This is a genomic window from Frankia sp. CcI49 (assembly GCF_001983215.1).
In the GTDB taxonomy this organism is placed as follows: Bacteria; Actinomycetota; Actinomycetes; order Frankiales; family Frankiaceae; genus Parafrankia; species Parafrankia irregularis.
On record NZ_MOWP01000010.1, the window covers coordinates 1 to 51995 of the forward strand.

At 71.0% G+C, this 51995-nt stretch carries 38 protein-coding genes and 2 pseudogenes; 22 read left to right on the top strand and 18 right to left on the bottom strand.

What is annotated here, in order from left to right; translation table 11 throughout:
- Window positions 1–246, top strand: a pseudogene (locus CcI49_RS10295) (hypothetical protein); the annotation flags it as partial.
- A 130-nt stretch (window positions 247–376) separates the two neighbouring features.
- On the opposite strand, the gene CcI49_RS10300 reads toward CcI49_RS10295, so the two are convergent.
- A complete protein-coding gene (locus CcI49_RS10300; RefSeq protein ID WP_054570913.1) occupies window positions 377–1192 on the bottom strand; it encodes an SDR family NAD(P)-dependent oxidoreductase in 816 nt (271 codons plus the stop codon).
- Between the two features lie 185 nt (window positions 1193–1377).
- Between CcI49_RS10300 and CcI49_RS10305 the strand changes: the two genes are divergently transcribed.
- The 5 genes from CcI49_RS10305 (at window position 1378) to CcI49_RS10325 (ending at window position 11618) form a co-directional block, all read left to right on the top strand.
- Complete coding sequence (locus tag CcI49_RS10305; RefSeq protein WP_054570914.1) at window positions 1378–2454, top strand: Zn-dependent alcohol dehydrogenase; 1077 nt, start codon at window positions 1378–1380, stop codon at window positions 2452–2454.
- Between the two features lie 139 nt (window positions 2455–2593).
- Window positions 2594–3844 carry an amidohydrolase family protein gene (locus tag CcI49_RS10310; protein ID WP_076825990.1) on the top strand — a complete coding sequence of 417 codons (1251 nt, stop codon included), beginning with the start codon at window positions 2594–2596 and terminating at the stop codon, window positions 3842–3844.
- The gene (locus CcI49_RS10315) at window positions 3841–7689 is read left to right on the top strand and encodes an indolepyruvate ferredoxin oxidoreductase family protein (RefSeq protein ID WP_076825992.1); all 3849 of its coding nucleotides are present in this window, start codon (window positions 3841–3843) and stop codon (window positions 7687–7689) included. Before CcI49_RS10310 ends, CcI49_RS10315 begins: the two co-directional genes overlap by 4 nt.
- Window positions 7690–8495: 806 nt before the next feature.
- Window positions 8496–10145, top strand: a complete 1650-nt coding sequence (locus CcI49_RS10320; RefSeq protein WP_076825994.1) for an amidohydrolase family protein — start codon at window positions 8496–8498, stop codon at window positions 10143–10145.
- Window positions 10146–10391: 246 nt separating this feature from the next.
- Window positions 10392–11618: a septum formation family protein gene (locus tag CcI49_RS10325; protein ID WP_054570918.1), complete on the top strand. Its 1227-nt coding sequence runs from the start codon at window positions 10392–10394 to the stop codon at window positions 11616–11618.
- Between the two features lie 47 nt (window positions 11619–11665).
- Here CcI49_RS10325 and CcI49_RS10330 read toward each other — a convergent pair whose 3' ends face one another.
- The gene (locus CcI49_RS10330; RefSeq protein WP_241839985.1) at window positions 11666–12118 is read right to left on the bottom strand and encodes an ATP-binding protein; all 453 of its coding nucleotides are present in this window, start codon (window positions 12116–12118) and stop codon (window positions 11666–11668) included.
- 345 nt (window positions 12119–12463) lie between these two features.
- Here CcI49_RS10330 and CcI49_RS10335 point away from each other — a divergent pair, with 345 nt between their 5' ends.
- A complete protein-coding gene (locus CcI49_RS10335) occupies window positions 12464–13348 on the top strand; it encodes a septum formation family protein (protein ID WP_158230742.1) in 885 nt (294 codons plus the stop codon).
- Window positions 13349–13635: 287 nt separating this feature from the next.
- The gene (locus CcI49_RS10340) at window positions 13636–14388 is read left to right on the top strand and encodes a hypothetical protein (protein ID WP_054570920.1); all 753 of its coding nucleotides are present in this window, start codon (window positions 13636–13638) and stop codon (window positions 14386–14388) included.
- A gap of 207 nt (window positions 14389–14595) precedes the next feature.
- Here CcI49_RS10340 and CcI49_RS10345 read toward each other — a convergent pair whose 3' ends face one another.
- From CcI49_RS10345 to CcI49_RS10355, 3 genes are read right to left on the bottom strand one after another with little or no spacing between them, the layout of a single operon-like run.
- A complete protein-coding gene (locus CcI49_RS10345) occupies window positions 14596–15816 on the bottom strand; it encodes an amidohydrolase family protein (protein ID WP_054570921.1) in 1221 nt (406 codons plus the stop codon).
- Between the two features lie 36 nt (window positions 15817–15852).
- Window positions 15853–18288, bottom strand: coding sequence for a CoA transferase (locus tag CcI49_RS10350; RefSeq protein WP_076825999.1), 2436 nt, complete (start codon window positions 18286–18288; stop codon window positions 15853–15855).
- Window positions 18285–19310, bottom strand: coding sequence for an LLM class flavin-dependent oxidoreductase (locus tag CcI49_RS10355; RefSeq protein ID WP_076826031.1), 1026 nt, complete (start codon window positions 19308–19310; stop codon window positions 18285–18287). The genes CcI49_RS10350 and CcI49_RS10355 overlap by 4 nt, the downstream gene beginning before the upstream one ends.
- Window positions 19311–19671: 361 nt before the next feature.
- Here CcI49_RS10355 and CcI49_RS10360 point away from each other — a divergent pair, with 361 nt between their 5' ends.
- From CcI49_RS10360 to CcI49_RS10370, 3 genes are all read left to right on the top strand, one after another.
- Window positions 19672–20118, top strand: a complete 447-nt coding sequence (locus tag CcI49_RS10360; protein ID WP_241839986.1) for an OB-fold domain-containing protein — start codon at window positions 19672–19674, stop codon at window positions 20116–20118.
- Entirely contained in the window at window positions 20115–21311 is a 1197-nt protein-coding gene (locus CcI49_RS10365; RefSeq protein ID WP_076826001.1) for a thiolase family protein, read from the top strand. The genes CcI49_RS10360 and CcI49_RS10365 overlap by 4 nt, the downstream gene beginning before the upstream one ends.
- Before the next feature lie 138 nt (window positions 21312–21449).
- Window positions 21450–22283: an SDR family oxidoreductase gene (locus tag CcI49_RS10370; RefSeq protein ID WP_076826003.1), complete on the top strand. Its 834-nt coding sequence runs from the start codon at window positions 21450–21452 to the stop codon at window positions 22281–22283.
- A 129-nt stretch (window positions 22284–22412) separates the two neighbouring features.
- Here CcI49_RS10370 and CcI49_RS10375 read toward each other — a convergent pair whose 3' ends face one another.
- Window positions 22413–23078 carry a cutinase family protein gene (locus CcI49_RS10375; protein WP_054570926.1) on the bottom strand — a complete coding sequence of 222 codons (666 nt, stop codon included), beginning with the start codon at window positions 23076–23078 and terminating at the stop codon, window positions 22413–22415.
- Window positions 23079–23660: 582 nt separating this feature from the next.
- On the opposite strand from CcI49_RS10375, the gene CcI49_RS10380 reads away from it, so the two are divergent.
- Together CcI49_RS10380 and CcI49_RS10385 are read left to right on the top strand one after the other, a co-directional pair.
- Window positions 23661–24179, top strand: a complete 519-nt coding sequence (locus CcI49_RS10380; RefSeq protein ID WP_054570927.1) for a SigE family RNA polymerase sigma factor — start codon at window positions 23661–23663, stop codon at window positions 24177–24179.
- Entirely contained in the window at window positions 24176–25291 is a 1116-nt protein-coding gene (locus CcI49_RS10385; protein WP_054570928.1) for a hypothetical protein, read from the top strand. The genes CcI49_RS10380 and CcI49_RS10385 overlap by 4 nt, the downstream gene beginning before the upstream one ends.
- Window positions 25292–25461: 170 nt before the next feature.
- Here CcI49_RS10385 and CcI49_RS10390 read toward each other — a convergent pair whose 3' ends face one another.
- From CcI49_RS10390 to CcI49_RS10405, 4 genes are all read right to left on the bottom strand, one after another.
- Window positions 25462–26607 carry a MaoC family dehydratase gene (locus CcI49_RS10390; protein ID WP_241839987.1) on the bottom strand — a complete coding sequence of 382 codons (1146 nt, stop codon included), beginning with the start codon at window positions 26605–26607 and terminating at the stop codon, window positions 25462–25464.
- Complete coding sequence (locus CcI49_RS10395) at window positions 26604–27857, bottom strand: CoA transferase (RefSeq protein WP_054571007.1); 1254 nt, start codon at window positions 27855–27857, stop codon at window positions 26604–26606. Before CcI49_RS10395 ends, CcI49_RS10390 begins: the two co-directional genes overlap by 4 nt.
- A 325-nt stretch (window positions 27858–28182) precedes the next feature.
- Entirely contained in the window at window positions 28183–29772 is a 1590-nt protein-coding gene (locus CcI49_RS10400; RefSeq protein WP_076826005.1) for an MFS transporter, read from the bottom strand.
- Between the two features lie 306 nt (window positions 29773–30078).
- Complete coding sequence (locus CcI49_RS10405; RefSeq protein WP_076826008.1) at window positions 30079–31188, bottom strand: ABC transporter substrate-binding protein; 1110 nt, start codon at window positions 31186–31188, stop codon at window positions 30079–30081.
- Between the two features lie 311 nt (window positions 31189–31499).
- Here CcI49_RS10405 and CcI49_RS10410 point away from each other — a divergent pair, with 311 nt between their 5' ends.
- From CcI49_RS10410 to CcI49_RS10420, 3 genes are all read left to right on the top strand, one after another.
- Complete coding sequence (locus CcI49_RS10410) at window positions 31500–32549, top strand: XdhC/CoxI family protein (RefSeq protein ID WP_076826036.1); 1050 nt, start codon at window positions 31500–31502, stop codon at window positions 32547–32549.
- A 532-nt stretch (window positions 32550–33081) separates the two neighbouring features.
- Window positions 33082–34290 carry an ABC transporter substrate-binding protein gene (locus CcI49_RS10415; RefSeq protein WP_054570931.1) on the top strand — a complete coding sequence of 403 codons (1209 nt, stop codon included), beginning with the start codon at window positions 33082–33084 and terminating at the stop codon, window positions 34288–34290.
- A 175-nt stretch (window positions 34291–34465) separates the two neighbouring features.
- Window positions 34466–35887, top strand: a complete 1422-nt coding sequence (locus tag CcI49_RS10420) for an MDR family MFS transporter (RefSeq protein ID WP_076826011.1) — start codon at window positions 34466–34468, stop codon at window positions 35885–35887.
- Between the two features lie 59 nt (window positions 35888–35946).
- Here the strand turns inward: CcI49_RS10420 and CcI49_RS10425 are convergent, their stop codons facing one another.
- Window positions 35947–36507 (bottom strand): TetR/AcrR family transcriptional regulator, encoded by a 561-nt coding sequence (locus CcI49_RS10425; protein WP_054570933.1) that lies wholly within the window; start codon window positions 36505–36507, stop codon window positions 35947–35949.
- 785 nt (window positions 36508–37292) lie between these two features.
- On the opposite strand from CcI49_RS10425, the gene CcI49_RS10435 reads away from it, so the two are divergent.
- Entirely contained in the window at window positions 37293–39014 is a 1722-nt protein-coding gene (locus CcI49_RS10435; RefSeq protein WP_076826014.1) for a metallophosphoesterase, read from the top strand.
- A gap of 207 nt (window positions 39015–39221) precedes the next feature.
- Here CcI49_RS10435 and CcI49_RS10440 read toward each other — a convergent pair whose 3' ends face one another.
- The 3 genes from CcI49_RS10440 to CcI49_RS10450 all read right to left on the bottom strand — a co-directional run bounded on the left by CcI49_RS10440 (window position 39222) and on the right by CcI49_RS10450 (window position 40723).
- Window positions 39222–40022, bottom strand: coding sequence for a sterol desaturase family protein (locus CcI49_RS10440; protein WP_158230743.1), 801 nt, complete (start codon window positions 40020–40022; stop codon window positions 39222–39224).
- A 241-nt stretch (window positions 40023–40263) separates the two neighbouring features.
- Window positions 40264–40470: a hypothetical protein gene (locus tag CcI49_RS10445; RefSeq protein WP_054570936.1), complete on the bottom strand. Its 207-nt coding sequence runs from the start codon at window positions 40468–40470 to the stop codon at window positions 40264–40266.
- A 43-nt stretch (window positions 40471–40513) separates the two neighbouring features.
- Window positions 40514–40723 (bottom strand): hypothetical protein, encoded by a 210-nt coding sequence (locus tag CcI49_RS10450; protein ID WP_054570937.1) that lies wholly within the window; start codon window positions 40721–40723, stop codon window positions 40514–40516.
- 331 nt (window positions 40724–41054) lie between these two features.
- On the opposite strand from CcI49_RS10450, the gene CcI49_RS10455 reads away from it, so the two are divergent.
- Window positions 41055–42059: an LLM class F420-dependent oxidoreductase gene (locus tag CcI49_RS10455; RefSeq protein WP_198955494.1), complete on the top strand. Its 1005-nt coding sequence runs from the start codon at window positions 41055–41057 to the stop codon at window positions 42057–42059.
- A 128-nt stretch (window positions 42060–42187) separates the two neighbouring features.
- On the opposite strand, the gene CcI49_RS10460 is transcribed toward CcI49_RS10455, so the two are convergent.
- Window positions 42188–43180, bottom strand: a complete 993-nt coding sequence (locus tag CcI49_RS10460) for an AsnC family transcriptional regulator (protein ID WP_076826019.1) — start codon at window positions 43178–43180, stop codon at window positions 42188–42190.
- A gap of 153 nt (window positions 43181–43333) precedes the next feature.
- On the opposite strand from CcI49_RS10460, the gene CcI49_RS10465 reads away from it, so the two are divergent.
- The 4 genes and pseudogenes from CcI49_RS10465 to CcI49_RS44420 all read left to right on the top strand — a co-directional run bounded on the left by CcI49_RS10465 (window position 43334) and on the right by CcI49_RS44420 (window position 49878).
- Window positions 43334–44962 (top strand): MFS transporter, encoded by a 1629-nt coding sequence (locus CcI49_RS10465; RefSeq protein WP_076826022.1) that lies wholly within the window; start codon window positions 43334–43336, stop codon window positions 44960–44962.
- Window positions 44963–46527: 1565 nt separating this feature from the next.
- A complete protein-coding gene (locus CcI49_RS10475; protein WP_347280113.1) occupies window positions 46528–47352 on the top strand; it encodes an alkaline phosphatase family protein in 825 nt (274 codons plus the stop codon).
- Window positions 47353–47472: 120 nt separating this feature from the next.
- Window positions 47473–48790: pseudogene (locus tag CcI49_RS44415) on the top strand (MFS transporter).
- Window positions 48787–49878: a PD40 domain-containing protein gene (locus CcI49_RS44420; protein ID WP_054570942.1), complete on the top strand. Its 1092-nt coding sequence runs from the start codon at window positions 48787–48789 to the stop codon at window positions 49876–49878. Before CcI49_RS44415 ends, CcI49_RS44420 begins: the two are co-directional and overlap by 4 nt.
- Window positions 49879–49948: 70 nt before the next feature.
- Here the strand turns inward: CcI49_RS44420 and CcI49_RS10490 are convergent, their stop codons facing one another.
- From CcI49_RS10490 to CcI49_RS42945, 3 genes are all read right to left on the bottom strand, one after another.
- Window positions 49949–50770, bottom strand: coding sequence for an NAD(P)-dependent oxidoreductase (locus CcI49_RS10490; RefSeq protein WP_076826027.1), 822 nt, complete (start codon window positions 50768–50770; stop codon window positions 49949–49951).
- A gap of 4 nt (window positions 50771–50774) precedes the next feature.
- Window positions 50775–51629, bottom strand: coding sequence for an SAM-dependent methyltransferase (locus tag CcI49_RS10495; protein WP_076826029.1), 855 nt, complete (start codon window positions 51627–51629; stop codon window positions 50775–50777).
- Window positions 51630–51637: 8 nt separating this feature from the next.
- A partial coding sequence (locus tag CcI49_RS42945) for a hypothetical protein (protein WP_206745180.1) occupies window positions 51638–51995 on the bottom strand: 358 nt, incomplete at its 5' end.

Below are 51995 nucleotides of genomic sequence, written 5' to 3' on the forward strand. Positions count from 1 at the left end.
GCCGGCGGGTCCGGCGATGCCGGCGGGTCCGGCGATGCCGGCGGGTCCGGGGAGTCGGGGGACGCCGGAGACGCAGGTGAGCTGGTCGTCCAGCTCACGACCCAGACCTGGACGGCGACGTCCACCGGCCGCGCGGCGACGGTCGACGTCGTCGAGCTGATCCGGGTGCGGGCGGGCGTGATCCGCGAGATCAGGGTCTTCCAGCAGGACACCGCCCTGCTGCTGGCGACGCTCGACCCGGCCTAGCGGCATTCTCTGCCGCCAACCACCTCTGTGGGCTTGCCTGGCGGCAACGGCCGAACCCGAGCGCGAGGCGGTCGCCCCCGATCTGAACGAGGGCGGCCGCCTCAGCTTCGCGCTTTGTGTTCTGTGAGCCTCAGAAGGTCTCGGCGAGCGCCCAGGGGCCTTCCTGGAAGGGCTGGTCGAGGTAGTGCATGCTGTAGACGATCTTTCCGGTCGCGGTCGCCGGGTCGACGCCGCACAGCCGCAGGGCCGCGTCGGCCATCGCGCTGTCCGGCTCGACGGGGACATTGTCCGGCGTGTGCGGGGAGACGACGGCGACGCCCGGGGTCATGACCAGGCCTGCCGTGCCGAGGGCGTTGACGGCGACCCCGGTGCCCTCGAGCTCCGCGGCGAGGCCGGTGGAGAGCCGGTCGAGCGCCGCCTTGCACATGCCGTAGGGGACGCAGCCGTCGCGCGACCAGTCCGGGTAAGGCGGGCCGGCCGGGTGCCGGGCCTGCTTCGAGGTGATGTTCACGATCCAGCCCCGGCCGCGGCTGACCATGCCGGGGACGGCGAGCTGGCAGAGCCGGAAGGGGGCGTGCACCATCATCTGGAACATCAGCGCGTAGCGCCGCGGGCTGATGTCGAGCGCGGGCCCGTAGAAGTTGACCCCCGCGTTGTTGACCAGGATGTCGACCGGCCCGAGGGCCGCCTCGGCCCGCTCGATGACCGTCTCGACGTCGGCCGGGTCGGTGAGGTCGGCCCGGATCGCGACGGCCTCGCCGCCGCCGGCCCGGATTCGCTCGACCGTCTCGGTGATCGAGCCGGGCAGCGGCGCGGACCCCGCGTCGACCGTGCGTGCGACCAGTGCAACGGCCGCCCCCTCGCCGGCGAGGCGCTCGGCGATGTTCGCGCCGATGCCGCGGCTGGCGCCGGTGATGATTGCTATGCGGCCATCCAGGGACCCCACGAGGACCTCACCATCGTCGGCACCGTTGTCAGGCCGAATGATAACAGAGTGCTCACATACTTACGGCAAATGTCGTAGGTCTTGCGGAGTGAGCGGTTACTGAAATATCGTCGGGGCTGTTGCGCGGACCCGGCGCACGTGTCTCCCCGTGCCGCCGCCCGTCCGTGCCGATAGGAGGATCGTCCGTGCGGGTCGCCGTCGCCTACGAAGCCGAGAAGCCGCTGGTCCTGGAGGATGTGCCGCAGCCCGCGGTCGGCCCGCGGGATGTGCTGGTCCGGATCAGGGCGAGCGGCATCTGCCACACCGACCTGACCGTCATCAACGGTCTCTCGCCGCTGCCGCTGCCGACCGTGCCGGGTCACGAGGCCTGCGGCGTGGTCGAGGAGGTCGGCGCGGAGGTCCGCCGGGTCCGGGTGGGCGACCGGGTGCTCGCCTCCGTCTCGCCGGCCTGCGGTTCGTGCTGGTGGTGCATCAACGGCATGTCGAACCACTGTGAGCTGGGTGGTCCCGTCAAGGCGAAACCGCGTTTCACGCTCCCCGACGGCCGCCAGGCGCCGGCGGTGTGCGGCTGCGGGACGTTCGCCGAGGCGATGGTGGTCGACGAGGCGTCGGTGATCGCGGTCCAGACCGACCTGCCGGACGAGCACCTCGCGCTGATCGGCTGCGGAGTGACCACCGGGCTCGGTGCCGCGCTCATCACGGCCGGGGTCACCCCCGGCTCGTCCGTCGCGGTGATCGGCTGCGGTGGTGTCGGGCAGTCCGTCATCCAGGGCGCGCGGATCGCCGGCGCGGCCACCATCATCGCCATCGACCTGTCGGCGGGGCGGCGCGAGACGAGCCTGATCGCCGGCGCGACCCACGTGATCGACCCGGCCGAGGGCGACCCGGTCGCGCAGGTTCGCGACCTTACCGCGGGCCGCGGTGTCGACTACAGCTTCGAGGTCGTCGGCCTGCCCGCGCTGATGGTGCAGGCCTTCAACATGGCCCGGGCCGAGGGTGCGGTGACCCTGGTCGGCATGCCCGCGAAGGACGCGACGCTGACCCTGCCGGCGATCTCCGCGATCTTCTCCGGCAAGCGCATCGCTGGCTCCGTGGTGGGGGGCGCGCAGATTCTCAGAGACATGCCCCGATTCATCAGGCTGGCCGAGAGCGGGCGGCTGGACCTCAGCTCGATGGTCTCGAACAAGATCAGCCTGGACGAGATCAACGACGGGATCGCCCTGCTCAACCGCGCCGAAGGCATCCGAACCGTGATCGTCTGACGTCGGGTGGAGCTGACGTCTGGCGGAGCTGGCGGCGGGCGGAGCCGGGGCTCGGCCGAGCTGGAGTTGGGCGAGCTGGGGTTGGGCGGGTGGCGGCGGGTGAGACCTGTCGTCGACGTGTCGGGAGGGGAACGCGACCATGACCGAGCGCACGCTGATCAGGAACGCCCGGATAGTGACCTGCTCGGAACAGCCGGCGGGAGTGATCGCCGACGGCGACATTCTGCTCGACGGTGACCGCGTCGCCGAGGTCAGCGCCGGGCGGCTGGCGGTGGACGAGCACGCGGTGCGGGTCGTCGACGTCCGGGGCGCGGCCGTCCTGCCGGGGCTCGGGGACGCCCATGTGCACCTGAGCTGGCCACTCGACTTCGTCTTCGACCATGTCTCGGTGGCGAACGCCCCCGCGGCGCCGCACGCCCTCGACGTCGCCGCGGTGGCCCGCACCTACCTGGAGAGCGGCTACACCCTCGTCATCGGCGCCGGGGTCTCCCAGCCCTTCGACGACATCCGCACCCGGGACGCGATCGACCGCGGCTACTTACCGGGCCCGCGCATCCTCCCCAGCGGCACGATGATCACCGAGGCGGGCGCGATCAGCGCCGACACCGGGATGACCACCGTCGTCACCGACGCCCGTGACCTGCGCGAGGCCGTCGCCCGGCAGTGCGACACCGGCGTACGGGTGCTGAAGCTGTTCATCTCCGGTGACGGGATCGTCCCCGAGTACCCCTCCGACGACCTCTACATGAACGACGAGATGCTGGCCGCGGCCGTCGACGAGGCCGACCGGCACGGGGCGTTCATCTCCGTTCACGCCCGCGGCTCCGCCAGCGTCGCGATGGCCGCCCGCACCGGGGTGCGGCTCATCCACCACGCCTGTTTCCTCGACGAGGCCGCGCTGCGCGAGCTGCGGGCCCGGCGCGACGACGTCTGGGTGTGCCCCGGCCTGCACTACCTCTACGCGATGGTCAGCGGCCACGCCGAGCCGTGGGGCGTCACCCCGGACAAGATCGAGCGCGCCGGGTACGAGAAGGAGTTCCACGCCCAGGTCGAGGGCCTGCGCCTGCTGCGCGACGAGGGCATCCGCATCGTCGCCGGCGGCGACTTCGGCCACCAGTGGACCCGGCACGGCACCTACGCCGCCGAGCTGGAGCGCTACGTCGAGCTGGTCGGTATGAGCCCGGTCGAGGCGATCAACACCGCCACCCGCGACCTGGGCCCGCTCGTCGGCCTCGACGTCGGCCAGATCCGTCCCGGCGCGCTCGCCGACCTGCTGATCGTCGACGGCGACCCGACCACCGACATCACCGTCCTGCAGGACCCGGGCCGCCGTCGCGCGGTGCTCAAGGGCGGCGAGTTCGCCTACGTCAACCCGAGGCTCTACCCATGACCACGGTGGTGGGGACGGAAGCGGCCGCGACGCGCCCCGCCCGGGCGGCGGCGAAGCTGCTGTCGGGTGTCGAGACCCTCGCCCGGCTGCTGGTGGTCCGCGAGCAGGTCGACGCCCGGGACGGACTGACGACCGCGACGATGGTCTCCGGCTACCCGGGCTCCCCGCTGGGCACGTTCGACCTGACGCTGGACCGCCTCGGCGCCACGCTCGGCGAGCACCGGATCGTGCACCGCCCCGGTCTCAACGAGGAGCTCGCCGCCGCGGTGGTGTGGGGCAGCCAGATGGGCGCGGTCAGCGGCTACACCGAGGTCGACGGGGTCGTCGGGGCCTGGTACGGCAAGACGCCCGGTCTGGACCGCTGCGGCGACGTCCTCAAGCACGCCAACGCGATGGGCTCCGGCCCCGGCGGCGGCGTCGTGATGTTCTGCGGTGACGACCCGACAGCCAAGTCGTCCACGCTGCCCTGCGAAAGCCTGTTCACCTTCGAGGACGCCTGCGTGCCGGTGCTGTACCCCGGTGACCAGCAGGAGGTCCTCGACCTCGGCGTCCACGCCTACCGGCTGTCGCGCTACTGCGGCTCCTGGGTCGGGATGAAGATCGTCACCGCGGTGGCGGACGGGATCGGCAATGTCGACCTCGACCTGGACCGGCACGACCCGGTGGAGCCGCCGGACGCCGACGTGCTCGTCGACGGCGTAGCGTGGCGGCACCGGCCGCAGGTGACGATCGGCCCGCACGCGGTACCCGGCCAGGAGGCGCTCGTCGTCGACCACCGGCTGCGCGCCGCCGCCGCCTACGCCCGCCGTAACGGCCTCGACCGGGTCGTCGGCGCCGCCCCGGGCGCGCCGCTGGGCATCGTCTGCGGTGGCAAGACGTACTTCGACGTCGTCCAGGCGCTCACCGATCTCGGTGTGCGTCCCGGCGACCTCGCCGCCGCGGGCGTGCGGGTGCTCAAGCTCGGGATGATGTATCCCCTGGTGGAGAGCACCGTCACCGAGTTCGCCCGGTCCGTCGACGAGATCGTCGTCGTCGAGGAGAAGCGGCCGTTCGTCGAGACCCACCTGCGCTCGGTCCTGCACGAGGCGGGTGTCCTGACGCCGATCCACGGGAAGCGGGCCGTCGGCGGTGGCACGCTGCTCTCCAGCGTCGGCGAGCTGGACCCGGCGGTGATCGCGAAGGCGCTCACCCGGGTGCGCCCGGAGCTGGCCGTGCCCGCGGGCGCTTCCGCCGGTGCTTCCGGGGCCGCCGCCGCGTCCGCGGGTGCCGCGCAGCCACGGCGGGTGCCGGTGCCGCTGCCGCTGATCGACCTGCCCTCGCGGTCGCCCGGGTTCTGCAGCGGGTGCCCGCACAACCGCTCCACCGTCTTCCCGGACGGCGCGCTCGTCGGCGGTGGCGTCGGCTGCCACGGGATCATGTACTTCGAGAGCCGCAACAAGGGCATGACCAGCATGCCGCCGACGCCGATGGGGTCCGAGGGCGTCCCGTGGATCGGGCTGTCCCCGTTCGTCGGCGAGCCGCACCTCATCCAGAACCTCGGCGACGGCACGCTGAGCCACTCCGGGACGCTGGCCATCCGGGCGAGCGTGGCGGCCGGCGCCGACATCACCTTCAAGATCCTCTACAACGCCGCCGTGGCCATGACCGGTGGTCAGGACGTCACCGGCCTGATGGACGTCCCGGCGATGACCCGGGCGCTGGAAGCCGAGGGCGTGCGGCGGATCGTCGTCTGCGCGGAGGACCCGAAGCGGTACGGGCGCCGGGCCCGCTGGGCGCGGGGCGTCCAGGTACGCGGGCGCGATGCGCTGCCGCAGGTCCAGGAGGAGCTGCGCGAGGTCACCGGCGTGACGGTGATCATTTACGACCAGCGCTGCGCGGCGGAGGCGCGGCGGCTGCGCAAGCGCGGTGAGCTGCCCGAACCGCCCCGGCGGGTCGTCATCAACGAGGCCGTCTGCGAGGGCTGCGGCGACTGCGGCACCAAGAGCAACTGCCTGTCGGTGCTGCCCGTCGAGACCGAGCTCGGGATCAAGCGGCGCATCGACGACCTGTCCTGCAACCGCGACTACACCTGCCTGGACGGCGACTGCCCGTCATTCGTCACGGTGCGTCCGAAGCGCCGGTCGCGCCTGCGGCCGGCGCGGTCCGTGCGGTCCGTGCGGCGCGCGCCGAAGGCGGACATCCCCGAGCAGGGGAGGGGTGCGGCGGCGGGGAGTGGTGCCGGTTCGGGTGCCGGTGCCGGTTCGGCGGGCGGCCGGCGCCGGCGTGGCCGGGACGCCCGGCCCGCGCTCCCGGCGGGCACCCTGCCGGTGCCGGACGCCCCGCGCGTCGACGGCCAGTACGGCATCTACCTCACCGGCATCGGCGGGACGGGCATCGTCACCGCGAGCCGGATCATCGCCGCGGCGGCCGAAAAGGCCGGCCTCGTCGTCGGTGGCGTCGACCAGACCGGGCTGTCGCAGAAGGCGGGTGCGGTCGTCTCGCACCTGAACCTCGCGACGTCCCGGGCCGAGATCGGGTCCGCCACTGTCGGGTCCGGCGGCGCGGACCTGTATCTCTCCGGAGACATCCTGCAGGCCGCGACCGCCTCCAACCTGGGCCGGACCAGGCCCGGGCACACCATCGCGGTGGTCGAGGCGGAGCTCACCCCGACCACCGCCATGCTCCAGGGCAACGCCGCCGCGCCCGATCCCGACGACCTGCGCCGAGCGGTCGAAGGCCGGCTCGGCACCGAGCGCACGGCGTTCGTGGATGGGCGGCGGATCGCCGAGCGGGTCTTCGCCGACCAGCTCCTCGGCAACGTCGTCCTGCTCGGGGCGGCGTTCCAGCTCGGCGGGCTGCCGCTGACCCTGGACGACCTCGAGGCCGCGCTGCGCCGTCAGGGCCGGGCCGCCGCCGCGAACCGCGAGGCGTTCGAGTGGGGCCGGTGGGCTGCCCACGATCCCGCCGCGGTCGAGGCCTGCCTGGCAGCGGGCCCCGCGGACCCGTCGGCGGGTGGTTCCGCGGCAGGCGGTTCCCCGGCGGGCGGCTCTGCGGCGGGCGGCTCCGCGGCGGTGGGAAGGGTTTCGGCGAGCGGCCCGGCGTTGCACGATCCATCGCCGGTGGCGCTCGACCGGGCCGCGCCACTGGTCGACGGTTCGGCCCTGCCGAGCGCGTTGCGTGAGCTGCCTGATCTGCGCGATCTACTTGTCCGCCGGACCGCGCAGGTGATCGACTACTCGGGTCCCGGGCTGGCACGCCGCTTCGTGGGGCTGGTCGAGAAGGCGGCGGCCCGCGACGGAGCCGAGCACGGGTGGGAGCTCACCCGCGCCGTGGCCGAGGCCTGGTTCAAGCTGCTGACCTACAAGGACGAGTACGAGGTCGCTCGGCTGCACCTGAAGGTCGACTATGACCAGGTCGCGAGTGAGCTGGGCATCGACGGCCCGTACCAGGTGACCTACCACCTTCACCCGCCGGTGCTGCGCGCGCTGGGCATGTCGAAGAAGCTCCCGGCGGGCCGGCCCTACGCCGCCGCGTTCCGCCTGCTGCGCGCGATGAAGCCGCTGCGCGGGACGCCCTTCGATCCGTTCGGCCTGCTCGCCGACCGGCGGACCGAGCGCGCCGTGATCGAGGAGTTCGAACGGCTCATGACCGAGCTGYTCGAACCGGGGCCCGCGGTGCCGTACGAGGCGCTGCTGCGGGCCGCCCGCTCCCCGCAGGCGGTGAAGGGCTACGGGGAGATCAAGGAAGCCGCCGTGGCGAGATGGCGTGACGAGGTCGCCGGGCTGCGAGGCGAGCTCGAGGCCGCCCGCGGCGCTGTTCCGGCCGCCACCGCCGGTGGTGGCGAGGGCGACGGCGGATCCCAGTGATTCAGGCGCTTCCGGTTCGCCTGCGGCCGGGTCCGGAAGCAGGGCTGGGAGGCCGGGTTGGGAGTCGGACGGCATCGGGTGAGGCCGTCCGCCTCCCAGCCCGGGTGCGAGATCTGGTGATCTGACACTGCTGTCTGGTTTTCGTGGCGGGTTCCGCTGTCGTGTTCGCGGAACTAGAGGGCTCCCTGTGACCTCCTACGGAACGCCTGTTGACGTTGCGAGCGGCGCGGGTTCCGCAAGTCCCTGAAGGCAAGAGGCCACAAGGACGCCTTTAGTCGCCGCCACCGCTGTACGCGGCCCGCGGCGAGGCAGGGGATGGGGAACCCGCCCAGCGGGCCAATGGCACCCTGAACGCCCTGGTAGGAGGCGGGAAAGCTGCTGGGTGGACCGCCGGTCGCACTCGTTCGGCGTGGCTGGTGGCAACGAGACACGACGTGGGCCGGGCTTGGATCGGGAGCGGGCGGTCCGGGGCGGGGCCGGGTGACTGCTCCGCGTCGGTGGTCGCGGTCTCGCGGGATTGCCCGACGGTGGCCTGATCCCGACCTCTGACACTAATGTCACCCTGCCCCTGCCCCTGCCCCTGCCCCTGCCCCTGCCCCTGCCCCTGCCCCTGCCCCTGCCCCTGCCCCTGCCGCGTCGTCCGGTTCGTGGGTCGTCCGGTCGGGATGACATCCGGCGGGCCGCCCCCGGCGCCAGGCGTGCGTGGGTCGGGCGCGCGCTGCGCCTTGCCGGGTCGCTCGAAAACTAAGTGAGCATTTGCTATCTTCGTGAGGATCGTTGCTCGCTGGTGACCGATCGGAGTCTCGATGGACCTCCTGCTGCGTCAGGCCTCGTTGATCGACGGAACGGGGGCTCCCGCCCGCCCCGCCGAGGTCGCGGTCAGCGGCGGCCGTGTGGTCGCCGTCGCCGCACCCGGCGAGCTGACCCCAGCCGCCGAGACGGAGATCGTCGACCTGGGCGGGCTCACCCTCGCCCCGGGGTTCATCGACGTCCACACGCACTACGACGCGCAGATCCTCTGGGACGGTGACCTCACCCCGTCGAGCTGGCACGGCGTCACCAGCGTGATCATGGGGAACTGTGGCTTCGGGGTGGCCCCGACCCGCCCCGAGCACCGCGACACGATCATGCGCATCCTGGAGAACGTCGAGGGGATGTCCCTGGACGCGCTCGACTCCGGCATCGACTGGTGCTTCGAGACCTTCCCCGAGTACCTCGCCGCGCTCGACGCCCGGCCCAAGCGCCTCAACGTCGGTGCCTTCCTCGGGCACTCGCCGCTGCGCGCGTTCGTCACCGGTGGCGAGGAGCGGGTGGCCACGCCCGAGGAGATCGGGCGGATGCGCGAGATCGTCCGTGAGGCGCTCGACGCGGGTGCGCTGGGGTTCTCCACCTCCCGCCAGCCCGCCCACCAGGGTGCCTACGGGCGTCCGGTGCCCAGCCGGTTCGCCGAGGTCAGCGAGGTCTACGAGCTGGTCTCGGTGCTCGGCGAGCTCGGCCGGGGCGTCGTGCAGGTCTCCATCGGCCCCGGCCTGTTCGTCGACCAGTTCTCCGAGCTCGCGACCCGCTACAACGTGCCGGTGACCTGGACGGCGCTGGTCGCCCGGGCGGACAAGCCGGGTGCGGCGCTGCGCACCGTCGAGCGCGGCGCGGCGCTGCCCGGCGAGGTCTACCCGCAGATCGCCTGCCGCCCGATCGTCATGCAGATCACGATGGATGATCCGGTGCCGCTCGCCGAGATCGACGAGTGGAAGGAAGTACTGGCCCGGCCGCGGGCCGAACGCGCCGACCTGTACCGGGACCAGACCTGGCGCGACCGGGCCCGCCCGGCGACGCTGGCCGCGTGGAGCCACCGCTGGCCCAAGATCGACGTCGAGGAGACCGGCGCGCACCACGACGCCGTCGGCATCCCGCTCGACCGGCTGGCCGCCGAGCGGGGCACCACCCCGTTCGACCTGATGCTCGACCTGGCGCTGGGCGACACCGAGCTGACCCGCTTCCGGGTGGTGCTCGACAACGACGGCGACGCCGAGGTCGGCGACCTGCTCGCCGACCGGCGCACGCTGCTCGGGCTGTCGGACGCCGGTGCCCACGCCAGCCAGCTCTGCGACGCCTGCTACTCGACCCATCTGCTCGGCCACTGGGTCCGCGAGCGCGGCGTGCTGTCGCTCGAGGACGCGGTGTGGCGGCTCACCGGTCAGCCGGCACAGGCCTTCCGCGTCGCCGAGCGCGGCCTGGTGCAGGAGGGCTTCCACGCCGACCTGGTCGCCTTCGACCCGGCGACGGTGGGCACGACCCCGGTCGAGCGGGTCCGTGACCAGCCGGGCGGCGCGGACCGTCTGGTGGTGCGCAGCACCGGCATCGAGTACGTCTGGGTGAACGGCGTCGCGACCCGCACCGCCGGCAAGGACCTCCCCGACGCGGCCCCCGGCCGCCTCCTGCGCGCCCGCACCGCCTGACCACCGCACGAGCCGCCTGACCACCGCACGAGCCGCCTGACCACCGCACGAGCCGCCTGACGACTGCGCGTGCCGCACGCGCCGGACCCCGGTGGCGGCGATTGCGATCTTCTTTGCGTTCTGTCCTGCTATGGCCTGCTGCGCAGCCGACGGTAGCCAGATCAGCGCATTGGGTTTCAGTTGATTCATGGTGCTGGCCGCCTGACCGCGGCCAGCCGATGATTCCCTGACCCGAGGAGCCCGCACATGCCCGCCGATGCTGCCGCGGAACCGGACCCGTTCGCCGGGCTGGTCCTCGACGACGCGTTCGTCGCCGCGGCGACCCGATACGAGGCACCGGCGCGCACCCGGGATGCGATCGCCCGCTTCGGAGCAGCCGAGGACGAACGGTCGCCGCTGCTGGCGAAGCCGCGGCGCGCCCGCGGCAGGCGGGCGCGTTGGGCCGGCTCCGCGGGGCGCCCACCGCGCCCGCCCCGCGGTGGATGGACTCGCGGCCGGGTCATCCTTGCCGCGATCAGCCTGACCCTCCTGGTCAGCACCCTGGTGGCGTTCGTCCGGTCAGAGTTCGACGACGTGCCGCGCACGACGGTGCCCGCCGCCGCGCCAGGCCCGTCGGCCGGTCCTACGGGGCCGGCTGCCGGGGAAACGGCCGATGCCTCGGACGAGAACTTCCCGGAGCTACGCCGATGGACGTGGGAGTCAGGGCATTGCTACCGCTGGTCACAGGCGTCGGGTGACACCTCGGTGAAAGACGTCCCGTGTGCCGGCCCGCACCTGTTCGAGGCGGTTGGGAGGCTCGACCTGAGCCCCGCCTACCCTGACGACGCCCCTTACCCGTCGGAGTGGAACGACATCGCCGATCGTCACTGTGGCCCTATGGTCACGACCTACCTGGGCTATTCGCTGGACCCGTTCGGGCGGTACACGGCGAGCTCGATTCATCCCCCGCGACCGGAGTGGGGCGATGGTCACCGAGAGGTCGTCTGCGGGCTGGCTGTCAAGGGCGAGGTCGATCCGGCTCGGCCGTGGTTCCTTTACACGTTTTCCGGCGGTGTCCGGGGAGCGGACCAGGCGCAGACCTTTCCGGCGGGTACCTGCTTCAGAGAGGTCGCCGACCAGCAGGACGACGTGGTCCCATGTGAGGGGCCTCATCACTTCGAGAGCGTCGGAACGGCCGTCCTGCCCGACAGCGCCGACGGCGCACCGCCCTCGGTCGAGCGCATCGACGAGCTCACCGACGCCGCCTGCTCGCCGAGGTTCGCGCCCTACCTGGACCACGGCGACAGCCGCGGCAACGGCGGTGTGGTCGTCGAGGTCAGCTGGCACCGGATCCATCCCGAGAGCTGGCGCGCGGGCACCCGCACCGCCACCTGCCTGGTCGGCCTGGTGGATGGCGCCGGGCGCCCAGTGGAAACCACTGGCCGGCTCGACCCGGCGAACCCCGCCGCCGGGGCAGGCACGGCCAACGTCTGAGCACCGCCGGCCGACCGCCGTGGGCAGAATTCCGGTGCGTCGGCCGGTTACCGCGGCCCGCCGGGCCCGGCCGCGGATTCTTTTCTTTGGTAAGGAGTGATTCTTCCTCGGCCGCCGCTCTGGGTGGCGAGTCCGCGGTCGCGGAGGCCACGTAGTGCCTTGCGGATACTCGGGGCGGAAAGCGCGAGTTCTTCGGCGAGCTCGCGGACCGTCCTTCCGTTCTGGGTCAGCGCCTGGTGAACGCGATGTTCCGTGGTACCCAGAAATGCCTTGGCAGCCGTACGTCCGGTGGGTGCGGGTGCGGGTGCGTGTTGGTGGAGGACCACGGTGAACCGGATGCCGCTGTCGACGTAGTGCGCAGGAGGCATCCCCCGGCCGGCGAGGGCTTCGGTCACGGTGGGTATTCCGCTGGCGAGGGCCTCGATCACCCGAGCCCCGGTCTCTGGTGATCGCACGTGCTGGCAGATGGCGACGAGCCGGGCGTTGCGTGCGGAGGTCACGGCGTCGCGTCCGGCGCGAAATGTAACCAGGTGCGGTTACATTTCGCGGTGCGGTGCGGTGCGGTGCGGTGCGGACGGGTGCTGCTGTTGGCTCGGCGCGCTGCCGGCCTGGGGGCAGCCCGATGCGAACTTGTTCGCAGCTTGTCCTAAGATGGTCGGCTGCGCTGCCGGTGGTGGGAGCCGTTGGTGGTAGGGGCGAGGCGAGACCCGGCAGATTCACCAGGACCCGGGTCGGCGACTCGAACCGTCGCGGCGCGTACTGATCCTCGTGCCCAGGGAGCGGAACCTGTCATGTCCATCGACCGAGATCGTGTCAACAGAACGTGGCGGGGCTGGCGTGGCCCCGTGGTGACCATTGCGATCAATGTCGTGCTCGTCGGCGCGGTCGGCTGCGCGGCGGTGGAGTCCCGCGCCGGCGACTCCCGTGCCGCGACGGACGGGACGCCGCTCCCATCGTCGCCCGGCACCGCCGGCGCGGACCGGACCGTCGATCTCGAGCAGTACATCTATGCGACCGGGCACTGCTACACCTGGCGGCAGGAAATCAGCAAGTCGGATGTGAAGGACGTCCCCTGCGAGGATCGCCACCTTTTCGAGGCGGTCGACGACACGGATCTCGACAAGGAGTATTCGAGCTCGGCTTTCTATCCCAGGCCCGAGGAGTGGCCCGATATCATCGCCCGGTACTGCTCGCAGATGATGGACGAATATCTTGGTTATCCACTCGACCCGTACGGGCGCTTCGGCGCCGGCGCGGTTTATCCGGATAGTGTGGGGTGGGAGCAGGGCGACCGGTCGGTCACCTGTGGGATCGTGGCGAGCGGGACTGAGACGGATTCTTTGACGGCCTTCATGCCGTTCGAGGGCTGGGTGCCCGCTGTTGGAACCTGCTTCAGCGACGACGCGGGCCACCTGACCGAGACGTCCTGTGCTGCCCCCCACAACCTGCAGAGCATCGGTGCCGTCACGGTACCGGGGACACCRCCTGGAGACGGCCCGCCGTCCGACAGCTGGCTCGACGAGCAGGCGAGCCAGCTATGCGCCGATCTCGCCGCGCCCTACCTGCGGACGGACCGCTTCGATTCCGCGTCGCTGACGCCGCAGTGGAACCCCATCGATCCGGAGAGCTGGCGCGCGGGTACCCGCCGGACGAGCTGCTATGTCGGCTTCGTCGACGAGAACGGGACATCGGTGCCGGTCCACGCGGCCATGCCTGTGCCGGCCGCCTGAGCGGGACCGCGGGGCGTGGGGCGGTTCCGCGGAACCGCCCCACGGAAACACCGGTCCGGCGGTGGAAGCATGCCCGGGGGTTCTTTTCGTGTCATTCAAAAGACAGCCGGCGTATCTTTTTCGGACGCCGCGGTCGCTCTGGATGGGCGTGTCGCGCCACCGACAGCGATTTCAGGATGCGGATTCATCCTCGGGGCTGACCCAGCCTGGAGCCGTGCGGTAGCGTCCTGAACGGAAATGCTGATCAAGGTCGAAACCATCTGATTTCCGAGGGGTTCTCCCGGGCCATGCGAAAAAGCCGCTACCCGTTTTCCTGGCTGCGTCTCCCGCAGCGAGTTCTGCCGATTCTTCCGATTCTGGTGATTCTGTCGATCTCGGCCGCGGCCTGCGATGACGGTGGCGGCAAGGGCGGCGTCCGGCACGCTGGGAACGCCTGCGACGGTGTTTCCGCCTGCACCCGTGTCGGCACGGCCGACGTTGATGCGGACGGGACCGCCGACGACATCGGGCTCGTCCAGGTCGCCCCGCAGCGCTGGCTGCTGCGGGTCCTGCCGGCCGGGGGCTCGGTCGGCGAGTTCCGGTTCGACGGGCCTGCCACCGGTCCGGACGAGCCCTGGTACGGAACCGCGCAGGTGGACGGCGTGCCAGGCGCGGAGATCGTACTGCTGACCGATCATGGAGCGCACACCGAGTGGTTCACGGTGTTGAGCCACCGAGACGGTCGGCTCGTGCGGTCCGATCCGCCGGGAGAGCGACCGGAGCCGGAGAGCGGGTGGGCGGTCGACAGTGCCAACAGCGGCTGGATCGGTTACGCCTGCGGAAAGCAGGGCGAGACCGTGACGCTGTTGGCGAGTGCCTCGGAGCGAAATGATGACCCGGCCCGCCCCGAGGCCTACAACGAAATCAACACGCTGTACGGATGGACGGATTCCGGCTGGCGTGAGCTGTCCAGCCGGAACGTGGCCTACAATGCCGGGGACCATTCAGGGGAAGAACACGCCGGCTGGCACTGCGACGGCCTTCCGGTCTATCCCGACTGACGTCCGCCGGTCTGGTGGTCCGTGCCCACCCGCCGCACAGCCAGCAATTCACCCCAATAACGGCAAACTGGGCGCGGGGTCGCCTGACGATCGACAAGAAGTGAGGATTTTGGCTGTTCCAACCGCCAAAATCCTCACTTCTTGCTTGGTGGCAACGAGAAACCTCGGTAGGAAGCCCGCTGGCGGCGGCGCGCTCAGGCCTGCGGGTCAGGCCTGTGCGGTCTGCGCCGGGCGGGGCTGGTCCGAGCCGGTGTCGGGGATGCGCAGCAGCTCCGCGGTGTTGCCGCGCAGGATCTTGCGGGCCACCGCCGGCTCGCAGGTGTCCAGGCGCTCCACGTAGTCGACCGGCTGGCGCAGGCCTTCGGGGTGCGGGTAGTCCGAGCCGAAGAGGACCTGGTCCGGGCCGAGGATGTCGATCAGGTCGTGGACGTCGTCCTCCGGGAACGGGCAGACCCACAGGTGCTCGGTGAGCATCTCGCTCGGGCGGGCGCTGAGCGGGCCGCCGATCATCGGGCCGCGCCGGCCCAGGGCCGCGGCCTTGTCGACGGTCTTGAGCAGGTGCCGGACCCAGTTGCTGCCGTTCTCGATCGAGACGATCTTCACGCCGGGGTGGCGGCCGAAGAGATTGTGCAGGGTCAGGGCGGTCAGGGTGTCGACGATCGGCCGCTCGGTGTTGCACAGCGCCCACTGCAGCGGCGACTGGCGGTGGGACGGGTTGCCCGCGTCCTCAGACCAGAGGCTCCCGTAGGCCAGGTTGTAGCCACTGTTGGAGACGTGGAAGACGACCCCGACACCGGCCTCGGCGACCGTCGCCCAGAACGGGTCGAACACCGGGTCGGCGGGGGAGCGCCCCCCGACCGGGCCAGGGCGCAGGTGCACCAGGCGGGCCCCGGCGTCGAGCACCCGGCGTAGCTCGACCAGGCAGTGGTCGAGGTCGAGCAGGGAGAGCATCGGCACGGCGAAGATCCGGTTCTCCGCCGCGTAGCCCCAGTCCTCCTCCAGCCAGCGGTTGAACGCCCGCAGGCTCGCGTAGGTGAGCTCGATGTCATCCACCATGTCCTGCTCGACGGCCACGCCGAGCGTCGGCAGCATGATGCTCGCCTCGACGCCCTGGTCGTCCATCAGGCGCAGCCGGGCGGGCCGCTCGATGAAGGCGGGGTGGTCCTTGGCGTTGAGGACCTCCCGGTGGGTGAAGCCGTCGGCGACCTCACCGACGAACAGCCCCTGCAGCGCTCCTGGCGCGGAGGCGTAGTCACCGGGCATGACGCTCATGAAGGTGCGGCGGTCGCCGATGAAGACCCGGCCGAGACCGTCCGTGCCGCGTTCCACCCGCACGGTCTCGTTCTTCCAACGGGACTCGATGTGTCGGGAGAAGCAGTCATCCGGCTCGTAGTAGTGGCCGTCGGCATCAATCAGCTCGTAGTCCACCGATCCACCTCCACAAAGATAGTGAACACCCGCTCATTATAGGACCTGGCCCGCCTGGTGGATGCTCTTGCTGGCCAACAGGCTGTTGATCTCCTCGGCGGAGAAGCCGAGCCCGGTCAGGATGTCCGTGCTGTGCTCGCCGATTCCGGGGAGCGTCGGCCGGGGGGCTTCCGGAGTGCGGGGGCCGTAGCGCAGCAGCGGCCCGATCTGCTCGAACCAGCCCCAGTCCGCCACGTCGTAGGACGCGACCCGCCCGAGCTGGCGGTTCACCGGATCGTCCAGCACCGCGCGGCGGAACCCGTCCCGGTCGAGCTCGTCGACCAGCTCGGCCGCCAGGCCGTGCGCACGCAGGTGCGCCACCCACTCGGCCGCCGTCGCGGTCGCGAACGTGGCCTCCAGCGTGGCCTCCGCCTGGCGGGCGAGCGCGTCCTGCGCGCCGCCGCGCAGCGGGACGTACGCCTCGGGCAGGGGTTCGCCGCCGGTTACCGGCGTGCCGGTGCTGGTGCTGGTGCTGGTGTTGGAGTCGGTGCTGGTGGCGGTGCCGCCGCTGACGCCCACGCCGGCGGGCGGTGGCAGGGTGCGCAGGCGCTGCCAGGCGTCCCGGTCCGGCACGACGAGCGCGAACCAGCGGCCGTCCCGGGCCGGGTAGATGCGATAGCCCGGGCCGTAGCCCGTCTGGGCGGCGTCCAGGGTGGGGGTGGCCACGGGTTCGCCGTCCCGGAAGAACACGCCGCTCTGCAGGAGCATCCCGGCGCCGAGCAGGCTGGTATCCACCCGCTGCCCGCGCCCGGTGGCCTCCCGCGCGTACAGCCCGGCGAGGATCCCGGCCGCGGCGACCCAGCCGCCCGTGATGTCCAGCGGGATCCAGGTCGGGGCCACCGGGTCGTTCCCGGCGCCGCCGACGGCCTGCTCCAGCCCGGTCAGCGCCTGCATCAGCGCGTCGTTGCCCGGGTGCTTCGCCCGCGGCCCGGACGGCCCGAAGGCACTGGCGTGGCAGTAGACGGCGCTCGGGTTGAGCGCGGCGACGGTGCCGGCGTCGATGCGCAGCCGCTCGGCCACGCCGACGCGGAAGTTGTGCAGGACGACGTCGGCCCAGCGGATCAGCCGCTCGACGACCGGCCTGGTCTCGGCGGCGCCCAGATCCATGGCGAGGCTGCGCTTGCCGCGCTGGCAGGCGGCCACCGCGTAGGCCGCGGCCCGCATCGCCTCACCACCCGGCGGCTCGACCTTGATGACGTCCGCGCCCAGGTCGGCCAGCACCTGGGCGGCGAGCGGGCCGGCCACGAAGGCTGAGAAGTCCAGGACCCGCACGCCGTGCAGCGCGAGCCCCGGCGCCCCTCCCGCCTGCGGGCCACGCCTGCCCGCTGCGGCGCCGGCGCCGACACCGGCTGCGGCTGCGGTGTCGGTGGCCGGCTCCGCTGACTGGACGGAGATCGGCGAGCCGACGACGACGTCCTCGTGGCCCGCCTCGGAGCGGGGCACGGCGAGGCCGATCTCGGCCAGGTGCGGGTCGGCGAGCGCCTCACCGGGGCGCAGCACCGGCTCACAGGCGATCCCGGCGGCCCGCAGCCGGGTCAGCCAGTCCGCCCGCGGCCGCAGCGCGAACGGGGAGCGCCAGCGCCGGGCGCGCTCGTTCAGCGCCCCGGTCATCTGGTCGGCGTAGTAGCCCTCCGCGCTGGGGGTGTCGCCGAGCACCTCGATGAGGCGCGCGTACATGCCCTTGCCGCCGAACCAGACCTGGAGCAGCTCGCCGTCCGCGCAGCGGTACAGGAAGTTGGGGAAGGTCGAGCCCTTCTCCCAGTACGACTCGATCTCCGTGGCGGCCCGCTCGGAGCGCCCGATCATGCAGCCGAGGGTGGCCAGCAGACCGTCGTAGAGGGACGTCTCGGCCCAGCCGCCGTGGCCCGTCGCGGCCCGGCGGCGCAGCAGCGCGAGCGCCGAGGTGATGAGCAGGAACGCCGTGCCGCTGCCGGACGCCTGCGCGTCGACGAAGATCGGGCCCGGGCGGTGCCCGGCCAGCTGGGTGCAGAAGCCGGCGCGTGCCTCCACGAGCAGCCCGAAGTCCGCCGCGGTGCCCTTGGACGTCCGGCTGGGCCGGCAGCGCAGGTAGACCAGGCCTGGGCGGGCGGTGGTGAGCTCGAGGCAGCCCAGCCCGCGCTCCTCGACGAGCTGCTCGGGGCCGTAGACGATGGCCACGTCCGCGCCGAGCAGCAGGTCACGGATGTGTGCCGGGTCATCGGTGACGACCAGGTGCTTGTCGCGGTGCCAGACCTGGCCCCAGGCGACCTCCTCGTCGAGCTCGGGTGTCGCCGTGCCCACCACGCGCACGACCCGAGCACCGAGGTCGGCGAAGATCATGCCGGGCACGCCGCCGGCGAGCCCCAGCCCGAGGTCGCTGGTGCCGACCGCGACCTCGACGACTGTCAGCCCCGCGCACGGGCGCTGCGCCCCGAGGGCGACGGCCGCGCTCATGAGGCGCTCCCGGCGGCCGACGTGGACAGCGTGGCGGCGGCCGATCCTTCGGGATCGGGCGCCGGTGGGGCGACCAGCCTCGGCAGCACCTCCTCGGCCGCGAGGGTGATCACATCGAGGGTGTCCTCGTGCGCGGCAGGTGAGATCACAAAGTGGCGCACACCGGCGTTGACGTACTCCTGGAGGCGGGCGGCGACGTCCTCGGGCGTGCCCGCGGGGGCGATGCGGTCCAGCATGCCGCCCGGTTTGTCCCCGTAGGCCTTGCCGAGGAACTTCGCGACGTCGTCCCGGGCGCGGTCCCGGTCGCGGCGAATCGAGCAGTAGAGAAAGATCATCCACTCGAAGCCGSTCGCGTCGAGGTCACGACCAGCGGATTCGGCGTGTTCGCGGACGGTGGTGACGGTCCGGGCGTAGGCGTCCGGGGAGACCAGGTACGGCATCCAGCCGTTGCCGAGGCGGGCCGCGCGGCGCATCGCGGCGCCCTTGCGCCCGGACACCATCAGCGGCGGCCCACCGGGCCGCACCGGCCGTGGCTCGCCGGTGCCCGCGTCCCGTAACGCCACCGGGTGCAGCTCGACGTCGTCGAAGTGGAAGAACTTGCCGTGATGGCTGACCGGGCCCCCGCTCCACAGCGCGCGCAGGATCTCCAGGGTCTCGTCGGTGCGCGGCCCGCGCTCGGCGACCGGCACGCCGACGGCGTCGAACTCGTGCGGGAACTCACCCCCGACCCCGACCCCGATCGAGAGCCGCCCGCCACTGTGCACGTCGAGGTCGGCGATCTGCTTGGCGAGCACGACCGGCTGGTAGAGCGGGGCCAGCAGGACGGCGGTGCCGACGCGGACCCGCTCGGTCCAGGCCGTCATCAGCGCGAGCCGGGTGAGCGCCTCACCGGTGCCCGTCCGCGGCAGGACGTGCCCGCCATGCCAGACGGACTCGATCGGGAGGCGTTCGGCGGCGGCGAGCCACGCCCGGTCCGGCTCGGGGATCGCCGCTGCTCCGAAGACGATGTGGTTGTCTGGCAACAAGGGCTCCTTCGCGGACGACCGGTCGGGCGCGTGCGGTAGCCGGCCGGCCGGTTGGTTGACCGGCCGGCAGGCCGGGCCCCGGACCCGCCCGAGGGTGCCGATCCCGCCCGGGGATTCGGCCCGCGGGCTGCCGGCGCCCCGCGTTCGGACCGGTGCGGGCCGTGACCTCGGCACTTGCCGGCGTCAGTCGCGGAATGTCGGCCCGCACGGCCGAGCTTGCGTGGCAGAATAGCGGAGTGAGCGTACACTTTTTAATGGTTCGAGGGGAAGCTCGGCCAGACCCGTCGACGGGTCTGGCGCCTGCATCGGCCCCGGGTTCGGCCCCCGCGCCCGCGTCGGCCAGAGCGGGGCGCTCCGCGTGACGGCGCCGGTCGGCACGGTCGGCATCCCGCCGGCGGTGACGGAGGAGACCGAGCCGTTCTGGACCGCCGCCGCGGAAGGCCGCCTCCTCGTCGAGCACTGCGGCGCCTGCGGCGCCGAGTCGTTCCCGCCCTACGGGATCTGCCGGGCCTGCCGCCACCGGCCGGTCGAGTTCGTGGAGATCACCGAGCGGGGCCGGGTCTACAGCTTCACCGTGAACCACCAGCGCTGGCTGCCCGGCCTGGAGGTGCCCTACGCGATCGTCCTCGTTGAGTTCCCGGGCCATCCGGGAGTGCGGGTCGCCGGCCGGCTGCGCGGCTGCGCCCCCGAGGAGGTGGCCATCGGCGCCGAGGTCGAGGTCGGCTTCGAACCGGGYCCGGGCGGCTACGCCGTCCCCAGCTTCGTCGCGGTTGCGGCCGCGGCAGAACCAGGTGCGGCGTCATGACCGGCACCACCGGCACCGACCACTTCGAGCGACGGGCCGTCATCTCCGGGATCGGGCAGTCCGCTGTCGGGCGGCGCATCGACCGGTCCGGCTTCCAGCTCACCCTCGACGCGGTGCTCGCGGCGATCGCCGACGCCGGGCTGACCGTCGACGACATCGACGGGCTCGCCATGTTCCCCGGCGGAGGCAAGGCCAACCTGCCCGGCTACGCGAACGGCAACCTGTACGAGATCCAGGACGCGCTGCGCATCACGACATCCTGGCGGCAGGGCCAGGTCGAGGGCATGAGCCTGCCGTTCTACGGCCCGGCGCAGGCCGTCGCCACCGGGCAGGCCAGGCATGTCGTCATCTGGCGGACGGTGAAGGAGGGCAGCGCGGCCCGCAACGCCGGCGGCCGGCCCGCCTACGGCTCGATCCATCCGGCGGCCGAGGGCCCGCTCGCCTGGCTGCTGCCGATCGGCGCGCTCTCCCCGGTGTGCCAGGTCGCCCCGTACGCCACCCGCTACATGCACGACTACGGCGTGACCCGCGAGCAGCTCGCCTGGATACCGGTGACCCAGCGGGCGCACGCGGCCCTCAACCCGGACGCCGTCTACCGCGACCCGCTCACCGTGGACGACTACCTGGCCTCCCGCATGATCTCCACGCCGATCTGCCTGTACGACTGCGACGTGYCCGTCGACGGCGCGACCGCGATCGTCATCTCCGCCTCGGACGCCGCCGCGGACCTGCGGGCACCCGTCGCCATCGAGGCGATGGCCGGGGTGGTGGACGGACGTCCGTCCTGGGAGCAGTGGGAGGACATGAGCCGGGTCGGCTACGCCACCGCGGCGGCGCTGTGGAACCGGACGAGCCTGCGCCCGGCCGACGTCGACGTCGCCCAGCTCTACGACGGCTTCATGATCGAGGCTGTGTGGTGGCTGGAGGCCATGGGGTTCTGCGGCACCGGCGAGGCCGGCGCCTTCGTCGAGGGCGGGAAGCGGATCGGGCTCGGCGGTGAGCTGCCGCTCAACACCTGGGGCGGGCAGCTTTCCGGCGGGCGGCTGCACGCGTCCTTCGGGCACACGGCGGAGGCCGTCCGCCAGCTGCGGGGTGAGGCGGGCGCCCGGCAGGTCGCCGGTGCCGAGGTGGCCGCGGTGACCAACGTGGGCGGCTTCGAGGCAGGCGCGGCCCTGCTGACCCGCTGGCGCTAGCCGACGAGCAGGTCGCCGGCGAAGAGGCAGCTGACGAGGGGACAACCGGCGGGCAGGTAGCCGGCGAACAGGCGGTTGGCGAACGAGCTGTACCGACACAGACCGGGTAAGAGGCCGGGCGAGAGCAAGGAGACGGCGATGCCACGTGGAACTGGACGGGTCGAGGGAAAGGTCGCCATCGTCACGGGCGCCGGCTCCACGCCGGGTCCCGGGATGGGGACCGGCAAGGCCAGCGCGGTGGTGCTCGCCCGGGAAGGCGCGAGTGTCCTGCTCGTCGACCTGCACCCCGAGCGGGCCGAGGAGACGTTACAGATGATCGAGGACGAGGGCGGCAAGGCCAAGGTCTTCGGCGCCGACGTGACCAGCGCGGCCGACTGCGAGGCGATGGTCGACGCCGCCGTCGACACGTTCGGCACGGTGGACATCCTCGTCAACAACATCGGCCTGGCCTCGGTCGGGACCGTCGTCGACACCACCGAACAGGCGTGGGACCGCAGCCTCAACCTGAACCTGCGCACGGTCTTCCTCGCGTCGAAGTACGCGGTGCCGGTGATGGCCGCGAAAGGCGCCGGTTCGATCGTCAACATCTCGTCGATCTCCGCGCTGCGCGGCGACGGCACCATCGCCTACTCCGCCGCCAAGGGCGCGATCCTCGCGATGACGGTCGACATGGCCTACTCCCACGGCCGGGACGGAATCCGGGTGAACGCGATCGCGCCCGGCCACATCACCACTCCGATGGTCAACTCGGTGTCGGGCCAGGACGCGATGGCCGACTTCCGCAACCGGCTCCGTAACGAGGCGGGCCTGCTGGGCACGCCCGGCACCGGCTGGGACGTCGGCTGGGCGGTCGGCTACCTCGCCTCCGACGAGGCGCGCTGGGTGACCGGCGTGACGCTGCCGGTGGATTCCGGCGTTCTCAGCGTCACCCCGCTGATGATGGCCCCGCACCTGCGCGGCGTGCAGGAATAAACACCGCAACACCGCGCAGTACGGAGTTTGTTTTTCGTGAATGTCGGGGCCGGTGGCTTCCAAACCCGGTCTGGTGCCGGACCGGCCTGGCCTCGGCCCCGACATTCACCACTTGCTCGGCCTGGGCGGTCAGCCCAGTGCACGCACCTTGGCCGCGGCGAACGCGGCGCCGCTGGTCGTGCTGCCGTCATACCCGTAGGTGAGATGCGCCAGCGTGTTGTACCCGGCCGCGCAGACCGGGTCACCGAGGTTGCAGTATTCCTTGGCCTTCGAGCCGTAGAGCGCGCTGGCGGTGGGAATGTGCTGGCCGTACAGCGCGAGCGGGTTGCCGAACACGACCACCGCGGCGACCCGCGGCGCGAGGTTCGTCGGGATGGTCTCACCGGTGCCGAGCAGGGTCGGGATGCCGATCGAGATGTCGGTGACGCTCGCACCCTGGGAGTACCCGCCGAGCACGAACTTCGTGTTCGGGCAGGACGCGGCCACCGACTTCACGTGCCGGGTCATGTCGGTGGCGCCGGGGCCGGCGGAGGTCTGGGCGAGGTCGGCGGCGTAGTTGACGGCGTAGGAGCTGACCGACTTCCCGGTCAGGTTCGTCTTCAGGGAGTTGACGAACGGGGTGCCCGTGATTCCCAGGCCGGCCAGCTCGCCGCTGCCGCGGGCGAAGACGATGTCGACGTCGGAACAGGTCGCCGCGCCTGCGGGTTCCGCGGCGATTCCGATGCCCAGTGAGCCGGCGACCGCCACCATGGCCAGCGCCAGGGTCCGCTTTTTCCGGGAACGCGAGAGCTGCATAGCTTCTCTTTCCTCGGGAATCCGTCGACTTTTTGACGGAGATTCCCAGTCGTGCCCCCACGACTAATTACCTTGCGCTCCCGAAACTAGCTTTCGCCCCGGTGGTGGATCAAGCCGCCCTCATAGGGGTTCACCCTTAGGTGCCAGCGACATCACCGAGCGACATCACCGAGCGGGTTCGTCGGCTACCCGTGCCGGCTACCCGTGCCGGTTGCCCGTGCCGGCTACCCGTGCCGGTTGCCCGTGCCGGTTGCCCGTGCCGGCTACCCGTGCCGGTTGCCTGACCCCGCCATCGCCCGGCACCGGCAATTCCCTCAAGAGGTGCAAGAAGGGCCAAGTTTCACTTGTCGATCCGCAAGAAGTGAGGATTCTGGTCGTTGGAACGACCGAAATCGTTCGTTCTTGCGGCTCGCCAAACCGGTCTGGCGGGCTCGCGGAGGTCCGACGGTTGCTGGCACGACGTGCTGGGTGGCGAAGATCCGTTCGGGTGCTGCACCGGAACCGGAAACCTGACCGTACCTGTCAACCTGTGCGCTCGCTGTGGCGTTCAGAAGGGGCAGGGACACGGAGAGGACATATCGGGTGCAGGCACGGGATGAACGTGCGTTCGAGGAGTTCGTCGCGCGCACGGGTGACCGGCTGCTGCGCTGCGCCTTCCTGCTGGTCGGGGAGCGCGCCGCGGCGGAGGACCTCGTCCAGGGGGCGTTGGAGCGCACCTATCGGCACTGGCCGCGGGTTTCGGTCGGTCAGCCGGAGGCTTATGTGCGTAGGGCGCTGGTCAACGCCGCCGCGAGCCGATGGCGAAGTAACCGGATCAGAGAGGTCCCGCTGGGACCACATGACGTGGTCGGCCCGCCGGACCACGCGGATCATCTCCTGGCCCGCGACGAACTGATCCGCGCGCTCATGACCCTGCCGGCCCGGCAGCGGGCGGTGCTCGTCCTGCGGTATTTCGACGATCTGCCGGAGGCGGAGGTCGCGGCCGCCCTGGGGTGCAGCATCGGCTCGGTCAAGACCCATGCCTCGCGCGGGCTCGCCCGGCTGCGGGCCAGCACCGAACTCGTCGACCGTTCCCTACCGATGACGGGGAGGAATCCGTGAGCATCGACCTCGAACTGGGACTACGCGAGGCCATGCGGGGCGCGACCGAGCCGCTCACAGCCGGGCCCGACCTGGCCCAGGCCGCCCGCGAACGGTTTCGCCGACGCCGCCGCAACCGGCGGGCCGTCCTCGGCGCGGCGATGGCAGTGCTGGTGGCGGTGTTCTCCACCGGCCTCGTCGTGGCCCGGTCAGGTTCCGACGCCGTCGAGATCAGACCRGCCGGGCCGTCACCCGCCGTCACCAGCCCGTCCCCCGCGCCGATTACGGATCCCCTCGGGTTGCTCTCCACCCGTGACGTCGGTGGTGTCGACATCACCTGGCTGCCCGCTGGAGTGGTCCCGGGCCGCGGGGCGAGGTCGGGGTGGGGTGAAAAGCAGGCAAGAACTTCCCGCTTCGATTACCCCGGTGCCGTCGACGGGCAGCGAGGCTTCGTCGCCGTCACTACGGAATGGAACCCGGAACTGACCTTCGACGAAGTCGAGATCCGGATGCGTGCGCAGCAGCGCCGGTTCGAGCGGGTGACGGTCAGGGGCCGGCCCGCGCTGCTCACCCACCAGAATGACCCCGCGCTGCTCACTCAACTGGATGTCAAGGAGGTGTTCAGCCTCGTCTGGATCGAACAGGACGGTCTCTGCCTCGAGGTCGCCGCGAGGGCTCCGGCCACTGAGAGCGACATACGTCGGGTCGCCGACGGGCTCGTTGTCGGGTCGCCGCCGCGAACAGATCCAGCCGACGACCGGGCCATCCGCGCGGTGGTGGCCCAGGCGTTCAGCACGACGACTCCGCCGGACCGGGTGCTCGCGGCGGTCGAGAACGGCGCGGACCTCGCGTCGGGCCTGGCGCTGTACCGCTCGCAGCATCCCGGGCTGGCACGCACGCTGCGGGTGGCGGTGAACGTGGTGGACGCGGTGGTCATGGTGCCCGGCCGCGCCGGGGCGACGATCACACTCACCTTCACCGATCCGACCGTGCGGATGCCCGACGCCCTCGGGGGCCCTGAGGGGCCGACGACCCGCGACACCATGGTCATGCTGGTCCGAACCGGGAAGGGCTGGCAGGTCGGCCGGGACAGCTTCTGCGCGCTTCTCCAGGGGGTGTGCCCGGCCGGCTGAGCGGAAGGCCAGGCAGCTGCGGGCCGCCGCCGGGACTGGCATTGCTACCGGACAGGAGTGGAGGATTCCGGTCGCGAGAACGACCGGAATCCTCCACTCTTCGGGCCAGCCGCCAGCGGTGCCGTCACCGCGGCGCCGACGGCTGGCCAGGGCTGATCGGGGGCCGGGCGTCAGGGGAGGACGGCCACGAACCGCCAGTCGAGGACGTCCCGGCCGCTCCCGCCGGCAGCACCGGCGTCGCCAACAGCACCGGCGTCGCCGGTGGGGGCGGTGTCGGCGCGTACCCGTGAGCGCAGGCTGACCAGGCCGCCGCCGGCGGCGAGCGGGGTCAGGTCCTCCACCGTGATCTCGCTGCGCAGGGTGTCGCCCTCGTGGACGGGGCCCACGTGGTCGCAACCGTGCCAGCCGGCGACCGTGACCAGCGTCGGCAGTGCCCGGGTGACCTGCGCGAACGCCAGGCCGATGGTGTGGCCGCCGTAGACCAGCCGACGTCCGCCGCCGGCCGCGGCGTCGTGGTGGACCTGCGCGATGTTGAGGGTGAGGCGGGCGAGCTCAGGGGCGTTCGACACGACGTCGCCGCCGCCGACCTGCCAGCTCTGCCCGGCCTTGAGGTCGGTGAAGCGGACGCCTTCGGTCGCGGCGGCGAAGCGGGTGAGGTCCCAGCCGTCGACGACCGCGGCGAGGTCCGCCGGGTCCGGCTGGGCGCCGACCGCGTCGACGTCGTCGCGATGCCCGGTGGCCCGGTCGGGATCACGCAGCGGCAGCATCGCGCACCGCCAGAAGTCCAGGACAGGGCGCCCGTGCTGGTCGACGGTGGTGATCCGCAGCACGGCGAGCCCGGTGGGCCGCCGGCCCGGGCGCACGCTGTTCTGCCGCAGCGCGACGACCTCGGTGGACGTCCGCAGTGTGTCACCGAGTTCGGGGGTGCGGCGGAAGACGAGCCCCCGGTAGAACAGGTTGGCCTTCACATGGTGGGTGACGACCGTCGACTGCCCGATGGCGACGTCCCAGACGACGTTCGGCGGGGCGAGCGCGGTGCCGCCGGTCACCTCGGTGTAGAGCGCGTGGTCGAGCGCGAGGGGGAGCCGGCCGCCGACGATGGCGCGGTGGACGTCGACCAGGCCCGGCGTGAGCGTCACCCCGGGCGCGGAGCGGAACGTCTGGCCGACGGTCAGCTCGTCGAAGTACGGCCCCTCGGCGACCTCCCCGATCGTTTCGATCGTTTCGACCGCGCTGCCAGCACCGACCGCGCTGCCAGCACCGACCGCGCTGCCAGCACCGACCGCGCTGCCAGCACCGACCGCACCGACCGTCATTCCGCCGCTCCTGACGTTCCCGTTGCCCCGGCGGCGATCACACCGCTGTCGACGAGGCGGCCGATCTCCGCGTCGCTGAGCCCGAGCACGTCACTGAGCACGGACGCGGTGTGCTGGCCGAGCCGCGGCGCGTCGCCGGGAGCACCGTACTCGCCGTCCCACCGCATCGGCGAGCGCGCCGTGATCGACGTGACCGGCCCACGGGACGGATCACTGGCGGGCAACTCGACGTCCGCCAGCACGGCGAGCGGGTTCGCGGCGTGCGCGGCGACGACGTCCGACATGCCCTGGTAGCGGCTCCACAGCACGCGGGCGGCGTCGAGCTCGCCCGCGACCTGCGCGTATTCACGGGCGGCGAACCAGGGGCGCAGCACCGCGGCGATGGTCTCACGCAGGCGGTACCGGTCGGCCTCGAAGTTCAGGTCGGCGTCCAGCGCGGTCTCCAGCGCGCCGAACACCTCGCCGGTCTTGGTGACCGAGCACAGCGCCGCCCACTGGCCCTCGGTGAGCGCGACGACCATCACCCGGATGCCGTCGCTGCAGGTGAAGTCGACGCCGAAGCTGCCGTAGACGTGGTTGCCGTGCCGTGGCCGCTCCCCGCCGCGGGCGGCGGCCTCGGACAGCCAGCCCATGTTCGCGACGCCGGCCAGTGCCACGTCGGAGAGCGCGAGCTCGATGAACGCTCCGGCGCCGGTGCGGTCGCGGTCGCGTAGCGCGGCGAGGACGGCGGTCGAGACGCTCAGGCCGGTGATGTAGTCCCAGGCGGGCAACACGTGGTTGACCGGCGCGCCGCCCTCCTCCCGCCCGGTGATGCCGGGCAGGCCGACCTCGGCGTTGACGGTGTAGTCGACGGCCGGCCGGCCGTCGGGGTAGCCCTGGACCCGCACGTGGATCAGGTCCGCCCGGCGGGCGGCGAGGACGTCGTTGGCCATCCAGCGGCGCCCGACCACGTTGTCGACGAGGATGCCCTGCTCCGGCCCGGGTGCGGTGATCAGCGCCGTGACCAGCTCCTTGCCCTCGGCGGCGCGCAGGTTGATGGCGGCCGAGCGCTTGGCCTTGTTGAGGGACGTCCAGTAGTAGCTCTCACCGGTCGGGGCCACCGGCCAGCGCTGGAAGTCGCTGCCGCCGCCGATCGGGTCGATCCTGATCACGTCGGCGCCGAGCTGGGCCAGGGTCATCCCACCGGTCGGCCCGGCTACGAAGCTCGCGCATTCCACGACCCGCAGGCCGGCGAGTGGCTGCCTGATCATGCGGACCACCCGCGGGTCACCAGGTGCGTCCACGAGTTGTCGGGCACGAGCGGGGTCGTGCCTGGGCTGGCTTCCACGTGCATGCGGGCACCGCCGTCCTGTTCGAGGGAACTGCCGGCCGGACCCGGTCGAGGCACGTTGCCTGCGGTGACGGATGGGACAGAGCGGCAGCTTTGTAGCACGGGAGCTTTGTATCAGAATTCATCTCTCGGAATAATTCTTTTCGAGTGATCCCTTTGGCGTGGGCTGGATCGTCCGCTGCGAAGCCGAAACGCGCGAAGCCGCGGCCCGGGAGGAGCCGCGGCTTCGCGCCGTAGGTCTGCGGTCAGGAGGAGGCGGCGGCGCGGCTCGGCTCGGTCGTGGCCGACACGCCGACCCGGCGCTGGCTGGGAACCGCGTTCTCGGTGGTCGCGACAGCCGCGGTGATCCCGGCCGGCCCGCTGGCCTCGACGGCCCGGACGGCCCCGGCAGCCTGGGACCTGCGGCCGGGGATGGCGAGGGCGAGCAGGCACGCAGCCAGTGCGGCACCCGCACCGATGACGAAGCCGACCCGCATGCCGGTGAGGGAGGGCACCGCGCTCGACCCGAAGGCGACGGTCATGTTCGCCAGCACCACGCCGATCACCGCGCTCGCGGTGGACGTCCCGATCGACCGCATCAGGGTGTTGAGGCCGTTCGCCGCGGCACCCTCGGACGCCGGAACCGAGCTCATGATGAGTGCCGGCATCGCCGCGTAGGCGAACCCGACGCCCAGGCTGATCACGGCGGAGACGATGAGGAGGCCCCACGGAGCACTCATCAGGCCCTGCGCGATGACGTACCCGACGGTCATGATGCCCGCGCCGGTGACCAGGGAGACCTTGGGCCCGCGAGCCGCGATCAGCCGGCCGGCGAACGGCGAGGCGGCCATCATGACCAGGCCGCCGGGGGCCATCCACAGCCCGGTCTCGATCAGCGACTGCCCGAGGCCGTGCCCGGTCGCCTTCGGCAGTTGCAGCAGCTGCGGCGCGATCAGCGACATGGCGTACATCGCGAAGCCGAGCACCATGGAGGCGATGTTCGTGAGCAGCACCGGCCGCTTGCTGGACGTCCGCAGGTCGACCAGCGGGGCCGGGATGCGGGTCTCCCACCAGCCCCAGGCCAGCAGGACGATGACGGCCCCGCCGAACAGCCCCAGCGTGGTGGCGCTCGACCAGCCCCACGCGGAGCCCTTCGACACCGCGAGCAGGAGGGCGGCCAGGCCGGCGGAGAGCGTCACCGCGCCGGGCAYGTCGAAGCTGCCTTCACCCCGCACCGGGGATTCGGGGACCACGACCGCGACGAGCGCGATGATCAGTACGGTTGCCGCCAGCGAGCCCCAGAACAGCACGTGCCAGTCGAAGTTCTGCGCCACGATCGCCGCGATGGGAAGGCCCAGCGCGCCACCGATGCCCAGGGACGAGCTCATCAGCGCCATGGCGGGGATGAGCCGCTTCGCGGGCAGCAGGTCGCGCATGATGCTGATGCCCAGCGGAATGATCGCCAGGCCCAGGCCCTGCAGGGCACGCCCGGCGATGACGGGCACCAGAGAGCTGCTCAGCGCACAGATCAGCGAGCCGCCGGCCAGGAAGTAGCCGGAGACGAGCAGCATGCGCCGCTTGCCGAAGAGGTCGCCCAGCCGCCCGTACACGGGGTTGGCGACGGCGCCGGTCAGCAGGGTGGCCGTGATGGTCCAGGAGGCGTCCGCCGCACTGGTGCCCAGCAGGCGTGGCATCACCGGGAGCAGCGGCACCATGAGCGTCTGCATCAGGGCGACGATCACGCCGCTGACGGCGAGGACGGCGACGATCGCGTTGGCGCGGGATGGGTCCTCGGCGACCCCGGAGCCCTTCGGGGGAACCGGCCCGGACCGGCCGGAGACTTCGTTGGACACCATATGCACCCCACAGATAGCTGTACCGTACAACTATGTGTATCACGCACATCGAACGAATGTCCGTGTACGACGTGAGGGTTCTTGGTCACACTTCGGCGCCTGGACGGGACGGACGGGCGCCGCCGCGGTGTGGCGCGGCGCGTTCCGGCGAGGCTCGAGCGCGGTCCGGCGAGGCCGAAAACGATCGATGCTGGCCTGGTGCCTGGTGCCTGGTGCCTGGTGCCTGGTCGGCCGGGTGGCGGCTGGTCAAACCGCCGCCCGGCCTTGCACACCGCCCTCAGGCGGTGCCTGGGATCAGGGTCCGGATCAGGGCTCGGTCGGGCTGAGGATCCCGTCGACCTCGGCGTCCGTGAGCTTGTAGTCGTAGAAGGTGGTGTAGAATTCCTTGACCTCCTTCTCGATGTCCACGTCGGCGAACTTGTCGGGGTGCAGGGTCTTGGCGACCCACAGCGGCTGCAGCGCGGACTCGGCGCTGCGTGCCGACCAGACGAACACACCGCGCGGGTTGGTGATCACGTGGTGGTTTCTGACCGCGGCGACCTCCGCGAAGCGGTCGTCCTTGAGAATCTCCTCGCAGGTCGTGTGGTCCCGGCAGAAGATGTAGTCCGGGTTCCAGGCGACCACGGCCTCGAGCGTCACGGGCTTCGCGGTGCCGGAGACCGAACCGCCCTCGGTGACGGCCACGCCGCCGCCCTGCCGCGCCCAGACCTCGGCGATCGTCTTGCTGCCGTCGGTGCTCAGCGGGTTGTCCGCCGTGTAGTAGATCTTCGGGCGCTCCGCGTCGGTGAGGCCCTTCGTGCCCTCCGCGGCGCGCGAGATCGTGCCGTCGTAGAACTCGGTGAACTTCTTCGCCCGGGCCGGCGCGTCCCCGCCGAGCACGTCGGCGATGAAGGTGACGCCTTCCTTCAGCTTGTCGGAGTTCGGGAAGCTGGCGACGTCCACGGCCGGGATGCCCAGGTCGGTGATCGTCTTGCGGAGCGTGTCGTTGCCTGCGGTCAGCAGCACCAGGTCCGGCTTCTGCGCGAGCAGGACCTCGGTGTTCACGGTGGTGGTGTCCGTGCCGAAGACGGCGGTCTTCTGCGCGAGCGGCGGATAGATCTTCTTGAACAGCGGGAGGGTCGTCAGGTTGGTCTGGGTCACGCCGACCTGTCGCTCGATCGCGCCGAGCAGGAAGATGATCTGTGTGACGGCCGGGTAGTTCGTCACGACCCGCATCGGGCGCGACGGCACCACGACCTTGTTGCCCGACATGTCGGTGACGGTGCGGGTCGTCGGCGCGGCCTGGGTCGCCGCCGGGGCGTCCTTGGTGCTGCCGGTGGTGTCGTCGCCACAGGCGGTCAGGGTGGTGAGAAGGGCCAGCAGCACCGCCGCCAGGAGAGCGGTCAGGCGGCGTTGTTGGAAGCGAGTTTCTGACATCTGGTGATCGCAGTCCTCGGATTGGTTCTTCAAGTGGGTTCCTCAACTGGCCCGCGGTAGGCCGGGGACGTCCACCGCGAGCCGCCGGAGCGCAGGCCGTGGCAACGGACCTCCGCGCTGCGGATGGTTCGACCGCCGTCGGCGGCGACACTGCCGCTCGGCACCTCGACCCGGCCTGACCAGGGCTCCGTCGAGCTGCCACGTCCGCAGGTGCGGATCGACAGCGCGAATATAGACCGAATATGCGGTACTAGACTCACTGTTTGCTTCAGATCTGCGCCTTCGTTGTGGCATGGAGGGTTGTCGTGCTGATGCATGATCTGGTTCAGGTGCTCGCCGGGGGCTGCGAGGCGAGTGACGTCGTCCTCGCCCGCCCCGTCGCCGCTCGCGGGATCGGTGTCCGCACCGAGGGTGAGACGCTGGCCGTCACGGCCGACGGAACTGTTCTCGGGGAGCTGCTGGGGGGTGCGATCGACGGTCCGGTCCGTGGCGCGGCCGCCGACCTGATCGCCTCGGCGGACACCGCTCGCGTGGTACCGATGCACCTCCCCCATGGCGACGCGCGCGAGGCGGGGCTCAGCTGCGGCGGGCACGTCGACGTGCTGTTGCAGCGTGCCTCGGCGCTTCCCGCCGCCGCGGTCGAGCGGTTGCGGGCGGGATGTCTGGTCGCTCTCGTCACGGACCTCGTCAGCGGGCGGTCGCGCGCCGTCGAACCAGGCCAGCCCGTTCGGACGTCGACGTCAGCGTCGCCGGCTGCGGCTGCGGCTGCGGGTGCGGCGTCGGTGGCTGTGCCGGCGCAGGCGCAGTCACCGGACGAGGAGGGCGGGTTCGCCGACACGGTGCGCCGCCTTCTCCTCGCCGGCCGGACGGCGGCGGCCGTCGAGGGGGCGACCGTGGTCGAGCTGTTCGTCCCGACCACCCACCTGGTACTGCTCGGCGCCGGCACGCTGGCCGAGGCCATCGCCGCGCAGGCACGGCTGCTGGGGTGGCGGGCGACGACGGTCGGGGTGGCCTCCACCGGGGTCGGCGCGGTGGAGCGGCTGGGCCCCTCCGGTGGCCTGGTGGCGTTCGCGCACGACGCCGCGGTGGACGATCCGGTGCTGATCGCGGCGCTGCGCGCGGGCGTCGGCTATGTGGGCGCCCTCGGCAGCCGCCGGACGCACGCCCTGCGTCTGGAGCGGCTGCGCGCGGCTGGCGTCGGCGACGGCGATCTGGCGCGGATCCACGGCCCGGTCGGGCTCGACCTCGGCGCCCGCACCGTCACGGAGATAGCCCTTGCGATCAGCGCCGAGGCACTTGCGGTCCTTACCCGGCGCGCTCCGACGCCGCTGCGGGACGGAGCCGGCCCCATCCACCGGTGACGCCCAACCGCGGTTCCGCGGAGCCGGTGTCGGGTGGCGGTTCCGCAGGGATACGGAACTGTCTTGATCCGGAACTGTGCTGGTCCGGATATCGAATTCATGGTCGGCCAGCCGGCAACATGGGCGTTCGCGACTGCCCGAATTGGTGCGCACGCTGGCCTCGGCCCGAATTTTGGCGATTGCCATAGATCCCTCGGCCTGAATTTTGGCGATTGCCCTAGATCGTGTACTGCCGAGTAAGGTTGTCGGCCGTCGCCGGGAGTACGGGGAACTATCCGTTCTGGCGCGGCTAAGGGCCGCCCAGGAGGTTCCGGGGGGTGCGCAGCCCCGCCGCAGGCGAGGATCGTGTCATCGCGTCGTCGCAGGTAGCGCACCATGTGCAGCCCTGGATCGGACGCACTACTATCTCCCGAAACAACGGAAGTATTTGAAGTATTACGGTTGGTGCTGTGGGGTCCCGGGTGGTGTGCGGGGCTCGATTCAGCCCGCGGCGTCCAGGACGGCGTCGTCCGTGTACCCAAAGGGGGATCTCGTGCGCAGGCACCGAATTGTCGGACGGTTAGGCCTGGCGGCCGCAATCATCGCGGCTGCCGCGACCAGCTGCTCCACATCCGGGTCCGCAGCGGAGGCGAACGGCGCCTGCGACACTCCGGGCATCAGCACCGACCAGGTCAAACTCGGCCTCGTCTTCTCCAGCACGGGCACCGGGAGCGAGGCGCTCGCCTCGGCCCGCTCCGGGTTCGACGCCAGGATCGGGCTGGCCAACGCGAACGGTGGTGTCCACGGGCGCGAAGTCACCTACGTCTGGCGGGACGACGAGAGCACCGGTGCGGTGAACGAGCAGGCGACCGTCGACCTCGTCCACCAGGAGTCCGTCTTCGGGCTGGTGATGGTGACGTCGTCGAACGGCCAGTCACCGGAGACCCTGCAGAAGGAAGGCGTGCCGGTCGTCGGCCTGGCGCAGCCGGACTACGGGAAGTACTCGAACTGGTTCACGGACCTCTACGACCCCTCGCCGGCGACCGTGGCCCGCTACATGCTGGCCCGCGGTGGGACGAAGCTCGCGATCGTGACGACCGGCTCCTCGGACTACGTCATGGGATTCGCCCACAAGTACGGAGCGGAATTCCAGCAGGTCGGGCTTCCCACGGTCGAGGTGATTCCGTTCGAGGCGAGCACCGACAGCCCGAGCCGCATCGCGAAGCGGATCGCCGCGAGCGGCGCGGACGCACTGATCGGCTTCACCACCCTGGACGACTTCGCGCAGATCTCGGCGGCGGTGACGGCAGCCGATGTGTCGCTGAAGGTCAGCGTGTCCCTGAGCGGATATGACCGCAGCACGCTCAGCCGGCTGGGGCAGCAGCTCGTCGGCGTGTCCTTCCCGGTCTATTTCCACCCCTTCGAGGGCGGCGGCGAGGCGATCGACCGATACCACCAGGCGATGAGCCAGTACGCGCCGGAAACCGCACAACCCGAACAGCAGTTCGCGGTGTACGCGTACATCTATGCCGATATGTTCCTGCGCGGGCTGGAGCTTGCCGGCGAGTGCCCGACCCGGGAAGGCTTCATCAGCGCGTTGCGCGCGGTGAAGGACTTCGACGCGAGCGGCCTGATCGAGCCGGTCGATCTCAGCACGAACCAGACGACTCCGCTGCGGTGCAACGCGTTCGTGCAGATCGACCCGACCGGCGCGGCGTTCCAGGTCGTCCAGCCGCGGCTGTGCGTGGACGGAACGACCTGACCGGCTGACCCCGGGCCCCAGGGCGGCGTCGGGCTGCGTCCACGGTTGACGGAACTGGGTGGGTGCCCACATAGTGAGGAGTCCTCACTATGTGGGTCCATTCAACGCTGGGCCCAGCTGTCGACGCCGCCGCCCGAGCCTGCTCGTGGTGGGTGGCGAGCCGGAAGGAGCCCGTATGGGCGATACGCGCCGCCGTGGACCCGACCAGCGGGTGGTCGTCGCCGCACTCTTCGTCGCAACGATGTTCATCACGATCATGGACACCACGATCGTGAACGTGGCGCTTCCGTCGATCGCACGTGATCTCGGTGTCGCGCCCGACTCGATCGACGAGATCGTGGTCAGCTATCTGGTCAGCCTGGCGGTGGTGATCCCCGCCTCGGGCTGGCTGGCGGACAGGTTCGGCACCCGGCCGGTGTTCCTCGCCGCGCTCGCGATCTTCACCGCGGCCTCCGCGCTGTGCGGCCTGGCTGAGAGCGTCCCGGAGCTGGTCGGGTTCCGCATCCTGCAGGGAGTCGGCGGCGGGCTGCTCACCCCGGTCGGCATGGCCATGCTCTTCGGCGTGTTCCCGCCGGCGGAGCGCGCGCGTGCCGCGCGCATTCTCGTCGTGCCCACGGTCATCGCGCCCGCGGTCGGGCCGATCCTGGGCGGGGTGCTGACCGACCAGGCCTCCTGGCACTGGGTGTTCCTGGTCAACATCCCGATCGGGATCGTCGCGTTCGTCTTCGGCGCCCTCTTCCTCGCCGATCACCGGCGGCCGTCCACCGGCGCCTTCGACGTGGTCGGCTTCGTGCTCTCCGCCGGCGGGTTCGCGCTGATCCTCTACGCGCTGTCGGTCGGGCCCACCAGGGGCTGGGCCTCGCCGCTCATCCTCACCACCGCCGGCATCGGGATCGTCGCGACCGCTGCCACCRTGTGGTGGGAGCTGCGATGCGCCCATCCGCTGCTGGTGCTCCGCCTGTTCGGGAACGCGCTGTTCCGCAACGTCAGCCTCACCCTGGGCGCGATGTTCATGGCGTTCATGGCCGTGCTGTTCCTGATCCCGCTGCTCATGCAGACGGTGCGGGGCGCCAGCGCGACGACGTCCGGGCTCGTCATCTTTCCCGAGGCCATCGGAGTGCTGGTCGCGAGCCAGATCTCCGGGCGTCTCTACCCGACGGTGGGCCCGCGCCGGCTGATGATGGGTGGCCTGGCCGTCATCGCCCTGTCGACCCTGGGCCTCGGGCTGCTGGACGTCGACGCCTCGCTCTGGGTGTTCCGCGTGGTCCTGTTCGTGTTCGGTTTCGGGGCCGGCCTCGTGATGACCCCGGCGCAGGCGGCTGCCTTCGCCACGATCTCCCGCGTGGACAACGCGCAGGCCTCGGCATTGTTCAACGCACTGCGCCAGCTGGCCGCCGCGGTGGGCGTCGCGCTGGTCACGACCGCGCTCAGCCTCGCCAGGCCCGGCGAGACGGGTGGCTCGGCCGCGGGTGGCCTCGGTGGCACCTTCCAGTGGGGGTTCTACGTCGCCGCGGCGGTCGCCGCGCTCGGGATCGTGGTCGCCGCCCGCGTCCGCGACGCCGACGCCGTCGCCACCATGGGCCGCCCCGCCGCCTGACTACCCGGGCGGCCTGGTACCTGGGCCGCTCGGCACCTGAGCACCCGGGCGGTGGTGGCTCAGACTCCGGCGATCTGGTGCAGGCCGGCCCGGACGCGCTGCAGCGACATCTCACGAGCCGTCATCAGATAGTCGACGACGTCGGCGCGCAGCGCGGTGAACAGGACGTGGGCCAGGTAGTCCGCGTCCTCCTCGGGGCGGGCGGCGGCGATCCGCCTGGTCAGCTCGGCGATCCAGTACCGGCTGGAGGCGTTGGCGTAGTAGGCGTTGGGGCCACGGTGCTCGAGAGCCCGGATGAGGGCACGATTGGCCACCACGAAATCCAGCAGCGCGTCGAGGTAGGAGCGCATCGCGTCGGCGGGTGAAGCGCCAGGCCCGAGTGGGGGCGGGCCGTGTTCGACGCACTGGCTCAGGGCGTTGACGCGCGGCTGCAGAACTGCTTCGATCAACGCCGTACGGTCGCCGAAGCGCCGGAACACGGTGCCCTTGCCGACACCAGCCGCCTCGGCGATGTCGCTCATGGACACTGTCTCGGTGCCCTCGCGGTCGAACAGGTCCGCCGCCGCGGCCAGGATCGCGGCGCGGTTCCGCGCGGCATCGACGCGCTCCTGCGCGACCAAACCCACGCACCTCCCTCGGCCGGCCCGGCTTCCCGAGGCAGTCACCCGACTCGTACGGTAGCGGTTGCCACCCGCCCCGGGCTCGCTCCGGCGTGGTTGTGATGCGCAGCGCTGCCCCGCGTCAGGATTCCGGCTCGGAAATCCTCGGGGCCTCCTCGCTCGCCACGTCGACGAGGTTGCGGTCCTGCGGCAAATCGGTGCCCTCCGGGTGGGCGAAGAGTTCCGCCAGGTCGCCCCGGCGCCGCCACCCGCGCGGACTCACCGGGCCGAGGACAGCCGCTGGTCGGCCGGCCACGGTGATGGCCAGCGGTGGCACTTGCGCTACGTGTGGGCGGGTCGTCACCGAGGCGGCCCGGTCGTCCCTGATCACGGCGAAGTGGTGCGACCTCTTCTCGGCGGCGAGCTGTTCCGGGTCCGGCCCCGTTCCAGGGTGCTGTGAAGCTCCGTAGTTCCTTCCAGGGTGGAGAGTTCTCGGCTTCGTTCAGGGTGTGGAACCATGTTTGTGAAAGGTGGATTCAGGTCGGTTGGCGAAGAGGTTTCCCGTCGAACTGGCGGAGTTTTGGGGAGGGAATTTCGGATGTTCGTCCCTGCCGCTTCAAATCGCCTGTTCGGGCAGTTGGTGGGCCTGTGGGGCGGCGGTACTCCCACACGGTTGTAGATTTATCGGCGGACCGGGCATCGAACTGGAGTCTCACAGCTTCGACTGTTTCTGTTTACCGAGTCTTTGGCCTCCGGTAATCCCGCCGTCCGATTTTTCGCGGGAATGGCGTCCTACGTTCTAAGTCATGCCTGTGAGTCCTTCTGGTGAAGTGGTTGCATCGGGTGTCCCGGCGAATCTCGCCGAGGATATGACCATCGCCGAGCAGCATGAGTGGCTGCAGACCTACCTCCGTCGCCGCCCGGTCAGCCGCCGCGGCCTGCTGCTCGGCGGCCTGGCGGGCGCCGGGGCGGCCAGCCTGCTCGGCACCCCGTTCGGACGGGCCGCCTACGCGGCGACGAACACCGACAGCCCCCTGGTCATCGGCGGCCGGCACACCGCCTTCGGCGCGGACCCGTCCGCACAGCTACGCCTCGCGGCGCAGCTCTCCCGCAACCCGGGCCGCGGCCGGATCCTCGTCGACATCGGCACCGACCGCCGCCTCGGGCACACCACCGAGGCCGAGATCCGCCCGCTGCTCTCCCAGGTGCCGCAGCTGGACGGCTCGATCTTCTCCGTCGAGCAGTACTACGTCCACGCCGCGTTCGACCGGCTGAGCCCGGGCCGCGAGTACTACTACCGCTTCCGGGTTCCGGGCGGGGCGGCGACGGCGGTGCAGTCCGTCCGCACCGGCCACCGCAAGGGCCGTGGCGGCGGCTCGTTCCGCTTCACGATGATGGGCGACCATGGCTCGAACATCGCGCCCGCCGGTGACCCGGCCGGCCTGTTCACCGACAACTACTACGCGGCGGCCAACGACCCGACCACCCCGCACGCCACGAACATCACCACCGCCATCGCGCGCCAGGACCCGGTGTTCCACCTGCTCGCCGGCGACATCTGCTACGCCGACCCGTCCGGCGCCGGCCGGCCGCCGGTGCACACCACCGTCGCGGGCACCGTACCGGCGGGCTACGACAACTTCGACCCGACCGTCTGGGACGTCTACCTGGCCGGCATCGAGGTGAGCAGCGCCCGCACCCCGTGGATGTTCGCCACCGGCAACCACGACATGGAGGCGCTCTACTCGTCGCACGGCTACGGCGGCCACCTCGCCCGCCTCGACCTGCCGAACGGCGGCCCCAAGGGCTGCCCGAGCGTGTACTCGTTCGTCTACGGCAACGTCGCGGTCCTCTCCCTCGACGCGAACGACGTCAGCTATGAGATCAGGACGAACACCGGCTACTCGGGCGGCGCGCAGACGTCCTGGGTCGAGCGGACGCTGAAGGCCTACCGCAACGACCCGGACATCGACTTCATCGTCTGCTTCTTCCACCACTGCGCCTACTCGACGACGCTTCAGCACGCCAGCGACGGCGGCGTCCGCACGGCATGGTCCCCGCTGTTCGACAAGTACTCCGTCGACCTCGTGATGCAGGGGCACAACCACCTGTACGAGCGCACCGACCCGATCCGCGCCGCCGCCCCGACCCGGGAGGCGCCCGACGGCTCCACGATCGAGCCGGCCAAGGACGGCACCACCTACATCACCGCCGGCAGCGCCGGGCGCCCCCGCTACGCGTTCCAGGCCGGTGAGCCCGAGTCCTACCGCGGGCACATCGTCGCGGGCTCGAACGTCGTCCCGAACAGCTACGCCTGGCAGTCCGACGGCACGAAGCTGACCGAGTCCATCAGCTGGTCGCGGACCAGGTTCGACAACTACGCCTTCGTKGCCATCGAGTCGGACCCGGGCCGGCCGGGCGGCACCTCGACGCTGACCGTGCGCGGCATCGACGAGTACAGCAAGGAGTTCGACCGGGTCGTCCTGCGCCGCTCGGTCCCGCGTGCCGGGCACTCGGGCCAGCACTGACCTGGGCTGACACCGACCTGGGCTGACACCGACCTGGGCTGACACCGACCTGGGTCAATTCTGACCTGGGCCGACACTGCCCTGATCCAGCACTGACCTGCCGCAGGCCCACCGACCCGGCACGGGTGGCCCGTCCGTCGACGATGACGGACGGGCCACCCGTGCACGGGGCGTCCGGCGCGTTTCCCGCACCCGCGCCGACCGGTGTCAACGTCCCCGGAAAGGAGCGGCGAGCTGGCCGATCCAGTCGGCGGGGAGCTCCCGGCCGATGCCGTAGCGGGTGGGCATCGTGCGCGGGAGATGGGCGGTGCGGAAAAGCCAGTCCCAGATGGACAGCACCGCGCCGTAGTTGCGGTTCACGGCCGCGGGCTCGTCGGCGTGATGCCAGTGGTGGAAGGCAGGAGTCACGAACACGGCGCTGAGCGGCCGAAGCGTGATCCGGGTGTTCGCGTGCGCAAGGAACGGAAAGTAGAACTGGAATACCAGGAAGGCCGCCGAGAACTTCAGGTCGAAGCCGATCGCATACACGGGAACGACCGTCACGACCAGATTGATGATCTGGTCGAGTGGGTGGCCCCGGCTGGTGGAGAGCCAGTCCAGGCTGGTGCTTGAGTGGTGCACCGAGTGCAGCCGCCACAACAGCGGGATCTCGTGGAGGGCACGGTGGCCCGCGTAGTTCGCCAGGTCGGCGAGAAGGACCAGGACGACGAACTGGACCCAGCCCGGCCGGCTGAGCACATAGTCGCGCAGGGCCGGCGGGACGGCCGCGTGCAGTGCCGGCGCGATCAGGTTGAGCGTCAGCACCGCGACGATCGTTATCGGCAGGCGGTTGGCGAAGCTGTGCACCACGTCGACGAGCCAGTCCCCGCGTAATGGCCGGCGCACCAGCGGGAYGAACTGTTCGAGCGGGATGAAGAGCAGTGCGCAGATCACGAAGCCGACCAGCAGCTGGGGTCGTTCCAGCACCCCGGCGAGGACCGCGATGGCGGTGACTCCTACCGCTGCCACCTGTGTCAGCCGCCCCCGCCCGGCGCGGGGCTCCCGGGCCGGTGTGACCGGCCCGGGAGACGAGACGGAAGGGTCTGGGCCGGGGAATGCCGGAACGGATGATGCAGTCGACATCGTCGTCCTTTCAGCGAGCCTTTTCCGCCTCACGTTTGTCGAGCGCTGTAAACCGCAGGCCGGAACCGACGATGGAAAAGGCTCAGTTCTTCGGCATGCCCGCCCGTCACCGCGGGATGCGGTGCGCCTATTTGAGGACGATCACGATCGGGCCGCCCTTGATCGGGCCACCGACGCCGCCGCCGATCGGAATCACACCGGCGTCGGAGGTCGCGCCGCTGAACCAGCTGGTGTGGGACACCGAGAGCGCACCGCCGGCCAGACCGGCGGCCAGGGCCGCGACCAGGATCGCGCGGCCGGCGGAACGCTGCAGGAACGTGTGGGCAGTCGCCATTTCAATTCCTCTCTCGAAGAGCGTGTGTCGTCGGGTGCGTGGGTCAGTCAGCGGGCCGGATGATGATCGGGCCGGTCTTGAGCGTGCCGCCGTTGCCAATCCCGATCCGCACGAGTCCGGCGTCGGAGGTCGCGCCGTCGAACCAGCCCGGGTGCGACGCGGACAGCGCTCCGCCGGCAATGCCGGCCGCGAGGGCGGCGATGAGGACAGCGCGGCCGGTGGAGCGCTGCAGGAATGTGTGGACCGCCGTCATGTGAATCCCCTTTCGCCTGCGGAGCGAGACGCCGGGAGTAGTTTCGCGGGCGCCCGCGCCGACTGAGAACATCCCGTGGCCGGGCGGCCATGGGGACTTTGCGGCCGGTCAGCACGGTAATCCGTTCCGGCTCGGATGAAGGCTAGGCTGCGATGCTTTCCGCGTACAGGCGGAAGTGCGGTTGCCGGATACCCGGAAATCAGGATGCGGGTAGGCCGGTCACGTGACGGGGGGCCCGCGCGATGCGAGTATGTCCCGACGCGGCGGTGGCACCGGCGGCACAGGGGCACGGGGCCCCGCCCTGGGCGCGAGGCGTGGCTAGGAGCGGAGCATGCAGGCAGGTGACCTTCCCGACGGCGGAGCGGCCCCGGTCGTGACCGAGCGATGGGGGATGACGATCCCGCTGCCGGACAGCCCGCTGCCGGACCTGCCGGCGCTGTGCACCCGGCTCGCCGACGCCGGCTACACCGATGTCTGGTCGTCGGAGGCGACAGCGGGGGACGGCATCATCCCGCTGGCGCTGGCCGCCGCCGAACCGCGCCTACGCCTGGGCAGCGCGATCCTGCCGGTCTACACCCGCGGCCCGGCACTGCTGGCCCAGACCGCCGCGACGCTCGCCGCGGCCGCACCCGGCCGGTTCGTGCTGGGCCTCGGCACCTCCTCCAACGTGATCGTGTCGAACTGGAACTCCATCCCCTTCACGAAGCCGTACCAGCGGGTTCTGGACACCGTCCGGTTCCTGCGCGCCGCCTTCGCCGGCGAGAAGGTCGACGAGGAGTTCCCGTCGTTCACGATCCGCGGGTTCCGGCTCGGGATCACTCCGCCGGCACCGCCGAAGATCATGGTGGCGGCGCTGCGCCCGCGGATGCTGGAGCTCGCCGGCCGCGAGGCGGACGGGGTCATCCTCAACTGGCTCTCGCCGCAGGACTGCGACACCGTCCTGCCACACGTGCACAAGCATCGCCCGGACGCCGAGGTGGTCGCCCGGATCTTCGTCCACGTGCACGACGGTGACCCGGCGCAGGCCCGGGCCCGGCTGCGGCCGTTGATCGCGGCGTATCTCACGGTGCCGGTGTACCGGCAGTTCCACGTCTGGCTGGGCCGCGAGCAGGCGCTCGCCGGCATGTGGCAGGCGTGGGAGGCCGGTGACCGCCGCGCCGCGCTGACCGCGATCCCGGACGAGGTGGTGGACGATCTGATCGTGCACGGGACGGTCGAGCAGTGCCGGGCCCGCCTGCGGCGCTACGTCGAGCATGGTGTGACCACGCCCGTCCTCGCGCTGACGAACACCGGCCCGAACCTTCCGGACGTCATGTCCGCCCTCGCCGCACGCTGACATCCGCACGCCGACATCCGCGTGCTGCCGACATCCGCGTACTGCCGACATCCGCGTACTGCCGACATCCGCGTGCTGCCGACATCCGCGTGCTGCCGACGGACCGCAGGTGACATCCACCCGCCGTTCTACTCGGGGACGAGCATCACCTCGCGTTTGACGGTGCGGACGACCGGGGCGGTCTCCACGTCGCGAACGGTGGGCAGTGCGCCGATGCGCTGGGTGAGGTAGCGGAACAGGTCGGCGCCGTCCTCGCATACGGCCACCGCCACGAGGTTGGTGGGCCCGGTCGTCGCGGCGGCGAAGACGATCTCCGGATGGCTGGCCATCGCCGTCCCGACGGAGATCAGGTCCGCAGGTGCGACGGACAGCCACATCCGGGCCGCCACGTGTGGCCCGATGATGTCGAAGGAGACGTCCACGTCGAAGTACAGGGCGCCGAGCGCGCGCAGCGTCTCCAGCCGGCGCCGAACCGACGACTCCGAGCGGCGCAGCGCGGTCGCGAGCTCCGCGTGGGAACGACGGCCGTCGAGGGCGAGGGCCGTGATGAGCTCACGGTCCTCCGGTTCGAGCACGGAGCCGCCGGTTTCGGCGGGCTCGTTCGTCGCGGCGACGAGCAGCGCGACCTGCTGGTCGCTCAGGACCCCCAGGCGCACCCACTCGCKGCCGCCGGCATAGCCGGCCATCGCGCCCGCGAAGTAGTGGATCACCTGCTGGGCGGTGATCGACTGGACCTGCGCGGTGCGCGGCAGTTTGTGCAACAGCAGCGCGTTGTGCTCCTCGGCCGTCCAGGACCGGATGTTGCAGGAGATCTCGGTGCCGGCGGAGAGCAGGTGCACCCAGGACGTGTCGGATCTGCGGGCCAGCGCGTCCGCGACCGCCCGGGCCGCGTCCGGGACGGAGCGTAGCCGGATCATCCAGTGGCCGTGCCCGAACTGGTGGGTGTTGGGTACGCCGAAGACCCGCAGCGCACCCGCGGCGACCATCCGCCGGTAGCGCCGGGCGACGGTCTGGTCGGCGACGCCCAGCGCCGCGCCCACCCGGCTGAAGGGTGCCCGCCCGTCGATCTGCAGTGCCTGCACGATCTGGCGATCGAGCTCGTCGAAGATTGCGGATGTCACCGCTGAAGGCTACTGCGATGTCGAGATCCAGCGAATCCAGAGGTCGTCGGGTCGAGTGGTGTGCCCCCTGCCGGATCGTGGACCGACCGCCGGTCATCCCCGGCGCCGCAACGACGAGTCGCGACGGTGAGCCGCGACGATGACAGGAGAGCCATGCGTAAATGGCTGCCGCTGGTGGCGATCTGCCTCGGCACGTTCATGCTGCTCGTCGACATCACGATCGTCACGGTGGCGCTGCCCGACATCGCCACCAGCCTCGACGCCTCGTTCTCCGACCTGCAGTGGGTGATGGACGTCTACGCCCTCGCCCTGGCCGCGCTGCTCCTCGGCGCCGGCGCGATCGCCGACCTGCGCGGCCAGCGCAGGGTCTATCTCGGTGGCCTGATCCTGTTCGCGGTCGCGTCGCTCGCCTGCGGGCTCGCACCGGGAGCGGGGACGCTCGTCGTCGCCCGCGGTGTGCAGGGCATCGGCGGCGCCGCGATGTTCGCCACGACCATGGCGCTGATCGCCAGCACCTACCGCGGCCGTGACCTCGGTGTGGCGTTCGGGATCTGGGGCGCGGTGAACGGGGCGGCCGCGGCCATCGGGCCGGTGCTCGGCGGCCTGCTGACCGAGCACGTGAGCTGGCGGGCGATCTTCCTGGTCAACCTGCCGGTCAGCGTCGCCGCCGCGGCCCTCACCCTGGCCGTCGTCGGCGAGTTCCGCCGGCCGGACGGCCCGCGGGTCGACCTGGCCGGAACCGTCACGTTCACGGTCAGCGCCGCGGCCCTCGTCTACGGCCTGATCCGCGCCGGTGAGCACGGCTGGGGCTCCGCCGGCACGCTGGGACTGTTCGCGCTGAGCGCCGTCGCGCTCGTGCTCTTCCTCGTGGTCGAGTCCCGCATCCCGCACCCGCTGCTGGAGCTTGGACTGTTCCGCCGCGGCGGCTTCGTCGCCGCGCTCATCGCCGGCCTCACCCTGTCCGCCGCCGCGTTCTCCGTGCTGACCTTCACCTCCGTCTGGCTGCAGGCGGTGCTCGGCCACGGGCCGGTCCGGGCCGGCCTCGCGATGCTGCCGATGGCGTTGGCCGCGTTCGTCGTCGCCGGGCTCGGCGGTCGCTTCCTGCACGCGGCATCGCCCCGCCTGACCATCGGCGTCGGCATGCTGCTGGTCGGCGCCGGTTCGGTGGCGCTGAGCCGCCTGGACGCCGGTTCCGACAGCGGCAGCCTCCAGCTCGGCCTGCTCGTCACCGGTATCGGCGTGGGCCTGGCCATTCCGGCGCTCAGCGCGGCGGCGATGTCGGCGGTGCCCCCGCAGCGCGGCGGGATGGCCGCGGGCGCGCTGAACACCTTCCGCCAGCTGGGCTTCGCACTCGGTATCGCCGTGTTCGGGCTGCTGTTCCACAACGGCATCCGCGACCAGCTGAGCGGGCACGTCGCCAACCCGGACACGGTGGCCGCCGCGATCGGCCAGGGGCAGGCCGCCCGGGACGTCCCCCCGGCCGCGCTGAGCGCCATCCGGGCCGCCGTGCCGACCTCGCTCGGCGATGTCTACCTGATCGCGGCGATCGTGGCCTTCGCCGCCGGTATCGCCGTGTTCGTGCTCATGCCGCGGGCCGTGGCCCACCTGGCCGAGAACACCCAGCCCGCTGATGGTCGTTCCGCTGACGTCCAGCCCGCTGATGGTCGTTCTGCCGATGGTCGTTCCGCTGCCGGTCGTCCCGATGACGGGCAGTCTGCCGGCGGGAAGTCGGATGGCGCACCGCGAGACACCGACCGGCCGGTCACCCACGCCGACATATGACTTGGATCCGGATCAATTTCGGGGCTGCTGTCGGACAGGCGTTGAGGACTCCAGACGCGGGGGAGCCCGTCGACAATCGCGCTTGCCCGGAAGCGGCAGCAGCCGCGATCGTTGCTCGGAGCCGCGAGCCGCGAGCCGCGAGCCGCGAGCCGCGAGCCGCGAGCCGCGAGCCGCGAGCCGCGAGCCGCGGGCTGTGTACCTGATTGATTCTCTGGGTTTCTGACAGCACTGGTCAGCTTTCGACGCGTGCGTGACTGTTCCATTCACGAAACTAAAGGGCTTCGCGTCTCTCCTCTTTCGGGTCTCTTGACATCCACACCTTCGTAGGTTTTGCAAGCCGTCGAAGGGCTGCTATAGGAAGAGCCACGAAGAGCTCTTTAGTCGCCGATTCCGCGAACCTCGCCGAGCCCCCGTGGGGGTGGAATTCTGCCCGCCCAGCGAGCCGAGAACGCCGCTGGTGGGCCCTTGAGTCGCTGGCCACGGGGGTCGTTGGGGTCTCGCCGGCGAGTCGGGCAACCTGCCCGGCCAGCGACGTCGCACCGCGGGTCGCCCATCGGCCGCCGTGGGCGGCCGATGGCCGATCGCGGCAGGTCCGTCATTTATCCAACAGATGGGAACGATTCTGGTTTCAGACGCCTCTGTCACTTTTCTGGCTGCGGGCCGGAAAAGCACCCGTCAGGGTTCCCCTACGGTCCGGCGACCGGCCGACCACGATTTTTCCTCCGCCGCGCGTGGCCAGCCGATGCGGCCTGTCTCGCTGTCGCGGATTAGCGCCGATCAGGATCTCCATTCGGTGGGCGGGGCAGTTCGCATTCCACGAACGCGGCCGGCCCACCGTGCGCCCGGTACCCCGGTACCCCGGTAGCCCGGTTTGGTGAGTCGCAAGAGTGAACGATTTTGGTCGTCCCAACGACCAAAATCCTTCTTTCTTGCGGGTCGCCAGGCGCCGCAGCGCCCCTTTTGTCGCTCTTGAGGTGAATTGTTGGAAGCGCATGCTGGTGGCCCGGATTCGCCGCGTCTCAGGATTCTGCTACGGCCTCCAGAACCACAAGAATTCTGCACTCTTCGCTGCCGCTGCTTTCGTGTGGGGGGAAAGATGATTCTGCTGCAGGCTCGAGGGCGACAAAATCCTCAACTGTTCGGGCCGACCTCGGCCCGAACATCCGATGATCATCGAAAATCCGCCCGGGCCCGGGCCCGGGCCCGGGCTTGAGGCAGAGGTCCCGGCCGGAAACATGTGCTAGAATTCCTTCCACACGGGTGTAGAAGCTCCTGCAATTCCCGCGACAGTACAGAGTGACCTCTGGTCAGCGCCGGCAGATGGCGGAAGTGGCGTCGAATATTCGCCCGCGTGTCACCTTGCCCTGGCCGCGGGTGAAATCGACGGAATGTATTTGCCGGCACGTCGCCATTTGCCTACTGACCGCACCGGACGATCTCCCTAACCTGGCTCTCCTTGGAAGCAGATCGCTGCTTCCTCCCGGATTACTCCCGGAGGTCCGCCAGTGTCCGTACCTGCTGGAATCAGGCACCCGCGCCTGGTGTGGGCTGTGCTCGCCGTCGTCGTGGCCCTGGCCGCGTCGTTCGGCGTGTGGCGTGCCGCGCCCGCCCGCGCGGCGTCGCTGCCCACGCCCGATCACGTGGTTGTCGTGGTGCTGGAGAACCACGCCTACTCCCAGGTCATCGGCAGCTCCAGCGCCCCGTACATCAACTCGCTGAAGACCGGCGGCGCGAACCTGACCGCGTCCTACGGAATCACCCACCCCAGCCAGCCCAACTACATGGCCCTGTTCTCCGGTGGCACGCAGGGCATCACCGGTGACAGCTGCTACACCGCCGGGTTCAGCAGCGCGGCGAACCTCGGCTCCGAGCTGATCGCCGCCGGCAAGACCTGGGCCAGCTACAACGAGGGCCTGCCGTCCACCGGTTCGACGGTCTGCACGAACAGCTCGACGAAGTACGCCCGCAAGCACAACCCGTGGTTCGGGTTCAGCAACGTCCCGACCAGCACCGCCTATCCCTTCACCTCGTTCCCGACGAACTACGCGAACCTGCCGAAGGTCTCGTTCGTCGTGCCGAACCTCTGCAACGACATGCACGACTGCTCGGTTTCCACCGGTGACACCTGGGTGCAGAACAACCTCGGCGCCTACGCCACCTGGGCCAGCACCAACAACAGCCTGCTCATCGTCACCTTCGACGAGGACAACCTGCTCAGCGGCAACCGCATCCCGACCGTGATATACGGCCAGCACGTCACCGCGGGCAGCTCCTCGTCCACCACCTACAACCACTACAACATGCTGCGCACCCTGGAGGACCTGGCCGGTCTGACGACGCACGCGGGCAGTGCCGCGAGCGCCTCGGACATCACCGGCATCTGGAGCTAGGCGACCGTGTATCTCGCGGACGCGCGCAGCGTCACGAAACCTGCCGGCCCGGGTTCCGACCCGGGCCGGCAGGCCTCCACCAGCCATGAGCATCACCGTGAGCATGGCCGTGGACGTCGCCTGGCCCGTGTCTCGCTCGCGCGGGTGGTGCCGGGCACGGTCCTCGTCCTGGGAACCGTCAGCCTGGTCACCGACATCTCGGCGGAGATGGTCACTGCCGTCCTGCCGCTGTACCTGGTGACGGAGCTCGGCCTCTCGCCGCTCGGGTTCGGCCTGCTCGACGGCCTCTACAACGGAGTCAGCGCCGTGGTCCGGCTGGTCGGCGGCCACCTCGCCGACCGCGGCCGGCGGTACAAGGCGACCGCGGCGGTCGGCTACGGCCTGTCCGCGCTGTGCAAGCCGGCCCTGCTCGCGGTGCACACCATGACGTCCATCGGCCTGGTGCTCGCGGTGGACCGGACCGGCAAGGGGCTGCGGACAGCACCTCGCGACGCGATGATCTCCCTTGCCTCGCCGGCCGGTACCCAGGGCCGGTCGTTCGGCGTGCACCGTGCGATGGACACGGCCGGCGCACTGATCGGCCCGATCATCGCGTTCTTCATCATGCGCACGACCGTCGACGGATTCGACGCGGTGTTCACGGTCAGCTTCTGCGTCGCCACGACTGGCGTCGTGATCCTGCTGCTTTTCGCGCCGAGCCGTGACCGCGGCCCGGCCCCCACAGAGCAGGTTCCCCAAGCCGCCGAAGCCGCCGAAGCCGCCGAAGCGGCCGAAGCCGCCGAAGCGGCCGAAGCCGCCGAAGCGGCCGAAGCCGACAACGTCTCCACCCGCGCCGCGCTCGGGCTGCTGCGCGTCCGTGAGCTGCGCCGGTTGACGAGCTGCGCCGCGCTGCTCGGCCTGGCGACGGTCAGCGATTCGTTTCTGTATCTGCTGCTGCAGCACGCCCTCGGCGTCCCCGACGAGTGGTTCCCCCTGTTGCCGATCGGGACAGCGACGGCCTTCCTGCTGCTGGCAATTCCGATCGGGCAGGCAGCCGACCGCTTCGGCAGCTGGCGGGTGTTCCTCGCCGGCCACGGTGGCCTTCTGGTGGCCTACGGGCTGCTGCTGTCCCCGGTGCACGGCGACTGGCTGCCGATCGTGGTGCTCCTGCTGCACGGTGCCTTCTACGCGGCCACCGACGGGGTGCTCATGGCCGCCGCGGCGGTCTCGGTTCCGGCATCGCTGCGCTCCAGCGGCCTGGCGCTGGTCCAGACCGGGCAGGCCGTGACCCGTTTCGCCTGCTCCCTGCTGTTCGGCGCCGCCTGGACGGCCTGGGGCGACCGAACCGCTCGCCGCCGCCGCGATCGCCCTCACGGGCTGCGTCGCACTGAGCGCCCTCCTGCGCCCCGAAGCGACAACGAGCCCCGAAGCGACAACGAAGGGACTACCGGCAAGATGAGCACACGTGGCCGGCTGGCGCTGCTGTTCGTCGCGATCCTCGCGCTCGGCGGGGTCGCCGTGGGCTCGGTGGTACGTGCATCCGCCCGAGCTGACCAGCGGGACCACCAGCAGGACGGCGGTCCGCCGGTGACCGCAGGGCGGGTCACCCTGAGTGTGGCGGACGACGCGCCGCAACAGCAACAGGACCGGCAACAGCAGGGCCAGCAGGACGAGGACCGGCAGCAGGGCCAGCAACAGCGCCTGGTGTTCCGGAACATGCTGTGGGGGCCGCACCGCGACGAGCTGGTATCTGTGCCGGCCGCGCAGCCCGCCGGCGCGCGGACCGCGTCCGGCGTGCGCTGCCTGCGGTTCTACGCCGCCGGCGGTGGTGGCATCTGCCTGCAGCAGGCGTCGGGTGTGCTGCAGGACACCTACCGCGCCGTGGTCCTGGACGCGGATCTGCACGAACGGCGCCACTTCGCGCTCACCGGCATCCCGACCCGAGCCCGGGTCTCGGCCAGCGGCCGCATGATGGCCTGGACGGTCTTCGTCAGCGGTGACTCGTACGCCGGCGGAACCTTCTCCACCCGCACCTCGATCCTCGACACCCGCACCTGGACGCTGGTCCAGTCCCTGGAGGAATACCAGGTGATCAAGGATGGCGCGCCGTACCGCAATGTCGACGTCAACTTCTGGGGCGTCACGTTCGCTGACGACAGCCATTTCTACGCGACCCTCGGCACCGGCGGAAAGACCTATCTTGTGCGGGGAGACGTCCAGGCGAAGACGGTGACGACGCTGCGGGAGAACCTCGAATGCCCGTCGCTCTCCCCGGACGGCACCCGGCTCGCCTTCAAGAAGCGCATACCGGACGCCCCCACCGACGCGCCGTGGCACGAGTACGTCCTCGACCTGCGGACCATGCGCGAGACGCCGCTCGCCGAACAGCGCAGCGTCGACGACCAGGCGGTATGGCTCGACGACCACACCGTCGCCTACGCCCTCGCCGGAGACTACGGCTCCGACCTGTGGACCGTCCCCGCCGACGGCACCGGCAGCCCGACCCGGCTGGCCACCGCCGCGCTCGCCCCGGCGGTGATCGGCTGATCAAATCCTGCCGGCGGTCAGGGCGCCGGTTCGCCGTCGCCACCGCCGTCGCGGTTACTGCGGATCACGGTTACTTCGGATCGCGGTGACCGCGGATCGCGGTGACGAGACGCTGGGCCACCTCGACGAGATCGCGGCCTGGGGCGGACGCGAGCACCTCGGCCATCAGGGTGACGTCCTTGGCGAGGGTCGGGCCGGCGGGGGAGTCGGYGACGGCGGCCAGCGAGCCGGCGCGCAGGCGTACCCCGGAGCCCACACCGGACGAGCTGCTCGTCAGCAGGACCGTTGCGAGGCCCTCGAGGTCCAGGCCGAGTGACCGCCCGGCCGTCATCGCCTCGTCGGCGAGCACGATCTGCGCGGCGAGCAGGGTGTTGTTGATGAGTTTCGCCTGTGAGGCGGCGCCGACGTCACCCAGGTGCACGACCTGGTTCGAGAACGCGGCCAGCAGTCCGGTGACGTCGGCGAGCGCCGCGGCGTCACCGCCGATCATGACTGTGAGCTCCCCGGTGAGGGCGCGTGGCGCGCCACCACTGACCGGGGCGTCCAGGACGCGCAGGCCGTGCCCCGCGGCCCGTTCGGCGATGGCCCGGATCTGCGCCGGTGACACGGTGCTGTGCACGAGCACGACGGTTCCCGGCGCCGCGGTCGCGGCGATCCCGTCCGGGCCGAACAGGACCTCCTCGACGCCGGCCGCGTCGAACACGCAGATCCCGACCGCCTCGACCCGCGCACCCAGCAGTGCCGGCGTCGCGGCGACGGTGACGTCCGGCCCGGTGAACGGTTCGAGCGACGCCGGCCGGCGGGCGTAGAGGGTGAGCTCGTGCCCGGCGGACCGAAGCCGCTGTGCCATCGGCAGCCCCATGCTGCCGAGGCCGATGAAGCCGACCTTCACGCCGCTAGAGCTTACGGGCGATCGCGCCGTACATGAACACCTCGTTGTCGCTGTACCCGGCGGCGTCGGCGTCGGGGTGCCAGCGGTGGACGAGGACGACGCCCGGGTCGAGGATCTCCAGCCCGCGGAAGAAGCCTTCGACCGTGGCCTTGTCCCGCGCGGTCATCGGGATGCCGTTGCCGCGGTACGCGGCGACCCCGCGCTCCACCGCTTCGGGCGCGTAGTCGCCGGTGGCCGTCGAGAGCGCGAGGATGCTGCCGGGGGCCAGCGGTGCCACGAGCGTGTCGATGACGTGCTGGATGAGCGTCTCGTCCGGGATGAACTGCACGAGCGCGATCAGGCTGAGCGCGACGGGCTGGCTGAGATCGAGGGTGGAGGCGAGCTGCTCGGACTTCAGGATGGTTTCCGGGTCCGTGAAGTCGGCGTCGAGGTAGGCGGTGCGGCCGTCGGGGGTGCTGGTGAGCAGGGCCCGGGCGTGCACCAGGACGATGGGGTCGTTGTCGACGTAGAGGACCCGTGACTCGGGGGCGACCTTCTGGACGACCTCGTGCAGGTYCGGCGTCGTCGGGAGCCCGGTGCCGATGTCGAGGAACTGCCGGATGCCGTGCTCCGTGGCCACGAGTTGGGCCATCCGGGCCATGAAGTTCCGGTTCGCCCRCATGGATCGAGACAGGCCCGGCATCATTTTCTCGGTCTGGTCGCCCGCCGCGCGGTCGGCCGGGAAGTTGTCCTTACCGCCGAGAATGTAGTCGTAGACCCGCGCCGAGTGCGGTACGTCGGTCTTCAGGTCGACGTTGGACGGCGCCCAGCTCGGTGCTCCCCGGCTGGCGCCCCACCTGGCGTCGTCGCGGTCAGTCACGACTACCCCTATCTCCGATATTGCCCACTTGCTACCGGTAACAGCTTCTTCAGTAAACTCTCGCACCCCCTGTCCGGGGGTGTCACATGGGGGTGCCACGGCGGGAAGCGCAGGTCGGTGACCACGCGAAAGCCGCCCGGTCGGTGAGTCGTGAAATGGCCGCTGACCAGACGTCTTCGCTTTTCGGTGCGCACACCGGTCAACAGCCCGTAACGGCTCAACAGCCTGTAACGGCTCAACAGCCCATAACGGGTCAACACCCCGTCAGGGCTCAGCGGCCGGTAACGGATCAGCGGCCGGTAACGGATCAGCGGCCGGTAACGGATCAGCGGCCGGTAACGGATCAGCGGCCGGTAACGGATCAGC

Bases quoted from the DNA above. Each gene is read 5' to 3' on its own strand.
- CcI49_RS10465 (WP_076826022.1), top strand. From the start codon at position 43,334: ATGCGTAAATGGCTGCCGCTGGTGGCGATCTGCCTCGGCACGTTCATG.
- CcI49_RS10320 (WP_076825994.1), top strand. From the start codon at position 8,496: ATGGACCTCCTGCTGCGTCAGGCCTCGTTGATCGACGGAACGGGGGCT.
- CcI49_RS10395 (WP_054571007.1), bottom strand. From the start codon at position 27,857: ATGATCAGGCAGCCACTCGCCGGCCTGCGGGTCGTGGAATGCGCGAGC.
- CcI49_RS10370 (WP_076826003.1), top strand. From the start codon at position 21,450: ATGCCACGTGGAACTGGACGGGTCGAGGGAAAGGTCGCCATCGTCACG.
- CcI49_RS10450 (WP_054570937.1), bottom strand. From the start codon at position 40,723: ATGACGGCGGTCCACACATTCCTGCAGCGCTCCACCGGCCGCGCTGTC.
- CcI49_RS10455 (WP_198955494.1), top strand. From the start codon at position 41,055: ATGCAGGCAGGTGACCTTCCCGACGGCGGAGCGGCCCCGGTCGTGACC.
- CcI49_RS10390 (WP_241839987.1), bottom strand. From the start codon at position 26,607: ATGACGGTCGGTGCGGTCGGTGCTGGCAGCGCGGTCGGTGCTGGCAGC.
- CcI49_RS44420 (WP_054570942.1), top strand. From the start codon at position 48,787: ATGAGCACACGTGGCCGGCTGGCGCTGCTGTTCGTCGCGATCCTCGCG.
- CcI49_RS10350 (WP_076825999.1), bottom strand. From the start codon at position 18,288: ATGAGCGCGGCCGTCGCCCTCGGGGCGCAGCGCCCGTGCGCGGGGCTG.
- CcI49_RS10405 (WP_076826008.1), bottom strand. From the start codon at position 31,188: ATGTCAGAAACTCGCTTCCAACAACGCCGCCTGACCGCTCTCCTGGCG.
- CcI49_RS10340 (WP_054570920.1), top strand. From the start codon at position 13,636: ATGCGAAAAAGCCGCTACCCGTTTTCCTGGCTGCGTCTCCCGCAGCGA.
- CcI49_RS10445 (WP_054570936.1), bottom strand. From the start codon at position 40,470: ATGGCGACTGCCCACACGTTCCTGCAGCGTTCCGCCGGCCGCGCGATC.
- CcI49_RS10310 (WP_076825990.1), top strand. From the start codon at position 2,594: ATGACCGAGCGCACGCTGATCAGGAACGCCCGGATAGTGACCTGCTCG.
- CcI49_RS10410 (WP_076826036.1), top strand. From the start codon at position 31,500: ATGCATGATCTGGTTCAGGTGCTCGCCGGGGGCTGCGAGGCGAGTGAC.
- CcI49_RS10325 (WP_054570918.1), top strand. From the start codon at position 10,392: ATGCCCGCCGATGCTGCCGCGGAACCGGACCCGTTCGCCGGGCTGGTC.
- CcI49_RS10375 (WP_054570926.1), bottom strand. From the start codon at position 23,078: ATGCAGCTCTCGCGTTCCCGGAAAAAGCGGACCCTGGCGCTGGCCATG.